Below are 56,035 nucleotides of genomic sequence, written 5' to 3'. Positions count from 1 at the left end.
TGAAGTAGTCGTTGTTGAAGTTGGCGTCGTCGACCAGGAGGTCGAAGACCGAGTTGGTCTGGTTCTGGAAGCAGAACAGTCCGAATTCGCCGCTGGTGACGTAGCCGTCCTTGCCGGCCGCGGAGGCCGAACCGGCGCTCACCGCGATGGCGGAGAGGACCAGAGAGGTGGTCGCGGCGGCGCGGAGCACTTTGCGCGTGTTCATCGATGTCGCCTTTCGGTGGTGTCTTGACCTCGCTCCGGCACTTCGGGCGCCGGAGCCGGGACTTGGCCGCCGATGAGTCAAACACGTTCAATTCTGGTGCCACCACTGTACGTTGGGACAGTGTGCGAGTGGCTCCCCGTCGCCTACCGTGCAGTTGAGGCGCTTGTGTATGTGCGCCGTGGCTCCGGCGCCGTGGCTGTGCGGCGGGAGCATCGCGAAGGGGATTCCTGTGGTTCTTCGACGGGTCCGGACGGCTTCTGCCCCGGCTCTGATCACGCTCGGATTACTGGTGACCGGCTGCTCCGGCGGCTCCCCGGGCGGTGGGGAGGGCAGAGTCGCTTCGGAGGCCTCGGCCTCGCCGTCCGCCGCTGCGCGGGAGAAGGGCTCCGATGCCGATCCGAAGCAGGCCGCCTATTTCGCCTGCATCGGGGAACGGGGCGTTCCCATGCGGGACACCGGCTCCGGAGTGCCCGTGGTCGACGAGGCGAAGGCCGACCCCGCCGAGGTGAAGGAGGCCGAGGCGGCGTGCGCCGACAAGCTCGTCGTTCCTGACGCGAGCCCGGAAGAGCTCGCCGTGGCACAGGCGTTCACCGACTGCATGCGGGAGCACGGCGTCGAGGACTTCCCGGACCCGAACCCGACGACCGGTGACCACGACGGCCTGGAGAAGCTGGATCTGAAGACGTCCCCCGAAGCCGTGGCCGCGACGAAGGCATGCCGCGTGGGGAAGCCCGGGACGGGCGGCAAGGTCGGGGGATGAACGTGGCAGAGGTCCCCTCGTCGCCTTCCCCGGAGGTGGAGCCGACCGCGGAGGCACCCGCGGCGGATTCAGGACTGACGCGCCGGCGCCGCTGGGTGGCGGCGGTGGTCGCCGGTGCCGTGGTCCTGGCCGGTGCGGGCGTCGCGGCGTCCCAGGTCATCAAGTCGCCCGCGCAGGCAGCCGCCGAGGCGGGTCCACCGCCGATGGACGTGCTCGTGGCCCGGGTCGAGAAGCGCGTCCTGCGGGACACGGTCATCGTGCGGGGGATGGCCACCGCCGGCCAGACCGTGGCGATCAGCCCCTCGGTGAGCGGTGAGAACGCGGGCACCCCGGTGATCACCAAGCTGCCGGTGTCGGTCGGCGACCGGATCACCGCGGGAAAGGTGCTGATGGAGGTGTCCGGGCGGCCCGTGTTCACGCTGCGCGGGAAACTGCCGGTCTACCGCGATCTCAAGCCCGGGACCGTCGGTGACGACGTCGAGCAGTTGCAGAGGGCGCTGAGGGCGCAGGGGCACGGGACGGGCCAGGACAGGGCGGGCACCTTCGGGTCCGGGACGAAGGCCGCGCTCACGGGGTTCTACACGTCGATCGGCTACGACCCGCTGCCCGCCGTCGCCGACGGGGGCGAGTCCCTCACCTCGGCGCAGGAAGCGGTGACCGGAGCGCAACGCGCCCTGGAGGACGCCGAGGACGCTTCGCGCGGCGGCGCGACGGAGTCCGGCGGCACCGGCGGAGCGGCCGACACCGCAGCACAGGGCGAGGCGGCCAGGAAGCCCGCGTCCGACGGCGGAACGGATCGTGCCGTGCAACGGGCGCGGGAGGATCTGGCCGAGGCGCGTCAACGGCTCGGCCAGGCCCAGGCCGCTTCGGGTCCCCTGCTGCCGGCCGGCGAAGTGGTCTTCCTGGAAGACTTCCCGGCACGTGTGGACTCCGTGGCCGCCCGCGTGGGTTCGCAGGTGTCCGGGCCCGCGATGACTGTCTCCGGTGGCGCCCTGGTGGTGAGCGCGCAGCTCCAGGAACACCAGAAGGGGCTGGTCAGGCCCGGCCAGAAGGTCGAGATCCTGTCCGAGGTCAGCGGTGTCACGGCCTCGGCCGAAGTCCTGACGGTCGCGGGCACCATGACGCTCCCGGACGCCCAGGCGCCGGCGACCGGCGCTGACGCGGACGGCCAGGCGCCGGCGTCGGCGGGTGAGAGGGGCTACGCCATGGTGATCCGGCCCGACCGCCCGCTCGACGCCGGACTCGCGGGGCAGGACGTGCGACTGACCATCGAGGCGGCCGCCACGGACGGTGACGCGCTGGTGGTTCCCGTCAGCGCGGTGTCCGCGGGCGCCGACGGACGTACGACCGTGACCGTGGTGGAGGGCGCGTCCCGTCGCCGCGTCGAGGTGCGGCCGGGGACGACCGGCGACGGATACGTCGAGATCAAGCCGGTCGACGGTGGCCGTCTCGCCGAAGGGGACAACGTCATGACCGGCGTCAATCCCGGTCTGGCGGCCGGGGGAGAGGTGAAGACGCCGTGAGATCCGCGCACGGTGCCGGCGAGCGGCCCGGCCCCGGAGCGGCGGGTGCGCCCGTCATCGACTTCCGTCAGGTCGGCCTGACCTACCCGGGCCCGCCACCCGTTCCTGCTCTCAGCCCTTGTGATCTGCGGATCGAGCGCGGCGAGTTCGTGACCGTGGTCGGCCCCTCCGGGTCGGGTAAGTCGACCTTCCTCAACATCGCGGGTCTGCTGGACGCGCCCACCACCGGCAGGTATCTCCTGGACGGCATCGACACCGGTGCACTGAAGGACGGCGACCGCACCGCGCTGCGTGGGCGTCGCATCGGTTTCGTCTTCCAGTCCTTCCATCTGCTGCCCCACCGTTCCGCGCTGGAGAACGTCACGCTCGCCATGGTCTACAACGGCTTCCGCCGACGCGAACGCGTCCCGGCCGCACGCGAAGCCCTCGAACGGGTGGGGCTCGGCCACCGCGTCGAGGCACTTCCGACCCGGCTGTCGGGCGGCGAGCGCCAACGGGTGGCCATCGCCCGCGCCCTGGTGGCCCGCCCCTCGCTCCTGCTGTGCGACGAACCGACGGGGAACCTCGATTCCGCCAACGCCGGTACCGTCCTCGAACTCCTCGACGAACTGCACGCCGACGGGATGACCGTGCTCGTCATCACCCACGACGCGGGTGTCGCGGCCCGCGGCGGCCGCACGGTCGCGATCCGTGACGGACACCTTCTGGAACAGGCGGCGGCATGAGGCTTCCCGGTCGCCCGACGAAGGACGGAGGAGCGAAGGGCGGTGGCAGGACCAGGGGCCCCCGGCCCGTCGAACCGTCCCGCTTCAGCTCGTACGACGTGCTCGGTGAGGCGGTCGCGGGAGTGCTCCAACGACCCGCGCGGTCGGCTCTCACCGCCCTTGGCACGGTGCTCGGCGTCGGCACGTTCGTCGCGATCCTCGGGCTGACCGCGACCGCTTCCTCACAGATCGACGCGCGGTTCAACGTACTCAGCGCCACCGAGGTGACCGTCGAGGACGTCGCGCAGGACCAGGACGAATTCGCGGGTCCCGGATTCCCCGCCGACGCGGACGCGCGTATCGAGCGGCTGGGCGGGGTCCAGCACGCCGGTGTGTACTACGAGGTGCGGCTCGACGAGGGCAGTGCCGTCCGGTCCTCCCCCGTCGGCGACGGCGCGGACGGGCAGCAGGTCGACGTGGTCGCCGCGTCACCGGGCGCTCTGCAGGCCGCCGTGCCGGATCTCGTCCAGGGCCGGCTCTACGACGACTACCACTCACGCACGAAGGAGCGGGTCGCCGTCCTCGGCGCCTCCACCGCGGCCAGGCTGGGGATCGCCACACTGGAGACGCGTCCGGCGATCTTCATCGGGGACGAGCCGTTCACCGTCATCGGGATCATCGGCGACGTCGAGCGCAAGGCCGAACTGCTGATGTCGGTCGTCGTCCCACGCACCACTGCCGAGGACATCTGGGGCGCGCCCCAGGACTCCGGGACGCACATGCTCATCGCGACCGACATCGGCGCGGCCCAGCAGGTGGCGTATCTGGCTCCGACCGCCCTGCGGCCCGACCACCCCGAATACCTCCGGGCGGTGGCGCCGCCCGATCCCAAGTCCCTCCGTTCGAAGGTCACCTCCGACCTGAACCAGCTCTTCCTGGTGCTCGCCGGGATCTGTCTGATCATCGGAGCCGTCGGCATCGCCAACACCACACTGGTCGCCGTCCTGGAACGCACGGGTGAGATCGGTCTCCGGCGGGCGCTCGGCGCCCGCGGACGGCATGTCACCGTCCAGTTCCTCGCCGAGTCGGGGGCGCTGGGAGCGCTGGGGGGCCTGGTCGGCACCTCACTGGGAACCCTCACCGTCGTGGCGGTCGCCGTGGTACGGGACTGGACACCCGTGGTCCACACCGCGACGGTGGCCGCCGCCCCCGTGATCGGGCTGGTCATCGGCGTGCTGGCCGGCCTCTACCCGGCCTGGCGGGCCGCGCAGATCGAACCGGCGGAGGCACTACGGCGGTGACCGCGCACCTGCGCGGTCACCGCCCTCCAGGGCGCATGGACCGACGTCCTCCTCCAGGGGCGAGACGCCGACCGGGGCGGTGCTGTTCCCGGATTCGGGGCCGGTCGACGATTACGCCGTGTCCGGGACCCGCCCACGCCGCCACCGGACACCGGGAGCGGGGCTGCTTGAATGGGAGGGTGACCCGAGCCTCCCTGGACAAGCAGCCGCACGAAGTCGCCTCGATGTTCGACGACGTGGCGGCGAACTACGACCTCACCAACGACGTGCTGTCGCTCGGCCAGGCGCGGCTCTGGCGCAAGGAGGTCGCCCGCGCCGTCGACGCCCGCCCGGCCCAGAAGATCCTCGACCTGGCGGCCGGCACGGCCACCTCCTCGCAGCCCTTCGCGCGGGCCGGCGCCTACGTGGTGCCCTGCGACTTCTCCATCGGGATGCTCCGGGTCGGCAAGGAGCGCCACCCGTGGATGCCCTTCACCGCGGGCGACGGCACGAAACTCCCGTTCAAGGACGAGACCTTCGACGCGGTCACGATCTCCTTCGGGCTGCGCAACATCCAGGACACCGGCGCCGCGCTGAGCGAGCTGTACCGGGTGACCAAGCGGGGCGGACGCGTGGTGATCTGCGAGTTCTCCCAGCCGACGTGGACGCCCTTCCGGACCGTCTACACCGAGTACCTGATGCGCGCGCTGCCACCGGTGGCGCGGGCGGTGTCGTCCAACCCGGACGCCTACGTCTACCTCGCCGAGTCGATCCGCGCCTGGCCCGACCAGGCCGGCCTCGCGACGCTGCTGCAGAAGGCCGGCTGGTCGGACGTGGCCTGGCGCAACCTCACCGGCGGAGTGGTGGCACTCCACCGGGGCGTACGCGCCTGACCCCGCGAGGGCTCAGAGCTCCAGCCGGAAGCAGTACGCCTCCTGCTTCGACACCGGGGACGTGTACGTCTCGGCCCGCCGCATGCCGAGACGGACGGCCACCGCCACCGAGCGGGCGTTCCGCGTGTTGACCATCGCCACGACCTCCGGCACCCCGAGCTCCCTCAACCGCTCCAGCGTGGCCCGCCCGGCGGCCGTCGCGTAGCCGTGCCCCCACGCGGCCCGGCCCAGCCGCCAGCCGATCTCTATCTCGCCGACCGGCCCGAACGACTCGTGCGGCCACGGCTGGGCGCCCGTGAAGCCGAGCACCGCACCGGCGTCGTCCAGCACCGTCCACAGACAGTGGCCCAGCTCCGCGTCGTGCCGGCGCTGGCGGGCGGTCAACTCCTCGTACACGGAGTACTCCGCCGCGCGTCCGCCGTGGAACTCCATCACCTCCGGATCGTCGAAGACCCGGTGCCAGGCCAGGGCGTCCTCGTCGGTGGGGACACGCAGATGTACGGACGGGGCGGTGTCAGGCACGTGCGGCATCGGGGAGCCCTTCGGGAGGTTGATCAGCAGGCACCCATAGACTGCACGCGACATGTGCCGCGCGGCACGCGAATTCGAGTCTTCGGGAGATCCGACCGTGACCGAGCCCCTCTCCGAGCACAGCGCGGACGTGATCGTCGTCGGAGCGGGCCCAGCCGGCTCCACGACCGCGTACTACCTCGCCAAGGCCGGACTCGACGTCCTCCTGCTGGAGAAGACGGCCTTCCCGCGTGAGAAGGTCTGCGGCGACGGTCTCACCCCGCGCGCCACCAAGCAGCTCGTCTCCATGGGCATCGACATCTCCGAAGAGGCCGGCTGGCTGCGCAACAAGGGCCTGCGCATCATCGGCGGCGGCTCCCGCCTCCAGCTGGACTGGCCGGACCTCGCCTCGTACCCGGACTACGGTCTGGTCCGTAAGCGCGACGACTTCGACGAGCAACTGGCCCGCCAGGCCCAGAAGGCCGGCGCCCGGCTGTACGAGCGCTGCAACGTCGGCGAGCCCGTCAAGGACGAGCGCACCGGACGCATCACCGGCGTCCACGCCAAGCTCGGCGAGGAGAAGACCCCGGTCACCTTCCACGCCCCGCTCGTCGTCGCCGCGGACGGCAACTCCACCCGGCTCTCCCTCAACATGGGCCTGCACCGGCGCGAGGACCGCCCGATGGGCGTCGCCGTCCGTACGTACTTCACCTCGCCCCGCCACGACGACGACTACCTGGAGTCCTGGCTGGAGCTGTGGGACCGGCGCGGCGCCGAGGACCGTCTGCTGCCCGGCTACGGCTGGATCTTCGGCATGGGCGACGGCACGTCCAACGTCGGCCTCGGCATCCTCAACTCCTCGTCCGCCTTCAAGGAGCTCGACTGGCGCGAGGTGCTCAAGGCCTGGTGCGCCTCGATGCCGGAGGACTGGGGCTACACCCCGGAGAACATGACGACGCCGATCCGCGGCGCCGCGCTCCCGATGGCCTTCAACCGCCAGCCGCACTACACCAAGGGCCTGCTGCTCGTCGGTGACGCGGGCGGCCTCGTCAACCCGTTCAACGGCGAGGGCATCGCGTACGCCATGGAGTCGGGCCAGATCGCGGCGGACGTCATCGTCCAGGCCCACGCCCGTGCCACCCCCGCCCAGCGGGAACTGGCCCTCCAGCACTACCCGAAGATCCTGAAGGACACCTACGGCGGTTACTACACGCTGGGCCGCGCCTTCGTGAAGATGATCGGGAACCCGAAGGTCATGAAGATCGCGACGCAGCGCGGTCTGAGCCACCCCGTCCTGATGAAGTTCACGCTGAAGATGCTCGCCAACCTCACCGACCCGACGGGCGGCGACGCCATGGACCGCATCATCAACGGCCTCTCGAAGGTCGCCCCGAAGGCCTGAACCGACGGGCCCGAGGCCGCCCCGGCCCCTGCGATAGGTTTGCGGACCATGCGGGCACCGGGGACAGGGAACGGCGGAAGGTACCGCCTGCTGGGGGCGGCAGGGGCGACGGCGGCCGTCGTGGGCGGCTGGGCCGTCGGGACGCTGCCCGCCCATGACCCGTGGGGGCTCTGGGTGCCGCACGGCACCGCCGCCACCGCGGCCGGTCACGCCCTGGCGTACGGCGGGCTGACCGTGCTCGTCGTCGCCTGGTGGCTGTACGGCAGGACGGGCGCCGGCGTACGGGACAGCCTGGTCACCCTGGTGTGGTGGGCCGCGCCGTTCGTGGTGGCCCCGCCGCTCTACAGCGCCGACGTCTACAGCTACATCGCCCAGGGCGCGATGGTCCTCGAAGGCCATGACGTCTACGAGGTGGGCCCGTCCGTGCTGGATCCCGCCGGACCGGGCGGGGACGCCGCCGCGAGCGTCGGCGGTCACTGGACCGACACCCCGGCGCCGTACGGCCCGTTCTTCCTCGTCCTGGCGCGCGGCGTGGCCTGGGCGACCGGCGGCACGATCGTGCCCGCCGTCCTCGCGATGCGGCTGATCGCCCTGGCGGCGCTGGCGCTGATCGCCTGGGCGCTGCCGCACCTGGCGCGGGAGCACGGCCGCAGCCCGGGCGCCGCGTTGTGGCTGGGCGCGCTGAACCCGCTGCTGCTGATGCACGTGGCGGGCGGTCTCCACAACGACGGGCTGATGATCGGCCTGATGCTGGCGGGCGTCGTGCTCGCGCTGCGCGGGAGATGGATCGGCGGCTCGGTGCTCATCGGGCTCGCCATGATGGTCAAGACCCCGGCGGCGGTGGCGCTGTTGTTCGTCGCCGTCCTGGTGGGCCGGGCCGCCGGCGGAGGGCTCGTACGCCGGGTGGCGAAGGGGCTGATCGGCCCGGGGGCGGTGGCCGGGGCGGTCGTGGTGCTGATGACGCTGCTCGGCGGGACCGGCTTCGGCTGGGTGGGCACGCAGGGCGTCGCGGGGCGGATCCACACCGCGCTCTCGGTGAGCAGCGATCTGGGCCTCGGGCTCGGCCACCTCCTGCGGCTGCTCGCCGGGACCGATCCGGACCCGGTGAAGGCCGCCGTGCAGAATCTGAGCCTGGCCGCGGGGGTCGCCCTGATCCTGCTGCTGGCGTGGCGCTCCGCCGCCGGACGGCTGGAAGCGGTGCACGGGCTGGGCCTCGGGCTGGTGGCCCTGGTGGCGCTCTCCCCGATGGTGCAGCCGTGGTACCTGCTCTGGGGGACGGCCGTGCTCGCCGCCACCGCGGCCGACAGCAAGGTCCGGGACGTGCTGATCGTGCTCTCGGCGGCACTCGTCTACGAGACGCAGCCCTCGGGCTCGACCCCGCCGTACGGCTTCGTGCTCGCCGGACTCACCTGTGTGGCCGGGGCGCTGCTCCTGCGTCGGGAGGCAGCCGCGCACGGGAAGCCGCTGCTGCCCGGTCAGCGCCGGGCCGCGGGCCGCGAGGCCGGTCTCCGTACCGGGGCATGACGACGGGCCGTCACCTGAGCGTGGGTGACGGCCCGTGGTCGTGCCCGGACGCGCGGATCTGCTGGAGCAGCCGGCGAATCGGCTGGTGAATCAGCTTGTGAATCGGCTTGTGAATCAGAGAACGCGGACGGCGCCCGACGGCGGGTCGTAGTCCAGGGACTTCTGCACGACGCCGGTGCTGGAGTTCTGCGCGCCGACGAACTGGCCGCCGCCCACGTAGATCCCGACGTGGTACGCGCTGCCTGCGCCGCCCCAGTACAGGATGTCGCCGGGCTGGAGGTTGTCGAGCGAGACCTGGGTCCCGGCGGTCGACTGGCTCTGCGAGACGCGCGGCAGGTCGATGCCGACCGAGCCGAAGGCGGCCTGGACCAGACCCGAGCAGTCCCACGAGTTCGGGCCGGTGCCGCCGGAGACGTACGCATCGCCGATCTGGGACTGCGCGAACGCGATGACGGACGCGGCGGACCCGGTGGCGCTGGACGACGACGAGGAGGAGGACGAGCCGGTGGAGGCGCTGAGCGTGGTGCGCTCGGCGGTGCGGGAGGCGCGCTCGGCGGCCTCCGCCTTGGCCTTGGCGGCTGCTTCGGCCTTCTTCTTGGCCTCCGCCTTGCGGACCGCCTCGGCCTTGGCCTTCTTGGCGGTCTTGGCGGCGGTGGCGGCCGCGGCGTCCTCGTGAGCCTGCGTCTCGAGGTCGAGAGCGACCGCCTGGGTTGCCTGCGCGGACGCGGCGACGGATGTGGAGAGCCCGGCCGTGATGGTGGGCATCTCGATGGTCTGGGTCACCGGCTCGGCCTGGGCCGGGCCTGCGGCACCTGCGACCGCGATGGTGCTGAGGACGCCACCGGCAACTCCTGCCCGCAGCGCCGTCTTCGAGGCGCTCTGGCGGGGCTTCCGGTGGCTGGGTATGTGAGCGGTGTGGGACATGAGTACTAGCGCTATCAGGGCTGTAGGGGTCCCATCAAGAAACGTGTGTTGCGACACAGTTACGTTCGGAATCTGTGAATCCGCTTATTCGGGGCCCTTATTGACGCCCTAACGGGCAAAACGGGCACGCCTGCGCACCGCTGTGATCACGGGGTTCTTTCGATACGCCCGAATTGCCCGTCGCTTACCATCCGTTCACACGGTTGGCCAAGCCCGCTGTTCTTGAAGCCCGCATGGAGTGGCGCAGGTCACAGCATGAGTCTCCTGTGAGAGGCAACCGCGCGGACGCGCGCCGCGTGCGGAGCGGGGCCGGCCGCCACCGCGGGGCGACCTGACCTATTGGTGAGTCATGTCCGTTTCCATGGCCGTCCGTCGGAGGGGCGGCCATCGGGTCGTGAATGCGTGCGCATTGTCCACATCGGTACCGGAGGCCCCCCGTCCGAGTGGCCCCGAAATGCGGCCGATCCCTATATCACCAGCTCGGCGTCCACCGCCAATTTGCCTGTATGGGCTGTCGATTGATAGAGCCATGCGCCTTTGACCAGCGGTAACGCCGCGAGATGTCACGTCTCGTAACCGCACGGCCGCTTCGCGTGTGAAGATCACCGCTCATCCGACTTCATGATCGTTCGTCAGGTGGTGGAGATCACAAAGACGTTGCTGTACCCCGTGTCGCAGATCACAGGACGGCAGGCATAGGATGCGGGGCAGTCGGGCTTGTGAACTGCCTCACATGTGCACGATCTTGGTGAGGTGGCGAGCCGGTCGCCCGATGCGGTCCAACGGTCAAGGACGACTGGAAGGAGCGAGGAGCGTGAATGCCTACGCGCCCATCCTCGTGCTCGGCGCCCTCGGGGCAGGGTTTGCGATCTTCTCCGTGGTCATGGCCACGCTTATCGGCCCCAAGCGGTACAACCGGGCAAAGCTCGAAGCGTACGAGTGCGGCATCGAACCCACCCCCACGCCAGCCGGAGGCGGCCGTTTCCCCATCAAGTACTACCTGACGGCGATGCTGTTCATCGTCTTCGACATCGAGATCGTCTTCCTCTATCCCTGGGCGGTCACCTTCGACGCCCTGGGGATCTTCGGGCTCGTGGAGATGCTGCTCTTCGTGCTCACCGTCTTCGTCGCCTACGCGTATGTGTGGCGCCGGGGCGGCCTGGAATGGGACTGAGGGGCTGAGGGGCACACCATGGGACTCGAAGAGAAGCTGCCGAGCGGCTTCGTGCTGACCACCGTTGAGCAGGCCGCCGGCTGGGTACGGAAATCGTCCGTCTTCCCCGCCACGTTCGGCCTCGCCTGCTGCGCCATCGAGATGATGACGACCGGTGCAGGGCGGTACGACCTGGCCCGTTTCGGGATGGAGGTCTTCCGCGGATCGCCGCGGCAGGCGGATCTGATGATCGTCGCAGGGCGGGTCAGCCAGAAGATGGCACCCGTCCTGCGGCAGGTCTACGACCAGATGCCGAGCCCCAAGTGGGTCATCTCCATGGGGGTTTGTGCGTCATCGGGTGGAATGTTCAATAATTACGCCATTGTTCAGGGTGTTGATCATATTGTCCCGGTCGACATCTATCTGCCGGGATGCCCGCCGCGTCCCGAGATGCTGATCGACGCCATCCTCAAGCTCCACCAGAAGATCCAGGGCTCCAAGCTCGGGGTCAACGCGGAGGAGGCCGCCCGCGAGGCGGAGGAGGCGGCGCTCAACGCACTCCCCCTGATCGAGATGAAGGGGCTGCTGCGATGAGCGAGGAACAGAACGGCAACGGCGGGCAGGTGCCCGTCCCGCGCGACGACTCCGGTGAGGTCATCGGCGTACGTAAGGGGATGTTCGGTGCCAACAACGGCGGTGACACCTCCGGCTACGGCGGTCTCGTCCGCACGGTGACCCTGCCGGGGGCCACCTCCCGACCGTACGGCGGCTGGTTCGACGAGGTGGCCGACGAGCTGGAAGGGGCCCTGGAGGAACAGGACCTGCTCCCGGTGAATGCCATCGAGAAGACCGTCGTCGACCGGGGCGAGCTGACCTTCCACATCGCACGCGAGCACCTGGTCCAGGTCGCCCGCACCCTGCGCGACGACCCCGCCCTGCGCTTCGAGCTCTGTACGGGCGTCAGCGGTGTCCACTACCTGGGGGACAAGGGGCGCGAGCTGCACGCGGTCTACCACCTGCGCTCGCTCACCCACGGGCGGCTGATCCGCCTGGAGGTGTCGGCCCCGGACAGCGACCCGCACATCCCGTCCCTCGTCGAGGTCTATCCGACCAACGACTGGCACGAGCGCGAGGCGTACGACTTCTTCGGTCTCGTCTTCGACGGGCACCCGGCCCTGACCCGGATCATGATGCCGGACGACTGGCAGGGCTTCCCGCAGCGCAAGGACTACCCGCTCGGCGGCATCGCCGTCGAGTACAAGGGCGCCCAGATCCCGGCTCCGGACCAGCGGAGGTCGTACTCCTGATGACCACTCCCCACGCGACACCCCGTGCCACGACCGAGGGGACTGTATATACAGTCACCGGCGGCGACTGGGACGAGGTCGTCGAATCCGCCGCCAAGTCCGACGACGAACGCATCATCGTCAACATGGGCCCCCAGCACCCGTCCACGCACGGCGTGCTGCGGCTGATCCTGGAGATCGACGGCGAGACCGTCACCGAGGCCCGCTGCGGCATCGGCTACCTCCACACCGGTATCGAGAAGAACCTCGAATTCCGGAACTGGACGCAGGGCACCACCTTCGTCACCCGCATGGACTACCTCACCCCGTTCTTCAACGAGGCGGCCTACTGCCTCGGGGTCGAGAAGCTCCTCGGCATCGAGGACCAGATCCCGGACCGGGCCACCGTCCTGCGCGTGCTCCTGATGGAACTCAACCGGATCTCCTCGCACCTGGTGTGCATCGCCACCGGCGGCATGGAGCTCGGCGCCACGACGATCATGATCTACGGCTTCCGCGATCGTGAACTCGTTCTCGATCTCTTCGAGCTGATCACCGGCCTCCGGATGAACCACGCGTTCATCCGGCCCGGCGGCCTCGCCCAGGACCTGCCGATGGGCGCGATCGACCGGCTCCGCGAGTTCATCAAGACCATGAAGAAGAACCTGCCGGAGTACGACAAGCTTGCGACCGGCAACCCCATCTTCAAGGCCCGTATGCAGGACGTCGGATACCTCGACCTGACCGGCTGCATGGCGCTCGGCGCCACCGGCCCGGTCCTCAGGTCCGCCGGACTCCCGCACGACCTGCGCAAGACCGACCCGTACTGCGGCTACGAGACCTACGACTTCGACGTGCCCACCGCGGACACCTGCGACTCCTACGGCCGCTTCCTCATCCGGCTGGAGGAGATGCGCCAGTCGCTCAGGATCGTCGAGCAGTGCCTGGACCGGCTGGAGCCGGGCCCGGTCATGGTCGCCGACAAGAAGATCGCCTGGCCCGCGCAGCTCGCGCTGGGACCCGACGGGCTCGGCAACTCGCTCGACCACATCAAGAAGATCATGGGCACCTCCATGGAGGCCCTGATCCACCACTTCAAGCTGGTGACCGAGGGCTTCCGGGTCCCGGCCGGGCAGACGTACACCGCCATCGAGTCCCCCAAGGGCGAACTCGGCGTGCACGTCGTCTCGGACGGCGGCACGCGCCCCTTCCGGGTCCACTTCCGCGACCCGTCCTTCACCAATCTGCAGGCCATGGCGGCGATGTGCGAGGGCGGCCAGGTCGCCGACGTCATCGTCGCCGTCGCGTCCATCGACCCCGTGATGGGAGGCGTCGACCGGTGACCGCATCCAACCAAGAAGTCAGCCTGGGGATGCCGCAGCTCCCCGCCCCCGCCTACCCGGCCGAGGTGCTCGCCCGGCTCGAAGCGGACGCGAAGGAGGTGATCGCCCGCTACCCCGGCAGCCGTTCCGCGCTCCTGCCGCTGCTGCACCTGGTGCAGTCCGAGGAGGGATACGTCTCCCGTACGGGCATGGCCTTCTGCGCCGACCAGCTCGGCCTCACCACCGCCGAGGTCACCGCGGTCGCCACCTTCTACACGATGTACCGACGCAAGCCGAGCGGTGACTACCAGGTCGGGGTCTGCACCAACACCCTCTGCGCGGTCATGGGCGGCGACGCCATCTTCGACCAGCTCAAGGACCACCTGGGCGTCGGCAACGACGAGACGACCGACGACGGCAAGGTCACCCTCGAACACATCGAGTGCAACGCGGCCTGCGACTTCGCGCCCGTCGTGATGGTCAACTGGGAGTTCTTCGACAACCAGACGCCGGAGACCGCGACGCGGCTCGTGGACGACCTGATCGCCGGCCGCACCGTCGAGCCCACCCGCGGCGCACCCCTCTGTACGTACAAGGAGACGGCCCGGATCCTGGCCGGCTTCCCCGACGAGCGCCCCGGCGCCGTCGAAGCGAGCGGCGGGGCGGGGGCCGCCTCCCTGGTCGGGCTGAAGCTCGCCAGGGGCGAGGCCGCACCGCAGGCGCGCGTGGTCGGACAGCGGGGCGAGCGGGCGGGCGACGAGGCACCGCTCGACGAACCGCAGAAGGGCGCCGAGCACCTCAGCTCCCATGACGCGCCACAGCAGACCTCGGCCTCCGACCCGGACAACCCGGCCGGGCCCACCGCCGAGGAGGGGGAGTGATGACGTTGGCAGCCGAGATCGACAAGAACGGGACCAGCCCGGAGAAGCTCCTGGCCCCCGTCCTCTCCTCCTTCTGGGACGAGCCGGAGTCCTGGACCCTCGACACCTACCACCGCCACGACGGGTACGAGGGACTGCGCAAGGCCCTGGCCATGGCGCCCGACGACCTCATCGCGTACGTCAAGGACTCCGGTCTGCGCGGACGCGGGGGCGCGGGCTTCCCCACCGGGATGAAGTGGCAGTTCATCCCGCAGGGCGACGGCAAGCCGCACTATCTCGTGGTCAACGCCGACGAGTCGGAGCCCGGGACCTGCAAGGACATTCCGCTCCTCTTCGCCAACCCGCACAGCCTCATCGAGGGCATCGTGATCGCCTGTTACGCGATCCGCTCCTCGCACGCCTTCATCTATCTGCGCGGCGAGGTCGTCCCCGTACTGCGGAGGCTGCACGAGGCCGTGCGTGAGGCGTACGAGGCGGGCTACCTGGGGACGAACATCCTCGGCTCCGGGCTCGACCTGGAACTCACCGTGCACGCGGGCGCGGGTGCCTACATCTGCGGTGAGGAAACGGCGCTGCTCGACTCGCTCGAAGGACGGCGCGGCCAGCCCCGGCTGCGTCCGCCCTTCCCCGCGGTCGCCGGTCTGTACGCCTGCCCCACCGTGGTGAACAACGTCGAGTCCATCGCCTCGGTTCCCGCGATCCTGAACAAGGGCAAGGACTGGTTCAAGTCGATGGGCAGCGAGAAGTCCCCGGGCTTCACGCTGTACTCGCTCAGCGGACACGTCACCAGCCCCGGCCAGTACGAGGCCCCGCTCGGCATCACCCTGCGCCAGCTGCTCGACATGAGCGGCGGCATCCGGGCCGGGCACCGCCTGAAGTTCTGGACACCGGGCGGCTCCTCCACCCCGATGTTCACCGAGGAGCACCTCGACGTCCCCCTGGACTACGAGGGCGTCGGCGCCGCCGGATCGATGCTCGGCACCAAGGCGCTGCAGTGCTTCGACGAGACCACCTGTGTGGTGCGGGCCGTCACCCGCTGGACCGAGTTCTACGCCCATGAGTCCTGCGGCAAGTGCACGCCCTGCCGCGAGGGGACGTACTGGCTGGTCCAGCTGCTTCGCGACATCGAGGCCGGCAAGGGACAGATGGCCGACCTCGACAAGCTCAACGACATCGCCGACAACATCAACGGCAAGTCCTTCTGCGCCCTCGGTGACGGCGCCGCCTCGCCGATCTTCTCCTCGCTGAAGTACTTCCGCGAGGAGTACGAGCAGCACATCACCGGCAAGGGCTGCCCCTTCGACCCGGCCAGGTCGACCCTCTGGGCCGACGGCAAAGACGACAAGAACGCTCACCGGGGGGTGAACGCATGACAGTCACCACGAGTGCGCCCTCCGGGGGCGGCGAGGCGGCCGTTCCGCCCGAGGACCTCGTCACGCTCACGATCGACGGCATCGAGATCAGCGTCCCCAAGGGAACCCTGGTCATCCGCGCCGCCGAACTCCTCGGCATCGAGATCCCGCGCTTCTGCGACCACCCGCTCCTCGACCCGGCCGGCGCCTGCCGGCAGTGCATCGTCGAGGTCGAGGGCCAGCGCAAGCCGATGGCGTCCTGCACCATCACGTGCACCGACGGCATGGTCGTGAAGTCGCAGATCACCTCGCCCGTCGCGGAGAAGGCCCAGAAGGGGGTGATGGAGCTCCTCCTCATCAACCACCCGCTGGACTGCCCGGTCTGCGACAAGGGCGGCGAGTGCCCCCTGCAGAACCAGGCGATGTCGCACGGCGGCGCCGACTCCCGCTTCGACGGGAAGAAGCGCACCTTCGAGAAGCCCGTCCCGATCTCCACCCAGGTGCTGCTGGACCGTGAGCGGTGCGTGCTCTGCGCGCGCTGCACCCGGTTCTCCAACCAGGTGGCGGGCGACCCGATGATCGAGCTGATCGAGCGCGGGGCTCTCCAGCAGGTCGGCACCGGCGAGGGCGACCCCTTCGAGTCGTACTTCTCCGGGAACACCATCCAGATCTGCCCGGTCGGGGCGCTGACCTCGGCGGCGTACCGCTTCCGCTCCCGGCCCTTCGACCTGGTGTCGACGCCCTCCGTGTGCGAGCACTGCGCCGGCGGCTGCGCGACCCGGACCGACCACCGGCGCGGCAAGGTCATGCGGCGGCTCGCCGCCAACGACCCCGAGGTCAACGAGGAGTGGCTCTGCGACAAGGGCCGCTTCGGCTTCCGTTACGCCCAGCAGCGCGACCGGCTCACCACTCCGCTCGTACGCAACGCGGACGGGGTTCTGGAACCGGCGAGCTGGCCCGAGGCGCTGGAAGCCGCGGCCACCGGACTCTCGGGGGCGCGCGGCAGGGCAGGCGTGCTGACCGGTGGCCGGCTGACCGTCGAGGACGCCTACGCGTACAGCAAGTTCGCGCGGGTCGCCCTCGACACCAACGACATCGACTTCCGGGCCCGGGTCCACAGCGGTGAGGAGGCCGACTTCCTCGCCGCACGGGTCGCCGGCCGTGGCCGTGACCTGGACGGCAGCGGGGTCACCTACACCGCGCTGGAGAAGGCGCCGGCCGTCCTGCTGGCCGGCTTCGAGTCCGAGGAGGAGGCGCCCGGCGTCTTCCTGCGGCTCCGCAAGGCCTTCCGCAAGCACGGGCAGCGGACGTTCGCACTCGCCTCGCACACCAGCCGGGGCCTGGAGAAGGCGGGCGGCACCCTGCTTCCCGCCGCACCGGGCACCGAGACCGAATGGCTGGACGCCCTCGCGGGCGGCGTCGGCCTGGAGGCCGAAGGGGCCGCCGCGGCCGAGGCGCTGCGCGGCGAGGGCGCCGTGATCGTGGTGGGCGAGCGGCTCGCCGCGGTGCCCGGCGGGCTGACCGCCGCGCTGCGCACCGCCACGGCGACCGGGGCCGCACTGGTGTGGATCCCGCGCAGGGCCGGCGAGCGCGGCGCACTGGAGGCGGGCGCGCTCCCGTCGCTGCTGCCCGGCGGCCGTCCCGCGACGGATCCGCGGGCCCGGGAGGAGGTGGCGTCCGTCTGGGGCGTCGCCGAACTCCCCTCCGGTTTCGGCCGCGACACCGGCCAGATCCTGGAGGCCGCGACCACCGGTGAGCTGGGTGCGCTGCTGGTCGCGGGCGTCGACCCGGAGGACCTGCCCGACCCGGCGGGCGCGCTGCGCGCGCTGGACGAGGTCGGCTTCCTGGTCTCGCTGGAGCTGCGGCCCGGCGCGGTCACCGACCGCGCCGACGTGGTCCTTCCCGTCGCGGCCGTCGCGGAGAAGTCCGGCACCTTCCTCAACTGGGAGGGCAGGGCGCGGATGTTCGAGGCCGCGCTCAAGCCCGAGCAACTGCCGAGGACGCTCTGCCCGACCGACGCGCGGGTGCTGCACATGCTGGCCGACGCACTCGACGTACACCTCGCCCTGCCCGACCTGAAGGCGGCCCGCCGCGAGCTCGACCGCCTCGGCGGGCGGCAGGACGGCTTCGCCGACGACCCGCGGGCGACGTCCCGCCCGGTGCCCCGGCCCGGCGACGGCGAGGCGGTCCTCGCGGGCCACCGGATGCTGCTCGACCGGGGCCGGCTCCAGGAGGGCGACGAGGCGCTGGCCGGCACGCGGCACGCGGCCGTCGCCCGGCTGTCCCCGGCCACCGCGGCCGAGTCCGGGGTGAAGGACGGCGATCTGCTGGCCGTCACCGGCCCCGCCGGCACCACCGAACTCACCCTGGCGGTGACCGAGATGCCGGACCGGGTGGTCTGGGTGCCCCTCAACTCCGTCGGCCGGGGCGTCCCCGCCGACACCGGCGCCCAGCCGGGCGGACTGGTCCGGATCGGTCCGGCCGCCCCGGGCTCCCACGTCGTGACTACGGAGGTAGGAGAGTGACCGGCCTCGCTCAACTCGCCGCGGCACCGCGGGGCACCGTCCTCGCCGCCGAGGACCTCTCGATGTTCGGCACGGACCCCTGGTGGCTCGTCGTCGTCAAGGCGGTGTTCTGCTTCGCGTTCCTGATGGTGACCGTGCTCTTCTCCATCGTGTGGGAGCGCAAGGTCGTCGCCTGGATGCAGCTGCGCATCGGCCCCAACCGGCACGGCCCCTGGGGCATGCTCCAGTCGCTCGCCGACGGCATCAAGCTGATGCTCAAGGAAGACGTCGTCGTCAAGCGGGCCGACAAGGTCGTCTACATCCTGGCCCCGATCGTGGCCGCCGCACCGGCGTTCATGGCGATCGCCGTGATCCCCTTCGGCCCGGCCGGCAACGAGGTCTCGATCTTCGGCCACCGTACGACGATGCAGCTGACCGACCTGCCGATCGCGATGCTGTACATCCTCGCGGTCGCCTCGGTCGGCATCTACGGCATCGTGCTGGCCGGCTGGTCCTCCGGATCGACGTACCCGCTGCTCGGCGGTCTGCGCTCCTGCGCCCAGATGATCAGCTACGAGATCGCGATGGGTGCCGCGTTCGCCTCGGTGTTCCTCTACTCGGGCTCGATGTCGACGTCGGAGATCGTGGCCGCCCAGGAGGACCGCTGGTTCATCCTCCTGCTGCCGGTCTCCTTCATCATCTACGTCGTCACGATGGTCGGCGAGACGAACCGCGCCCCGTTCGACATGCCGGAGTCCGAGGGCGACCTCGTCGGCGGCTTCAACACCGAGTACTCGTCGATCAAGTTCGCGATGTTCATGCTCGCCGAGTACGTCAACATGGTGACCGTCTCCGCGGTCTCCGTGACCCTCTTCCTGGGCGGCTGGCGGGCTCCGTACCCGATCAGCACCTTCTGGGAGGGCGCGAACCACGGCTGGTGGCCGATGCTCTGGTTCGTCGTCAAGGTGCAGCTGCTCCTCTTCTTCTTCATCTGGCTGCGCGGCACCCTGCCCCGCGTCCGCTACGACCAGCTGATGAAGCTCGGCTGGAAGGTCCTGATCCCGGTCTCCGTGGTCTGGCTGATGCTGGTCGCCACCGTCAGGGCGCTGAACAACGAGGGCTACGACTACTCGAAGATCCTGCTGTACGTCGCCGGGGCCGTGATCGCGGTCCTGCTGGTCTCCTTCGTCGCCGACACGTTCCGCGACCGCAAGGCCAAGGCCGCCGAGGAGGCGGCCGGACCGGAGCCGGCGTTCGACCCGATGGCGGGCGGATTCCCCGTGCCGCCACTGCCCGGCCAGACGCTGCCGCCGGTGCCGCGCAGGGGGCCGCGACGTGAGCGGGAGCTCGTTGTCAGTGGTGGGCCGGATACTCAGAGTGACGACCATGTGAGTGCCGGACGTTCGAGTGCCGGAAGTTCGAGTGACGGAAGGGAGGCCGACGGTGTCTGAATCATCAGACCCCTCAGGGGAGAAGTTCCAGAATCCTGTGGCCGGCTTCGGCGTGACCTTCAAGGCCATGTTCAAGAAGCGGCTCACCGAGCAGTACCCGGAAACGCAGAAGGTGACAGCGCCGCGCTTCCACGGCCGGCACCAGCTCAACCGTCACCCGGACGGGCTGGAGAAGTGCGTCGGCTGCGAGCTCTGCGCCTGGGCGTGTCCGGCGGACGCGATCTACGTCGAGGGCGCGGACAACACCGACGAGGAGCGCTACTCCCCGGGCGAGCGCTACGGCCGCGTCTACCAGATCAACTACGCGCGCTGCATCCTCTGCGGCCTCTGCATCGAGGCGTGCCCCACCCGGGCCCTGACCATGACCAACGAGTTCGAGCTCGCCAACACCACCCGCGAGAGCCTCATCTACACCAAGGACGAGCTGCTCGCGGGGCTCGACGAAGGCATGGTCGACAGCCCGCACGCGATCTTCCCCGGCATGGACGAACAGGACTACTACCGGGGCCTGGTGACCGAGGCCGCTCCCGGTACGGAGCGCCAGGTCGCCGTGTCCAAGGGAGAAGCGGACAAGGAGGTGGACGCATGACCTCGGCCCTGGCCGCAGCGGCCACCACCACCTCGACCGGCGAGGCCGTCCAGTTCTGGATCCTCGGCACCGTCGCCGTCATCGGCGCGCTCTCCACCGTCCTGATGAAGAAGGCGGTGCACAGCGCGCTGTCGCTCGCCGGCACCATGATCGTGCTGGCGGTGTTCTACCTCGCCAACGGCGCCTACTTCCTGGGCATCGTCCAGGTCGTCGTCTACACCGGCGCGATCATGATGCTCTTCCTCTTCGTGGTCATGCTCGTCGGTGTCACGGCGGCGGACTCGCTGAAGGAGACGCTCAAGGGCCAGCGCTGGCTGGCCGCCGCCTGCGGACTCGGCTTCGGCGTCCTGCTGATCGCCGGCATCGGGCAGGCGTCGCTGAAGACCTTCAATGGCCTGGGGACGGCGAACGCCCGCCATGGCGGAAACGTCGAGGGCCTCGCCAACCTCATCTTCACCAAGTACGTCTTCGCGTTCGAGATCACCGGCGCCCTACTGATCACGGCGACCGTCGGCGCGATGCTGCTCACGCACCGCGAGCGCACCGAGCGCGCCAGGACACAGCGCGAGCTCTCCCAGGACCGGGTGCGCAGCAGCCATGTGCCGCCGCTGCCCGCCCCGGGTGTCTACGCCCGGCACAACGCCGTGGACATCGCGGGTCTGCTCCCGGACGGGACCCCGTCCGAGCTCACCGTCATGCAGACGCTGCGGCAGCGCGGTCAGATCCGCGACGTGTCCGACGAGTCGCTCGCCGACCTCAAGGCGCTGGAACAGCGCTCGGGGGAGCGGCTCGGGCGTGACCGCACACCGGCCCCTGACCGCGGGCCGGCCCGTGACCAGGCGGAAGAAGAGGAGGAGGTCGCCAAGTGAATCCCGTCAACTACCTCTACCTCGCGGCCCTTTTGTTCACGATCGGCGCCTCCGGCGTGCTGATCAGGCGGAACGCGATCGTGGTGTTCATGTGCATCGAGCTGATGCTCAACGCCTGCAACCTCACGCTCGTCGCGTTCTCCCGGATGCACGGCAATCTCGACGGCCAGATCATCGCCTTCTTCACGATGGTCGTCGCCGCCGCGGAAGTCGTCATCGGGCTCGCGATCATCGTGTCGCTGTTCCGCTCCCGCCACTCGGCCTCGGTCGACGACGCCAGCCTGATGAAGCTGTAAGGGGTCGGAATCGTGGAAAACCTGATTGCGCTGCTGGTCGCGGCGCCCCTGCTCGGAGCGGCGGTCCTGCTCTGCGGCGGCCGCCGGCTGGACCGCACCGGACACTGGATCGGCACGGTGCTCGCCGCCGCGTCGTTCGTCGTCGGTGTCGTGCTGTTCACCGACATGCTGGGCAAGGGCGCCGAGGACCGCGCCCTGCACCAGAAGCTGTTCAGCTGGATCCCCGTCGAGGGGTTCCAGGCCGACGTGGCCTTCCAGCTCGACCAGCTGTCGATGACGTTCGTCCTGCTGATCACGGGTGTGGGCACGCTGATCCACATCTACTCCATCGGCTACATGGAGCACGACGAGCGCCGCCGCCGCTTCTTCGGCTATCTGAACCTCTTCCTCGCGGCGATGCTCATCCTGGTCATCGCCGACAACTACCTCCTGCTGTACGTCGGGTGGGAGGGCGTCGGTCTGGCGTCGTACCTGCTCATCGGCTTCTGGCAGCACAAGCCCAGTGCGGCCACCGCCGCCAAGAAGGCCTTCCTGGTCAACCGGGTCGGCGACATGGGCCTGTCCATCGCGATCATGCTGATGTTCACCACCTTCGGCACGTTCGCCTTCGGGCCGGTGCTCGAAGCGACCGGGGACACGAGCGAGGGCAAGCTCACGGCGATCGGCCTGATGCTGCTCCTCGCCGCCTGTGGCAAGTCGGCCCAGGTGCCGCTGCAGTCCTGGCTCGGTGACGCGATGGAGGGCCCGACCCCGGTCTCGGCCCTCATCCACGCCGCCACGATGGTGACCGCGGGCGTCTACCTCATCGTCCGCTCCGGCGCGATCTTCAACGAGGCGCCCGACGCCCAGCTGGTCGTCGTGGTCGTCGGTGCCGTCACGCTCCTGTTCGGTGCGATCGTCGGTTGCGCGAAGGACGACATCAAGAAGGCACTCGCCGGGTCGACGATGTCGCAGATCGGCTACATGATCCTCGCCGCGGGCCTCGGCCCCATCGGTTACGTCTTCGCGATCATGCACCTGGTGACGCACGGCTTCTTCAAGGCCGGGCTCTTCCTCGGCGCCGGTTCGGTCATGCACGGCATGAACGACGAGGTGGACATGCGGAAGTACGGCGGCCTGCGGAAGTTCATGCCGGTCACCTTCGTCACCTTCGGCCTCGGCTACCTCGCGATCATCGGGTTCCCCGGTCTGTCCGGCTTCTTCTCCAAGGACAAGATCATCGAGGCGGCTTTCGCCAAGGGCGGCACCGAGGGCTGGATCCTCGGCGCGGTCACCCTGCTGGGCGCCGCGATCACCGCGTTCTACATGACGCGCGTGATGCTGCTGACGTTCTTCGGCGAGAAGCGCTGGCAGCCCGACGCAGAGGGCCATGAGCCGCACCCGCACGAGTCACCGAAGTCCATGACGGTCCCGATGATCGTGCTGGCCTTCGGGTCGGTCTTCGCCGGAGGGTTCTTCTCCATCGGGGACCGCTTCCTGCACTGGCTGGAGCCCGTCACCGGACACGACCACGGACACGCCCCGGTCAGCGCGACCACCGTCACCGCCGCCACCATGGTGGTGCTGGTCATCGGTGTCGCCATCGCCTGGGCGATGTACGGGCGCAGGCCCGTCCCCGCCGTCGCCCCGCGCGGCTCCCTGCTCACCAGGGCGGCCCGCCGGGACCTTCTCCAGGACGACTTCAACCATGTGGTCCTGGTCCGCGGCGGCGAACACCTCACCCGCTCCCTGGTCTACGTCGACCACACCCTGGTCGACGGCGTCGTCAACGGCACGGCCGCTTCGATGGGCGGGCTCTCCGGCCGGCTGCGCAAGCTGCAGAACGGCTATGCCCGCTCCTACGCGGTCTCGATGTTCGGCGGTGCGGCGGTCCTCATCGCCGCGACCCTGCTGATGAGGGCGGTCTGATCCCATGTCCTTTCCCCTCCTGACAGCGACGGCGGCGCTCCCGGCAATCGGCGCGATCGCCACCGCCGCCGTCCCGGCCGCCCGGCGCACCGCGGCCAAGTGGCTCGCCCTGGTGGTGTCCCTGGCGACGCTGGTCCTGGCCGGCATCGTCTTCGCCCGCTTCGAACCGGGCGGCGACCGCTACCAGATCACCGAATCGCACGCCTGGATCGCCGACTTCGGTGTCCGGTACGAACTGGGCGTGGACGGCATCGGGGTGGCGCTCCTCGCGCTCACCGCGCTGCTGATCCCCTTCGTGATCCTGGCCGGCTGGCACGACGCCGATCCCCTGGAGACGAACTCCAGCCGCTGGCGCCCGACCCAGGGCTTCTTCGCCCTGATCCTCATGGTCGAGGCGATGGTGATCCTGTCCTTCGTCGCCACCGACGTCTTCCTCTTCTACATCCTCTTCGAAGCCATGCTCATCCCGATGTACTTCCTCATCGGAGGCTTCGGGGACCGGGCGCACTCGGGCAGCGACGAGAACGCCGCGGCGCAACGCAGTTACGCCGCCGTGAAGTTCCTCCTCTACAACCTGGCCGGCGGGCTCATCATGCTGGCCGCCGTCATCGGGCTCTACGTCGTCGCGGGGAGCTTCTCGCTCTCGGAGATCGCCGAGGCCCGCGCCAACGGCTCCCTGGACATGGCGACCTCCACCGAGCGGTGGCTGTTCCTCGGGTTCTTCTTCGCCTTCGCGGTGAAGGCCCCGCTGTGGCCGCTGCACACCTGGTTGCCCAACGCCATGGGGGAGGCGACCACCCCGGTGGCCGTCCTCATCACAGCGGTCGTCGACAAGGTCGGCACCTTCGCGATGCTCCGCTTCTGCCTCCAGCTGTTCCCGGAGGCCAGCAAGTGGGCCACGCCGGTGATCCTCGTCCTGGCGCTGATCTCCATCGTCTACGGCGCCCTGCTCGCCGTCGGCCAGCGCGACATCAAGCGGCTCATCGCCTACGCGTCGATCTCGCACTTCGGCTTCATCGTGCTCGGCATCTTCGCGATGACCAGCCAGGGCCAGTCGGGCGCCACGCTCTACATGGTCAACCACGGGATCTCGACGGCCGCGCTGATGCTGGTCGCCGGATTCCTGATCACCCGGCGGGGCTCGCGGCTCATCGCCGACTACGGCGGGGTGCAGAAGGTGGCGCCCCTCCTGGCGGGGACCTTCCTCATCGGTGGCCTGGCCACCCTCTCGCTGCCCGGGCTCGCGCCGTTCGTCAGTGAGTTCCTGGTGCTGGTCGGGGCGTTCAGCGCGTACCCGGTGGCCGGGATCATCGCCACCGTCGGCATCGTGCTCGCCGCGCTCTACGTCCTCGTCCTCTACCAGCGGACGATGACGGGGCCGGTCAGGGAGGGGATCGGGGGCATGCCCGACCTCAAGGTCCGTGAGCTGGCGGTGGCCCTTCCGCTGATCGCCCTGCTGATCTTCCTGGGCGTCTTCCCGAAGCCGCTCACCGAGGTCGTCAACCCGGCGGTCCAGCACACCATGCACGACGTACAGAAGAAGGACCCCCAGCCCGAGGTGGAGGCCGCCAAGTGAGCGCAACAGCTGTCCACAGCCTGTGGACGACGGCGGGCGGGGTGACATCGGCCGCCCCGGGCGACAGGTTCACCGCTCCGACCATCGAGTACGCCCAACTGGCGCCCGTCCTGATCGTCGTCGGTGCCGCCGTCCTCGGGATCCTGGTGGAGGCCTTCGTCCCGCGACGGGCCCGCTACACCACCCAGGTGTTCCTGACGATCGTCGCGATCGCCGCCGCGTTCGCCGCGGTGGTGGGGCTCGCCGCCGACGGGTACGCCACGAAGAACGCGCACATCGCCGCGATGGGCGCCGTCGCCGTCGACGGACCCGCCCTGTTCCTCCAGGGCACCATCCTGCTGGTCTCCATGGTCTCCGTCTTCACGTTCGCCGAGCGGCGCCTCGACCCGGCCGCCGGCGGAAACCGGGTGGACTCCTTCGCCGCGCAGGCCGGTTCGGTGCCCGGCAGCGACAGCGAGAAGGCGGCGGTCAAGGCCGGGTTCACCACGACCGAGGTCTTCCCGCTGGCCCTCTTCTCCGTGGCGGGCATGCTGGTCTTCCCGGCGGCCAACGACCTGCTGACGCTGTTCATCGCGCTGGAGGTCTTCTCGCTCCCGCTGTACCTCCTCTGCGCCGTCGCCCGCCGCAAGCGGCTGATGTCGCAGGAAGCCGCCGTGAAGTACTTCCTGCTCGGCGCGTTCTCCTCGGCCTTCCTGCTCTTCGGGATCGCCCTGCTCTACGGGTACGCGGGCACCGTCTCGTACGCCGGCATCGCCAACGTCGTCGACGGCTCCGTCCAGCAGATCGACCCGGCGCTCGCCGGGACCATGGGCAACGACGCGCTGCTGCTGATCGGCGGGGCGCTGCTCCTCATGGGGCTGCTGTTCAAGGTCGGCGCGGTCCCGTTCCACATGTGGACCCCGGACGTCTACCAGGGAGCCCCGACCCCGGTCACCGGCTTCATGGCCGCCGCCACGAAGGTCGCCGCGTTCGGCGCGCTGCTCCGCCTGCTGTACGTGGTGCTGCCCGGCCTCACCTGGGACCTGCGCCCCGTCATGTGGGGCGTGGCGATCGTCACGATGCTGGGCGGGGCGGTCGTCGCGATCACCCAGACCGACATCAAGCGGCTCCTGGCCTACTCCTCGATCGCCCACGCGGGCTTCATCCTCGCCGGTGTCATCGCGGCGAGCCCGGAGGGCATCTCCTCGGTCCTCTTCTACCTCGGGGTGTACTCCTTCGTGACGGTCGGCGCCTTCGCCGTCGTCACCCTGGTCCGGGACGCGGGCGGCGAGGCCACCCACCTCTCGAAGTGGGCCGGTCTCGGCCGGCGCTCACCGCTGACCGCAGCGGTCTTCGCCGTGTTCCTGCTGTCCTTCGCCGGTATCCCGCTCACCTCGGGCTTCTCCGGCAAGTTCGCCGTCTTCAAGGCGGCGGCGGACGGCGGTGCGGGCGGTCTCGTCGTGGTCGGTGTGATCTCGTCGGCCATCGCCGCGTTCTTCTACATCCGGGTCATCGTCCTGATGTTCTTCAGCGAGCCGAAGGCGGACGGCCCCACGGTCGCCGTCCCGTCCCCGCTGACGATGACCACGATCGCGGTCGGGGTCGCCGTGACCCTGGTGCTGGGCCTGGCCCCGCAGTACTTCCTCGACCTGGCGAGCCAGGCCGGTGTGTTCGTGCGGTAACGGAGTGAGCACAGCGCGACGCCGGACGGGCCTTGGAAAGTCAAGCCCGTCCGGCGTTGTCGTAGGCGGCGCCTATGGTTGCCGGTGACGGGTGAAAACGGACGGACGGGCGCGACCATGACTGTGACGACCGAGGGCGCTGCGCAGCAGACGCTGCACCGGGTGTTCGGGTACGAGGCGTTCCGCGGCGAGCAGGGCGCGGTGATCGACCATGTCGTCGAGGGCGGCGACGCGGTCGTGCTCATGCCCACCGGCGGCGGCAAGTCCCTCTGCTACCAGATCCCCGCCCTGGTCAGGCCCGGTACCGGCGTCGTGATCTCCCCGCTGATCGCGCTCATGCAGGACCAGGTGGACGCCCTGCGCGCCCTCGGGGTCCGCGCCGGCTTCATGAACTCCACGCAGGACTTCGACGAGCGCCGCTCGATGGAGGCCCAGTTCGTCGCCGGTGAGCTCGACGTGCTGTACCTGGCCCCCGAGCGGCTGCGCCTCGACTCGACGCTCGCGCTGCTGGCCCGCGGTGAGATCTCCGTCTTCGCCATCGACGAGGCGCACTGCGTCGCCCAGTGGGGCCACGACTTCCGTCCCGACTACCTGGCCCTGTCCGTGCTGGGCGAGCGCTGGCCCGGCGTCCCCCGCATCGCGCTGACGGCGACGGCCACCGACGCCACGCACAAGGAGATCACCCAGCGCCTGGGCATGCCCGACGCGAAGCACTTCGTGGCCAGCTTCGACCGGCCCAACATCCAGTACCGCATCGTGGGGAAGTCCGACCCGAAGAAGCAGCTGCTGACCTTCCTCAAGGAGGAGCACGCGGGGGACGCCGGGATCGTCTACTGCCTCTCGCGCAACTCCACGGAGAAGACCGCCGAGTACCTCTGCCGCAACGGCATCGAGGCCGTGCCGTACCACGCGGGCCTGGACGCCTCCACGCGCGCCGCCCACCAGTCGCGGTTCCTGCGCGAGGAGGGCCTGGTCGTCGTCGCGACGATCGCCTTCGGCATGGGCATCGACAAGCCCGACGTGCGCTTCGTCGCCCACCTGGACCTCCCCAAGTCCGTCGAGGGGTACTACCAGGAGACCGGCCGCGCGGGGCGTGACGGGGCGCCGTCCACGGCCTGGATGGCGTACGGACTCCAGGACGTCGTCCAGCAGCGCAAGCTGATCCAGGGCGGCGAGGGCGACGAGGCCTTCCGGCGCAGGGCTGCCTCGCACCTCGACTCGATGCTGGCGCTCTGCGAGACCGTGCAGTGCCGCCGGGCCCAGCTCCTGACGTACTTCGGCCAGGAGCCTGGCGAGCAGACCTGCGGGAACTGCGATACCTGCCTGAGCCCGCCCGAGACCTGGGACGGCACGGTGGTCTCCCAGAAGCTGCTGTCCACGGTGGTCCGGCTGAAGCGCGAGCGGAACCAGAAGTTCGGGGCCGGGCAGATCATCGACATCCTGCTGGGCCGCAAGACCGCGAAGACCATCCAGTTCGACCACGACCAGCTCTCGGTCTTCGGCATCGGCGAGGAGCTGGCCGAGGCTGAGTGGCGGGGTGTGGTGCGCCAGCTGCTGGCGCAGGGGCTGCTCGCCGTCGAGGGGGAGTACGGCACGCTGGTGCTGACCGAGGAGAGCGGCTCCGTGCTCGGCCGGGAGCGCGAGGTGATGCTCCGCAAGGAGCCGAAGCGGCCTACGACGCGGTCCGGCGGGTCGGGCGAGCGCAAGGCCAAGTCGGCCGCCGCTGTGGCCGACCTCCCCGCCGAGGCCGTCCCGGTCTTCGAGGCGCTGCGCGCCTGGCGCGGCGCCACGGCCAAGGAGCTGGGCCTCCCGGCGTACGTGATCTTCCACGACGCGACGCTGAGGGAGATCGCCGCGCTGCGCCCGACGACCCTGGCGGAGCTGGGCGGGGTCAGCGGACTCGGCGAGAAGAAGCTTGCGACGTACGGCGAGGGGGTGCTGGAGGTGCTCGCGGGCCTGGCCGACACGGCCCCCGCCGCCGTAGCCCCGGAGCCGAAGCCCGAGGCGTCCGCGCCGAAGCCGGAGCCGAGGTCCGAGGCGCCCCCCGCACCGGTGCCGCCCGCCCGGACCCAGGTCCAGGACGCGGACCCGGAGTTCGGCTGGGACGAGGAGCCGCCGGAGTTCGACTGAGCGGGGGCCGGGTCTACTCCGGCTTCGCCGCCCGGCGGCGCGAGACGATCGCGGTGAGGTCGAGATCGACGGTGAAGGGGGTGGACACCTTCATCCGGTCGTGGAAGATCCCGGTGGAGGTGTAGGCGCCGGTGGCGGGTTCCAGCTCGAAGACGTAGACGACCGCCCGGCCGCCCTGGTCCTCCACCCGCCAGTAGTGCGGGATCTTCGCCCGCGCGTACTTCACCGGCTTGGTCTCCCGGTCGCGCGTGATGGACTCGTCGGAGACGACCTCGATCGCCAGCAGCACACTGCTCGCGGGGAACCGCGTCTGCCGCAGACTCTCGACCGCGTCCGCGCGTACGACGATGACATCGGGCTCGGGCCGGTTCTGGAAGTCGATGTCGATGGTGAACTCTCGGACGACCTCCAGCTCGGGCGGTGCCAGCGACTGCAGCTGCCAGTTGAAGAAGTCGACCGCTCGTGAATGGAACAACGTCTGCGGACTCACGAAAACCAGACTCCCGTCGATCAGCTCCGTGTGCGGAGGCAGATTCGGGAGTGTGTCCAGGTCATCGGCGGTCCAGCCGCCCACGGGCGGGACCGCCCACCGCGGCTCGGGGGCCTCGGGTTCGATGCTCATCAGTGCTCCCATACGAAAAGTCTCGCGGGTTCGTCCAGCCTATCCGGCGGGAAGCGATCATGGCCGCCCAAACGTGTGAGCGAGTCACGCGCCGTTGACCAGCGCACCTCTGGCCGCGTACGCGCGCACGTCCGCGTCCGGGTCGGTGAGCACCCCGGCCAGGGCCTCCCGGGCCGCGTCATGGGCCGTGTGGTGGAGCAGGGCCAGGACCGCCGCCTTCCTGACGTCGGCGTTCAGGTCTCCCAGAGCTCCCGCCAAGGCCGCCACAGCCGCAAGCGGGTCTGCCGAGGAGAGCGCCGTCGCCGCGCCCGCCCTGACCTGCCAGGCCGGATCGGAGAGTGCGCCGACCGCCGTCGCCGCGTACGCGGGAGGGCAGCCTGTCGCGGCGAGCGCCGCCAGCGCCGCCGCCCGCACCAGCAGGTCCGGGTCGGACAGCAGCGGCGCCAGCGGTTCCGGGTCCGGGGAGCGCGTGGCGGCCAGGCCCTTCGCGACGGCCACCCGGACCTCGCGGGACGGGTCGGTCACCGCCCCGGCCAGCAGCCCGGCCGCGTCCACCGAGACCAGGGCGCTCACGGTGTGGATGCGTACGTCTATGTCGGGGTCGCCCAGTGTGCCCGCGTACAGCTCGGCGTCCCCCAGCCGCAGCGCCCGCAAGGTGTCCAGTGCCGTCGCCCGTACGACCGGGTCGTCCGAGCCCAGGGCCGCCACCAGCGGTTCGCGCAGGGCCCCTTCGGCCGGCAGCACCTCGACCAGTTCCCGCAGCGAGGCCGCCGCCGCCGCGCGCACCGACGGCGCGGGATCCGCGAGCGTCGCGGCCAGCGCCGGCCCCGCGCCCTCCGGGGTCGACTCGGTGAGCGCCGCCACCGCGGCCCGCCGCACCGCCGGGTCCGGGTCGGCCAGATACGGCGCCAGGTCCGGCAGCTCCGGCTGGCCCTCGGCCAGCGCGAGCAGCTCCAGGATGCGGGGGGAGGGGCCGGACGCCCCCGGGGCGCCGACTCCGGGACGCACGGGAGCCGCAGAACCCGAGGGTGCCGACTCCCGGGCCCCCGCCGTCGCGACCTGCTCCGCCTCGACCTCGCCGAGCTCCCGCGAAGGCCCGCCGACCGGGGCGAACCCGTCCACCGGCACCAGATACGGCGCCACCGGCCGCGCCGTGAACTCCATCGCCCCCGCAGCGGACTTCCGCAGGTCCAGGTGGTGGAACCAGTCCGTGTCATCGCGCTCCGGATGGTCCGTACGCTCGTGGTACAGCCCCCAGCGGGACTCCGTGCGGGCCAGCGAGGAGCGCGCCGCCATCTCCGCGCAGTCCCGGATGAAGCTCACCTCCGCGCACCGCATCAGCTCGTGCGGGGTCGTCGCCCCCATCTCGCCGATGTCCGTACGCATCCGCTCGAAGTGCTCCAGCGCCAGCGAGAGCCGCGCCCCCGACTTGGGCGGTGCCACATAGTCGTTGACGAAGCGGCGGAGCTTGTACTCGACCTGGGTCTGCGGCGGGCCGTCCGGATTGCGCAGCGGCCGGTAGATCAGCTCGTGCGCCTCGCGCAGCTGCTCCGCGGGCAGTTCGCCCTCGTACGCCGTGTACTGCGAGGCGTCCGCGCCCGCCAGATCGCCGTAGACGAACGCGCCGATCATGTAGTTGTGCGGGACGCAGGCCAGGTCCCCGGCCGCGTACAGGCGCGGGACGGTCGTACGGGCCTGGTCGTCCACGCGGACGCCGGAGGCCGAATGCCCGCCGCACAGCCCGATCTCGGAGATGTGCATCTCGATGTCATGGGTGCGGTAGTCATGGCCCCGGTTCGCGTGGAACGTGCCGCGCGTCGGCCGCTCCGTGGAGTGCAGGATTCCCTCCAGCGCGCTGACCGACTCCTCGGGCAGATGGCTCAGCTTCAGATACACCGGCCCCCGGTCCGAGGCGACCTCCGCCGCGAACTCGGACATCATCTGCCCCGACCAGTAGTCCGAGTCGACGAACCGCTCGCCGTGCCGGTTCACCTGGTAGCCGCCGAACGGATTGGCGACGTACGCGCAGGCCGGTCCGTTGTAGTCCTTGATCAGCGGGTTGATCTGGAAGCACTCGATGCCGGTCAGCTCGGCGCCCGCGTGGTAGGCCATGGCATAGCCGTCACCGGCGTTGGTCGGGTTCTCGTACGTCCCGTAGAGATAGCCGGATGCGGGCAGTCCGAGCCGTCCGCACGGCCCGGTGGCCAGCACGACCGCCCCGGCGCGGACCGTGACGAACGCCCCCGTACGGGTGTTGAAGGCCGCCGCGCCGATCGCCCGGCCGTCGTCCCCGGTGAGGATCCGGACGGGCATGACCCGGTTCTCGATGCGGATCCGCTCCCGCATCTCCCGGCGCCGCAGCTGCCGGTAGAGGACCTTCTTGACGTCCTTGCCCTCGGGCATCGGCAGCACGTACGAACCGGAGCGGTGCACCTGCCGTACGGCGTACTCCCCGTGCTCGTCCTTCTCGAACTTCACCCCGTACGACTCCAGCCGCCGCACCATCCCGTAGCCCCGTACGGCGGTCTGCCGGACGGTTGACTGGTCGACGATGCCGTCGTTGGCACGGGTGATCTCGGCGACGTAGTCGTCGGGTTCGGCCCGGCCCGGGATCACCGCGTTGTTCACGCCGTCCATGCCCATGGCGAGGGCGCCGGAGTGCCGGACATGCGCCTTCTCCAGCAGCAGGACGGAGGCGCCGTGCTCGGCGGCGGTGAGCGCGGCCATGGTGCCGGCCGTGCCGCCCCCGACGACCAGTACGTCGCAGGAGAGTTCCTCGGCGTCGGCGAGGGCGGGGATCTGCACGGTCGGGCCTTTCAATGGGTGGGAGAGAGGGATTCGAGGACCTCGCGGCGCAGCGCGACGGTCGCCGGGTCGGAGTGCGCCGCGCGCTCACGTGGACGCGGTACGTCCAGGGCGCGGCCGGTGGGCAGCAGCGCGACCCGGTCGCCGAGGAAGAGCGCCTCGTCCACGTCGTGCGTGACGAAGACGACCGTGGCGCCCGTGCCGCGCAGCACATCGACGAGCAGCTGCTGCATGCCGGCCCTGGTCTGGGCGTCCAGGGCGCCGAACGGTTCGTCCATCAGGACCGCGCGCGGCTCGGCCGCCAGGGCGCGCGCCAGCTGGACGCGCTGGCGCTGGCCGCCCGAGATGCGGTGCGGGAGCTTCGCGCCGTGCCCGTCCAGGCCGACCCGGGCCAGCCAGGACTCGGCGCGCGTCCGGCGCTCGGCGCGCGGCACGCCCCCGATGGCCAGGGGGAGTTCGACGTTGGCCCGCACCGTGCGCCACGGCAGCAGCGCGTCGTCCTGGAAGACGAGGGCCCGCTCGGCGCGGGGCGCGGTGATCGGCTCGCCGTCCTGGGTGACCTCGCCGCCGAGGGCGGGCAGCAGCCCGGCCAGGGTGCGCAGCAGCGTGGACTTGCCGCAGCCGGAGGGCCCGACGACGGCCAGGATCTCGCCGGGCACGACGTCGAGGCCGATGGAGTCCAGCACCGGGGCGCCGGGCCGGCCGAGCACGGCACCGCGCAGGGTCAGCCGGACGCCCGGGGGAGTGGTCGTGGTCATGGGTGCACCCGCTCCTTCGCCAGGGGGACCGGCCCTGCGGCCGGGGACACGGGCCCGCGCCGCCGTACGGGGGACGGCGGACGGCTGCCCTCCGTACGCGGCAGCCAGCGGGTGAGCCGGCGGCCCAGCAGCTCCACCGCGGTCGAGGTGATCCAGCCGAGCAGGCCGATGGTGGCCATGCCGACGAAGACCCCCGGGTAGTCGACGACCGTGTAGTCCTGCCAGGTGCGGTAGCCGACGCCGTACTCGCCGGAGATCATCTCGGCGGAGATCACACAGATCCAGGACACCCCGATGCCGACGGAGAGCCCGCCGAGGATGCCCGGGAGCGCGCCCGGCAGGACGACGGAGCCGAGGATCCGCCACCGGCCGCCGCCCATGGTCAGCACCGCCTCCTCCCACACCGGGGTCAGCGCCCGCACCGCGTGCCGGGTGGAGACCATGACGGGGAAGAACGCGGCGGTGCAGGTGATGAAGACGATGCCCTGCTCGTTGCTCGGGAAGAGCAGGATCGCCACGGGCACCAGGGCGATCGCCGGTACCGGGCGGATCACTTCGAGGACCGGGCCGAGCAGGTCCGAGGCCAGCCGGGACCGCGCGACGGCCGTCCCCACCGTGATGCCGAGGACGGCGGCCAGGGCGAACCCGGTGACGATCCGGGTCAGGCTGTCGGTGAGGTCCTGCCAGTACGCGTCGCTGCCGAGCCGGTCCCCGAACGCCCTGGCCACATCGATGACCGTGGGGAACTGCTCGAAGCGCAGCCACAGATTGACGTCGTAGCTGGTCAGCAGCTGCCAGATGCCGAGCGCGGACACCAGCGACAGGGCACGCAGTACGACCGACCACCGGCGCCCCCTCATGACGCGCGGGCCAGTTCGAGCGCCGTGGCGTACGGGACGACGCGGGCGCCGGGGTGCGCGGCGACGTCGGCGCGGGCCGCTGCCTCCGTGACGTACGGCCGCAGCGCGTCGTCCTCGGACACCCAGACCGCACGGTCGGCGAACCACAGGGTCCCGGTCGTCGCGTCGGGGACGTACGCGGCGCGGACCGTGCCCTTGTGCGCGGTCGCGTACCGCAGGACCTCGGCGGGGGTGGCGAACGCCGAGGTGGTGTCCTCGCCCTTCAGCCAGACCTCGCCGCCGCGCGCTGCGGGCGGCCCCGCGGCCCGTGCCTTCGCGTAGGAGGAGCCGTACACCCGCTTCACGTACTGCTCGTCGACGAAGGAGTCCACGTCCACGTCGCCGACCAGCTTCGCCGAACGCAGCACCGGGACGTCCTTCTTGAGCGCGGCGACCAGTGCGGGCTTCACCGTCGTGTCGAACGTGGCGATGCCCTGAGCGCCGTTGTAGAGGTGGACGACCTCGGCGGGCAGCCCCGTCGCCTTCGCCACCGACTCGGAGGCCGCCACCGGGTGTTCGTGCAGATAGTCCGTCGCCCGGCCCTGCGCCCGCAGGAAGTCCTCCAGCACGGCGGGCCGCTTCTTCGCGAAGTCCTCGACGACGGTGACCCCGTGGAAGGTCGGGAGGTTCAGCTCCGCCCCGTCGTAGAGGGCCTTCGCCCGGCCCTGGAACGCCAGCAGTCCGGGCCACGCCACGAACTGAGACAGGGCTTCGGCGCTCCCGGCCTGGAGCGCCGAAGCCCCCACCGCGGGCTGCTGGTTGAGCTTGCGGATGTCCTTCTCCGGGTCGAGCCCGGCCTGCTGGAGGGCGCGGACGAGCGTGCCGTCGGCGGCCGAGCCGACGCTCGTGGAGACCTTCTTGCCGCGCAGGTCCGCCAAGGAGTCAAGGCCGGAATCCGGCCCGGTCACCACGGTGTTGAGGCCACCGCGCAGGTTGTAGCCGGTGACCGAGACCAGCTTGGTCGGACGGTTCAGCTGCTTGCCGCGGGCCGCGTTGATCAGCAGCGGGAAGTCGCCCATCGAGCCGATGTCGATCTTCCCCGCGGTCATCTGGGCGGTGATCGGGGCGCCCGTCGCGTAGTCCTGCCACTTCACCTCGTACGTGACGCCGTCCCGCTTTCCGCGGGCCCGCAGTTCGTCCTCGAAGTAGCCGAGCGAGCGCAGCAGGGTGCCCGCCGTGACGGTGTTGATGGTCCTGGACTGGTAGCCGACGGTCACCGTGACCGTGTCACCGTCACCCGCGCTCGCCTCGCCGCCGCAGCCCGCCGTGAGCGGGACGAGCAGTGCGGAGGTCAGCAGGGCGCCGGCGCGAATTGCCGTGCGTCGCATGGGAGGAGGGGCCTTTCACCGGAGGAGATAGGGCATGTTGACCGTGACCGCGTCGGTGGGACACCTCGCCGCGCACGGGCCGCAGTACCAGCACTCGTCGACATGCATGAACGCCTTGCCGCTGTCCGGGTGGATGGCCAGCGAGTCGAGCGGACACATGTCGACGCAGAGGGTGCAGCCGTCGATGCACTTCGACTCGTCGATGGTCACGGGCACGTCGGCCCGCTGGGGCGCCAGAGGCATGGCGGTCTCCAGGAAAGAGTGGGGAAGAGGGGAGGAAGGGGAAAGGGAGGTCTCAGTCGGACCTGTGCAGCAGGCCGCTCATGCTGATGCGGTCACCGCGGAACCGGATGAACTCCAGGTCCACGGGCCGCCCGTCACAGAGATGGGTGAGGCGTTCCAGCATCAGGACGGCGGCGCCGTGCGGGGTCTCCAGGACGGCGGCGGAGTGCGCGTCGGCGTTGACGGCCTCCATGGTGATCTCGGCGGTGCCGAGCGGCCGGCCGGTGAGGGACTCCAGCAGCCGGAAGACGTCGGTGTTCTCCAGGTCGCAGCCGAGCAGTCCGGCCCCGATGTCCATGGGGATGTAGGTGAGGTCGAGGGAGAGCGGCAGCCCGTTCAGCAGCCTGCGCCGCTCGATGTAGAGCACATCGGTGTGCTCCGCGATCCGGAGCCGCCGCGCCACGGGCCCCGGAGCGGGTACGGGCCCGACGGTACGGACCTCGTTGGTGACCCGGCCGTGTTCATGGAGGGTCTCGGCCAGCCCCTGGAGCCGGTCCAGGCGGTGCGGGTACCGCTCGCCGGCGACGACCGTGCCCACCCCCGGCTGCCGCTCCACCAGGCCCTCGGCGCGGAGCAGGTCGAGGGCCTGGCGGACGGTGTTGCGCGAGACGCGGTAGTCGCGGCCGATCGCGTCCTCGAAGGGCAGCACACCACCCGGGAAGCCGCCCGTACGCACCTGATGGCGCAGCAGGTCGGCCAGCAGCCGGGCATGGTCCGCGCGCAGCCGGCGCCGGCGGGCGGCGGCGACGGGCACGGTGTGCTCACGGGTGCGTTCGGCTGGCATGCGCTGGACCATACCGACGGGGTCCGCGCGATGGTGTTGCCACAGTGTTGCGCCACCTGGGGAGGCGCGGTCCACCGCCGTGACCAGCTATTTCCAGCCCGGCCGACGAAGATCTGCCACCCGGGCGCCCATCCCTCGGACACCCGGTGGCCTCACCTGCCGCCGCTCCCCGCCCGGGAGCGCGGCCTCGTTCACGGCGCCGGGGTGATCCGGCCGGTGACCTCGCCGAGGCCGACCCGGGTGCCGTGCGGTCCGGGCGCCCAGGCGGTCAGGGTGACGGTGTCGCCGTCCTCCAGGAACGTCCGCTTGCCGTCCGTCAGGTCCAGCGGATCGCGGCCGTTCCAGGTGAGTTCGAGCAGGGAGCCGCGCTGGCCGGGCTCCGCACCGCTGACCGTGCCGGAGCCGTACAGGTCGCCGGTGCGCAGCGAGGCGCCGTTCACCGTCATCTGCGCGAGCTGCTGCGCCGCCGTCCAGTACATGGAGGCGAACGGCGGCTCGGCGACGGTCTGTCCGTTGATCTGCACCGAGATCCGGATGTCGAAGCCGCCCGGCTCCTCGTCGTCCGCGTCCTCCAGATACGGGAGCAGGTCCTCGTCCCGCGCGGGCGGCGCCGTGCGGGCCGCGTCCAGGGCCTCCAGCGGAGTCACCCACGCCGACACGGAGGTGGCGAAGGACTTGCCGAGGAAGGGGCCCAGCGGCACGTACTCCCAGGCCTGGATGTCCCGCGCCGACCAGTCGTTCAGCAGGGAGAGCCCGAAGACATGGTCGCGGAAGTCGCCGAGCGCCACGGGGGAGCCCTGCTCCGAGGGGACGCCGACGACGAAGCCGACCTCGGCCTCGATGTCCAGCTTCACCGAGGGCCCGAACACCGGGACGGGGTCGGACGGCGCCTTGCGCTGCCCGGAGGGGCGCACCACGTCCGTACCGGAGACGACGACCGTGCCGGCCCGCCCGTGGTAACCGATCGGCAGGTGCTTCCAGTTGGGCGTGAGCGCCGCACCGTCGGGACGGAAGATCCGGCCCACGTTGGTGGCGTGGTGCTCGCTGGCGTAGAAGTCGACGTAGTCCGCGACCTCGTACGGCAGGTGCAGGGTCACCGAGTCGAGCGGGTGCAGCAGCGGCTCTATGTCGGGGCGGTGGGCCGGCACGGTCACCCACGCGGTCAGGGCCCGCCGCACATCACGCCAGGCGGTCCGCCCCGCCGCCAGGAGCGGCATCAGATCGGGCTGCGCCAGCAGCTGGGCGTACGGCGACCCCAGCGCGTGGGCCGCCGCGCCGGCGTCCAGCACATGGTCGCCGACGCGGACGCCGACCCTGCGGTCCGCCGGGTGCTCCGGGGTGGAGAACACGCCGTACGGAAGGTTGTGCGGGCCGAAGGGATCGCCCTCGGCCAGATCGAGCGGGCTGCTCTGCTCGGGCATCTGTTGCTGCCTCGCTTTCCAGGTGGCTTGGGGGACACGTTACGTCGGCGCCGTTCCCCGGCGGCAGTGCCTCAAGTAGGCGTAATGCCCGGAAAGTTACGCGATAACCCTGGTCAGCCCGCTGTCCGGGGGATCCTCTTCTCCCAGGTCCGGTGAAAGACGATCTCCTCACCGTCCCTGCACACCACCTCGTCGGACGTGATGAAGTCGTCGGCGTCCGCGCTCGTCTCCGAACGCGTCTCGATCCGTACGTCCCAGGACATCTCGGGCCGGTGCAGCCTGATCGTCCAGTCCGAACGGGCCCGCGCCGACAACGGGTCGTCCTCCTGGATCGTGTACGTCTCCAGGGCGTCCTCGGTGAACTCCAGCCCGTCGGGGTAGACCCGTGTGCCGCCGTACCGCGGATCGACCTCCAGCCGCCACTCGCCCTTGGCGACGTCCCGCACCACCAGGCGCTCGGGGCGCTGCTCGTCGAGCGTGACCGGGAAGACGACGCCGAGCGGCTCCGCCTGCTCCGGTTCGCCGAAGGTGATGCCCGGGTCCTCGGTGTGCCGGCGCACCGGGAGCTCGACGAGGCTGCCCTCCGCCTCCAGCGTGAAGCCCGCCGAACCGGCCTGGGGCCAGATCCACGGCCAGTACGAGGAGGAGAGGGCGACCCTGATCCGGTGCCCGGGCGGGAAGGTGTGCCCGATGCCGTTCAGCTCGAAGTTCACGTACTCGGTCTCCCCGACGGGCCAGTCCTCCGCGCGGTCGCGCCCGTGACGGGTGGCCAGGTTGAGGGCCCCACGGGTCACCAGGGTGGAGGCCCCGTCCGGGGCGACGTCGCAGAGCCGGGCGATCACCTGGCCGCGCGGGACGTCCATCCGGATCAGGAGCGTCACCCGTGGACGGCCGAGGATCTCGATCGCGGCGTCCTCGACGGGGAACTCGAAGCACACCGACTTGGCGTCCTCGTCCCGCTGGTCGGGCGGCAGGTCGGCGTCGTTGCCGAACGGGAAGAAGCGCCCCGCGTCCAGTCCGGTCTGCTGCGGTGAGCGGACGGTCTGCGGTCCGCCCTCCAGGGCGTACGTCACCGGGGCGACGTTCGCGGACGGCCAGCTCGCGTCGCCGACCCAGCGGCCGGGCAGCGTCTCGTAGGCCGTGGCAGGGGGGTGCGAGCCGCTGATCCAGGACCGCAGCAGGGGCTCGTTCATCACCCCGGTGTCCTTGTCCTTGAGGTGCTGGTCCCACCAGCGCAGCGTCTCCTGGAGGAAGCCGATCGCCGGCCCCGGGGGGAGCCCGCGGTCCGGGTACTGGTGCGACCAGGGGCCGATCAGCCCGCGCACCTGCCCCGGATCCAGATGCTCGACCAGCCGCAGGACGGTGTCGCGGTACGGGTCGTGCCAGCCGCCCACCGCCAGGACCTTGGCCTTGACGGCGCCGTAGTCCTCGCAGACGCTGCCGTGCTTCCAGTAGTCGTCACGGGTCTGGTGCGCCAGCCACGTATGGATGAACGGCTCGACCTTCTCGAGGCGCCGCAGCCACATGTCACGCCAGTCGTCGCCGACGTCCGCCGGGTCCGGGGGGCGGGAGACGAAGGCCAGCATGGTGGCGGCCCAGGCGTGCATGTCCACACCGAGGACGGAGCCGCCCATGTAGTGGACGTCGTTGTCGTAGCGGTCGTCGGCCGAGCACACGGTGACGACCGCCTTCAGCGGCTCCGGCGCCAGCGCGGCGATCTGGAGCGAGTTGAAGCCGCCCCAGGAGATGCCGAACATGCCGACCCGCCCCGAGCACCACTCCTGCTGCGCCAGCCAGTGCACGACCGCGACCCCGTCGGCGAGCTCCTGCGCGTCGTACTCGTCGCCCGGCATGCCCTCGCTGTTGCCGTGCCCGCGGACGTCGACGCGTACGGAGGCGTAACCGTGGCCCGCGTACCAGGGGTGGCGCTGCCAGTCGCGCGGCGCCGTCCAGTCGCTGAGCCGGTAGGGCAGGTACTCCAGCAGGGCGGGCACCGGTTCGTCGGTGACCGGCCGCCAGATCCGCGCGTACAGCTCGGTGCCGTCCGCCAGCGGGATGTAGAGGTCCTCGTGGGTGGTCTCGTACGGGAAATCGGTGCGGATGTGCATGGCGGTACCTCAGTGGACGGGGTGCATGGTGCGCTTGAGCCAGGGAGCGGCGGCGATGACGGCCACACCGGCCGCCACCGCGATAGCGCCATTGACACCGAAGTAGGCGGGGTTGGAGACCTCGCCGTAGAGCTTCACGATCTGTGCCTGAATGCCGTTGGCCAGGGCCAGCGACAGGAACCACAGCGCCATCGTCTGGCTGGCGAACGCCTTGGGGGCGAGCTTGGTGGTGGCGGACATGCCGGAGGTCTCCAGCAGGATGTCGCCGAGTCCGAGCAGCAGATAGGAGCCGACGATCCACCAGGCGGCCATCCGGTACGTCTCGTCGGAGTGACCCGAGGTGGGAATCACCATCAGGAGGAAGGACAGACCGCCGAGGATCACCCCGATCGCAATCTTGTTCGAGGCGTGGGGCTGGCGCGGGCCCATCCGCGCCCAGACGGCGGCCACCACGGGCGCCAGCGCGACCTCGAAGGCGCCCAGCGCGGAGGCGTACCAGCTCGCCGGGAAGTGGAAGCCGAAGATCTCCGTACGGGCGTTCGTCGAGGCCAGCAGCATCATCGTCGAGTACGCCTGGAAGAGGATGAAGTTGAAGACGACGGAGGCCAGGAACAGCACGACGTACGGCCGGAGCCTGCCGCGCTCCTCCGGGGTGACCCGGGGGCTCCTGAACATCACCGCGAAGTACACGACGGGCGCGACCACCGAGACGAGCGTGAGCAGGTCGACGAAGCGGTCCATCGTGAGCCAGCCGGCCAGCGCCAGGGCCGTCGCCACCAGGGCGGCCGCCACGATGCCCGCAACGATCGTCAGTACGGCGCGGCGCATCGGGCCGGGCGCGAGCGCGTACTCCGCCGTGTGCTTTCGCCCGGCCAGGTGACGCCGGCCCGCGACGTACTGGATCAGGCCGAGCGTCATGCCGAACGCGGCGGCCGAGAATCCCCAGTGCCAGCCCGCGTGGTCGCCGAGCCATCCGGTGACCAGCGGGCCGGCGAAGGCCCCGATGTTGATGCCCATGTAGTAGAGCGCGAAGCCGGCGTCGCGGCGCTGGTCCTCCGTGCTGTAGAGCTTGCCGACCATCGAGGCGACATTGGGCTTGAGCAGGCCCGTGCCCGCGCTGATCAGGCCGAGACCCACCCAGGTCATCGTGGCGGTCGGCACCGCCATGGCGTAGTGGCCGCAGGCGATGAGGATGCCGCCGTACAGGACGGCGCGGTACGAGCCGAGGATCCGGTCGGCCAGCCAGCCGCCCGCCACGGACACCAGATAGACGAGCGTGCCGTAGGCGGCGGACACCGAGGCGGCCGTGCCCGGGTCCATGCCCAGACCGTCGTTGGAGACCGTGTCGGCGAAGAAGAGGACCAGGATCGCCTGCATCCCGAGGAACGAGAAACGCTCCCAGACCTCCAGGCCGGACAGGGTCATCAGACCCCGTGGCTGGCCGAAGAAGGCGTGATCGTCTCCGGGCGGCGGCTGGGCCGGTTCGGTACCGGCCGGGGCGTGGGACAAAGCGGCAACTCCTGATCGTATGAGCTGATGCCGAACATACCGGCGGTGGCGGGAAGGCGCCCACGGTGATCCAAAGGGGACCGGATACGCTGAGTTGAGTGAGGACAGCGACACATCGACATTCCGTGTGATCGTCAGCAGACAGGAGATCCCCTCGTGACCGTCGTCGGGCCGTTCGGACTGAGCGTGCGGGACCAGGCTCTTGAGGCCGATGTCCAGGCCGGTTTGGCCGCTGTCGAGGCGGGGCTGCTGGATGCCACCAAAAGCGAGGTCCCGTTCATCACGGAGGCCGCGCAGCACCTCGTCAGCGCGGGGGGCAAGCGCTTCCGGCCGCTGCTGGTGATGCTCGCGTCCCAGTTCGGTGACCCCGACGCGCCGGGCGTCGTCCCCTCGGCCGTGGTCGTCGAGCTGACGCACCTGGCGACGCTGTACCACGACGACGTGATGGACGAGGCGGACGTGCGCCGCGGGGTGGACAGCGCCAACACCCGCTGGGGCAACTCCGTCGCCGTCCTGACGGGCGACTTCCTCTTCGCCCGCGCCTCGCACATCCTGGCCGACCTCGGGCCGGAGGCCGTCCGCATCCAGGCGGAGGCGTTCGAGCGCCTGGTCACCGGTCAGATCCTGGAGACCGCCGGTCCGCGCGACGGACGCGACCCCGTCGACCACTACATGGACGTGCTCGGCGGCAAGACCGGCTCGCTGGTCGCCGTGTCCGGCCGGTTCGGCGCGCTGATGGCGGGGGCCGACGAGTCGGTCGTCGACATCCTCACCCAGTACGGCGAACGGCTCGGCATCGCCTTCCAGCTCGCCGACGACGTCCTGGACATCGCCTCCGACTCCCACGAGTCGGGCAAGACGCCCGGCACCGACCTGCGCGAGGGCATCCCCACGCTGCCGGTCCTCCACCTGCGTGCGCGGGCGGCGGCCGAGGGCCGTCCGGAGGACAAGGAGCTCGTGGCGCTGCTCGACGGCGACCTCTCCGACGACGCCAGGCTCGCCGAGGCACTGGGCGAACTGCGCGCCCACCCGGCGCTGGAGCAGGCGCGGCGCGACACCGTCCGCTACGCCGAGGAGGCGCGGGCGACACTGGCACCGCTGCCCGAGTGCTACGCGAAGGCCGCGCTCGAGGAGCTGTGCGACGCCGTGGTGCACCGAGCCGGCTGACCCCTAAGGGCCCGGCGGACCGTGCGCCCCCGGGGTCATCCCGGAGAGGTACACCCAGTTGCTCCCGTGGGCTGACGCTTGTCCCCGCCCGATTTGGTCAGATGGATATCAACCACTCCTGACCACATCGGGTGAGAATGGCGGCGGGGAGTGGACGTGCAACGGGATGGCAGCCGCCGACCACGGAGGTAGAGCACACATGGCACCGAACGACAGCGCGGAGACCAACGGCGAGGCCACGGGCACTGTCGTGGGCCGCCGGAAGGCGGCACGCTACATCGTCCCGTTCGCGGTGGCGGGCGTGGCGGCGGCGACGATCGGACTCGTCCCGGCACTCGCGGACTCCGGCGACCCGGAGCTCCCTGACATCACCGCCCAGGAACTCATCGAGAAGATCGCCGCGTCGGACCAGGAGCAGCTCTCCGGCACGGTGAAGGTCAGCACCGACCTCGGCATCCCGTCGCTCGGCGGGATCGCCGGCTCCTTCGCGCCGGGCGCCGCATCGGGATCGGGCGAGTCGGGCGCGGCCCCCGAATCCAAGCTGCTGGAGCTCGCCTCCGGGACGCACACGCTCCGCGTCGCGGCCGACGGCCCCGACAAGCAGCGCCTCTCGATCCTCGGCGACGGCTCCGAGTACAGCCTCGTCCACAACGGGGACGACGTCTGGGGATACGACAGCGCGAGCAACGAGGTCTACCACGCGGAGTCCGACGGCAACGGCCGTGCGGACGGCAGGGCCGGGGAGCACAAGGCCCCGGAGGGCGTCCCGGCCACACCGAAGGAGCTCGCCGACGAGGCGCTCGCCGCCGTCGGCGACACCACCTCGGTCACCGTCGACGGCACGGCTCAGGTGGCGGGACGCGACGCCTACAAGCTCGTGATCAAGCCGAAGCAGTCCGGCTCGACGATCGGCTCCGTCACCGTCGCGGTCGACGCCTCGACCGGCGTACCGCTGAAGTTCACGCTCGCACCGAGCAGCGGCGGCAAGGCCGCGGTCGACGCCGGCTTCACGAAGGTCGACTTCGCGAAGCCCGACGCCTCGTCGTTCTCCTTCACCCCGCCCAAGGGTGCCAAGGTGACCGAGGCCGACGAGCTGGAGGCCGGGGCGGAGAAGAACGGCTCGGCGGACAAGGCGCAGAAGGACCTGAGCGCGCTGGAGGACTTCAAGGGCCTCAACGTCATCGGTGAGGGCTGGAACGCCGTCGCCGAGATCGAGTTCCCGGGCGGGGCGGGGCTGCCCACCGAGGGCTCCGGCGACGCACCCGCGCAGGCGCAGCAGTTCCTGGACGCGCTCGGCGACAAGGTCACCGGCGACTTCGGCTCGGGCACGGTCTTCAGGACGCGCCTGGTCAACGCGCTGCTGACGGACGACGGCAAGGTCTACGTCGGCGCGGTCACCCAGGACGCCCTGGTGAAGGCGGCCGGCAACGCCAAGTAGGACCGGCCGGCAGGACCCCGCCGGTGAAGGCGGCCGACACCGCCCGGCAGGACACACCGTCCGCCCCGCCCCGTCGTACGCTCCGTACGGCGGGGCGGAGCCGTCACGGCGGGGCGCGGGTGCCGGACACGGCGGGACAGGACCGGGAGTGCGCATGACCGACACAGCGGCCGCGACGGCGGAGCCGGACACGGGGCCGGAGCCCGGCGCGGTGATCGAGACGCGCGGGCTCACCAAGCGCTACCGCGGCGGGCAGTTGGCCGTCGACGGGCTCGACCTCGCCGTCCCCGCGGGCAGCGTCTTCGGCTTCCTGGGGCCCAACGGCTCCGGCAAGACCACCACGATCCGGATGCTCATGGGGCTCATCGACCCGACCTCCGGCACCACGCACGTCCTCGGCCGGCCCATGCCGGCCGCCGCCCGGACGGTGCTCCCGCAGGTCGGCGCGCTCATCGAAGGACCCGCGCTGTACGGGTTCCTGACCGGCCGCGACAACCTCGTGCGCTTCGACTCCGCCGACCCGTCGGCCGATCCGCGCACCCGGCGCGCACGGGTGGAGAACGCCCTGGACCGGGTCGGGCTCGCCGCCGCGGCGGGCAAGAAGGCCAAGGCGTACTCGCTCGGCATGAAGCAGCGCCTCGGGCTTGCCGCCGCCCTCCTCCAGCCGCGCAGGCTGCTCGTGCTGGACGAACCGACCAACGGCCTCGACCCGCAGGGCATGCGCGAGATCCGCTCCCTGGTCCGGGAGCTGGCGGGCGAGGGCACCACCGTCTTCCTCTCCTCCCACCTGCTCGACGAGATCGAACAGGTCTGCACCCACGCGGCGGTGATGGCCAGCGGCCGGCTCCTCGTCCAGGGCCCGGTCGCCGCCCTCGCGGCAGGTGCCCGGGGCCGGCTCGCCGTGACCACCCCCGACCCCCGTGACGCGGCCCGTGTCCTCGCGGAACACGGGGTGACGGGGATCGTGACCGACGGGGACCGGGTGAGCGCCGACGCGCCCACGGGCGAGGTGGAGCTCGCGGACCTCAACGCGGCCCTGGTGCGCGGCGGAGTGCGCGTACGCGCCTTCGGCGTCGAACGGGCCTCGCTGGAGGACGCCTTCGTCGCACTCACCGGAGAGGGATTCGATGTCGCAGGCTGAACTCACGGCGGTCCCGGCACCCCGCGCCCCGCGCCGCGCGCTGTGGAGCCTCGGGATCCTCCGCTCCGAACTGGCCACCACGCTCCGCCGGTGGCGCACCCTGGCCCTGCTCGGGGTGCTGGCCGCCGTGCCCGTCCTCATCGGGATCGCCGTACGGATCGAGTCGGGCGGCGGTTCGGGTGGCGGGCCCGGCGGCGGGGGTGGCCCCGCCTTCCTCTCCCAGGTCACCGGCAACGGTCTGTTCCTGGTCTTCGCGGCCCTCTCCGCGACGCTCCCCGTCTTCCTCCCGATGGCCGTCGGCGTCATCGCGGGAGACTCCGTCGCGGGCGAGGCGAGCGGCGGCACCCTGCGCTACCTGCTGGTGGCACCGGCGGGCCGTACCCGGCTGCTGCTCGCGAAGTACGCGTCCGTGCTGGTGTTCTGCCTGGTCGCCACCCTGGTCGTGGCGGCGTCGGCCCTGGCGGCCGGGGCGCTGCTCTTCCCCGTCGGTGAGGTCACGACGATCTCAGGGACCCGGATCGGCTACGGCGAGGGACTGCTGCGGGCCGGGCTGATCGCGGTCGCGGTGGCGGTGTCCCTCACCGGCTTCGCGGCGCTGGGCCTCTTCGTCTCGACGCTCACCAACAGCGGGATCGCGGCGATGGCGGCCACCGTCGGGGTGCTGATCACCGTGCAGATCCTGGACACGATGCCGCAGCTGGACGCGATCCACCCGTATCTCTTCCCGCACTACTGGCTGTCCTTCACTGACCTGCTGCGCGATCCGGTCTACTGGGACGAGATGGCCAGGAACCTGGGTCTGCAGGCGCTGTACGCGGCGGTGTTCGGCTCCGCCGCCTGGGCGCGCTTCACGACGAAGGACATCACCGTCTGAGGGGTCCGGCACGGGCCGTCCGTACCGTCGGCCGGTCGAGCCGTCCCCCGATCGGCTCGTCGCGGCACGAACGGCACGAACGGTGTGCTGCACGGAACGTCACGACACGGTACGTTCCGTTTCCAGCCTGGTCATTGTTCGACTTTTGGCGACGACCTGTCAATAAGCGGTGGGCGGAATCCCCCTATGCTCACCGAATGATCACATCGCCGAGTTCCCTGCGCCGCAGCGAGAGGTCACGACGGGCGACGCTGGACGCCGCCCTGGAACTGTGCACGGAGAAGGGGTACGGCCGGGTCACCGTCGAGGCCATCGCGGCCCGGGCCGGCGTGAGCAAGAAGACGATCTACCGCTGGTGGCCGTCGAAGGTGGCCGTGATGCTGGAGGCCTTCGCCCAGGTGCTCGTCGGTGTCACGCCGTTCGTGGAGACGGGTGACATCGCGGCCGACCTCCGGGCGCACATCAACGGTCTGGTGAGGCTGCTGTCGACACCGCCGTACGGCCCGGCCTACTCCGGGATCCTGTCGGAGATGCATCACGACGACGCCCTCGCGCTGGCCGTACGCGAACAGCTGGTCGACCCCCGCTTCGAGGCGGCCCTGGGGCGCCTGCGGCGCGCCCAGGAGCAGGGGCAGATACCGGCCGGCGCCGATCTGCCGCTCGCCGTGGAGCTGCTCTACGGACCCGTCTACTACCGCCATGTGCTGCGGAAGCCGGCCCAGGACGAGGCGACGGTCGCCACGATGGTGCACCACGTCCTGCGGTCCCTGGCCGCCGACGGCACTCCGGAGGAGGCCCCCGCTCCGGACGGCGCCCCCGCTCCGGGGCGCGTCAGCTGAAGAAGACCTTCGCCCGGGCCGCGGCCCCGGTGTCGGTCAGTACGTCGCCCGGCCTGCTCCCGTTGCCCAGCAGCACCCCGCCCCACCGCATCCCGAGGTAGCGCGCCGAGTTCCGCAGGGTGCCCGCCAGGGGCTCGGCGACCTCCGGTTCGGTGTCCGCGAGCGCGGTGACGCCCCACAGGGTCTTGCCGGCCATCCGCTGCTGGAAGTCGGCCCCGGGGGCCTCCAGCCAGCCCGACCAGTGGTCCAGGTAGCGCTTGGTGGTGGTGGAGACGGCGTACCAGTACAACGGCGAGGCGATGACCACGTCGGTGGCGGCCAGTGTCGCCTCCAGCAGGGTCGCCGAGTTCCCCGTGGGCGTGTAGAGGCCGTCCGAGTGCCGCCGGTCCTCGAAGTCGGGCAGCGGCAGCTCCCGCAGGTCCAGCCACCGCTGTTCCGCACCGGCCGGAAGCTGCTCGGCCGCGAGCCGGGCCAGCATCTCGGTGTTGCCGCCGGTGCGGCTGCTGCCGAGCAGGAAGAGGAAGTTGCGCGTGGTCATGCCATGCCCCCAATTGAATGCATACGGCTTTTACCGGCGTACGCATCATATGCATGTGCATGAAGTTTTGGGAGGTGCTTTCCGGACACCGGGCTCCGGCAGGCCTCGGGCGGCGGCCTCTTCTCAGGCGAACAGCCGCTCGACGACCACGGCGACACCGTCCTCCTCGTTCGAGAGCGTGATCTCGTCGGCGGCGGCCCGCAGCTCCGCGTGGGCGTTCGCCATCGCCACCCGGTGGCCCACATGGCGGAACATGGGCAGGTCGTTGGGCATGTCACCGAACGCCACCGCGCCGGCGAGCTCGCGCCCCAGCAGCCCGGCCGCCAGGGTGATCCCGGTGCCCTTGTCCACGCCGAACGGCGCCAGCTCCACGGTCCCCGGGCCCGCCATCGTGACCGACGCCAGATCGCCCACCGCCCCACGGGCGGCCGCGGCCAGCTCGTCGTCCGTCAGCTCCGGGTGGCGTATCAGGACCTTGATGACGGGTTCCGCCCACAGCTCCGCGCGACGCCCGGCGCGCTGTGCCGGGAGAGAGGGGTGCGGCATGCGGTAGCCGGGCTCGATCAGGGTCCGGCCGTCGGCGCCGTCCTGGTCCACCGCCGCGAACACCTGCCCCACCTCGGCCTCGATCTTGCCGAGCGCGGTGTCGGCCAGCTCCCGGTCCAGCGTCACCGAACGCACCATCCGGGCCGTCCCGGCGTCGTACACCTGCGCGCCCTGCCCGCAGACCACGAGCCCGTCGTAGCCGAGGTCCGCGAGCAGGGCGCGTATGCCGGGCACCGGCCGGCCGGTGACGATCAGGTGCGGTGCGCCGGCCGACGCGGCGCGGACGAGGGCGGCACGGGAGCGTGCGCTCACGGTGTCGTCGGGACGCAGCAGGGTGCCGTCCAGATCGGTGGCGACGAGGGTGTATGCGGCGAGTGGCGTGAACATGAGGTCAGCCTAGAGAGATCGCCTCTCCGTCGTACGCCGCTGACCTGCGCGGACGGTCGGCCCCGTCACTGGACGCAGAATTCGTTGCCCTCCGGGTCCAGGAGCACCTGCCACGTCCCGCCGGGCTCCTCGACGGTCCGCAGCACGCTCGCGCCCAGTCCGACCAGCCGTTCCGCCTCCGCGTCGCGCTGCCCGGGAGCCGCGTGGACGTCCAGGTGGAGGCGGTTCTTCACCGTCTTGGGCTCCGGTACGCGCTGGAAGAGCAGCCGGCGCCCGTGCCCGGCCCCGCTCTTCTCGTCGTACGGGTCGTCCGGATGCCGCACCGCGGCGAGATCACGCCAGGCGCGGCGACCGTGGGACTCGATGGTGAGGGCCTCGGGCACCGCTCCGGCACCGAGCAGTTCCACGATCAGCGGGCTGTTGTCCTCCACGACGTAGCCGAGGGCCGCGGCCCAGAAGTCGGCCTGGGCGTGAGGGTCTCCGGCATCGATGACGAGCTTCCAGTGCAGGGTCATGGAAACCGTTTATACTGGTTACATGAATGACGGGGCAACGGGCACGCCGGAAGCGGGAATGATTCTCCGTACACCCAGGGGCCGTGCTTTCCGCTTTGACCCGGGCGCCCTCTGTCTGGAGCTGCTGCTCACCAGCGATCCCGGCGGGCTGCCCTGGAGCCTGGAGACGCTGCGGGAGCCCGCCGACCTGGTGCGGTGGGCGGGGGAGAGCCGGCTGCCGGACGGGCCCCCGCTCTCCGTGGACGCCACGGATCTGGACCGCGCCCGTGAACTGCGGGGCGCGCTCTGGCGGATGACGATGGCTCGGGCCGGGGGCGAGGACCTCGCTCCGGGCGACACGGACGTGGTGAACTCCGCGGCGGCCAGGACCCCGCTGGTGCCCGCCATGACCCCCGGCGGGGAGCGGACCTGGGCGGCGGCCGGAGCGACGGGGACGGCGATGCTGTCGGTGGTCGCCCGTGACGCGGTGGAGCTGTTCACCGGGCCGTACGGCCACCGGATCCGGGTGTGCGAGGCCCACAACTGCGCCCTGCACTTCGTCGACACCTCGCGTCCCGGCAGGCGCCGCTGGTGCGCGATGGGCCGGTGCGGCAACCGCAACAAGGTGCGGGCGCACCGCGCCCGGGTGACCGGGCCCGGCGACGCGGGGGAGTGAGGGAAGGGCGCGGCAGCCTCGCCCCGGTCCTACAGCGGTGTCCTCATCGCTGCGGGCAGGCCGCGCAGACGTGTCCGCCGCACGCGGCCAGCAGTTCCCCGGCCGCCGTGCTCACCGCCGGGTCGCCGTCCGAGGCCAGCCGCTCGGCGGTCGTCCGGCCGGCCAGGACCGCCCGGTGCGCGTCCCTGGTCCACTCCGGGTGGTGCGCGTGGCCGTGGGTGAGGATCGTCCCGAGCAGGCCGAGCACCCCCGCGCGGTCCTTCACGGTCTCCATGGCGGCGAGTTCCCACAGGAAGGGCACCGTGGCGACCGTCGCGTCGAACACGGCCCTGGCGCCGATCCACTGCTCCAGATCGCTCAGCGCGTCCTCGGCGGACTCGCTGTCGCCCCAGGCGATCCGTGACAGCATCCCGGGGACCTGGGACGCGGAGCCCTGGGCATGGCGGAGCTCATGCCACGGAACGTGCCTCATGTCCTTCAGGATCGGCCCCATCCGGGCACTCAATCAGCCTTTACGGGTGCCGTCCACCATGCCTGCCGTACTCATCGGATCCGGCTCCCGCGCCCCGTCCAGCACCTCGAGCGAGCGGGGGTCCGGGCCCTTGGCGCGCGAACTGCGCGGGTACTCCGGCGCCTTGTCCACGACCCGTACGGCGATGCCGCGCCTGGCCAGATCACAGGCCAGGGTCCTCGGTCGGCGTCCGTCCAGGCAAACGCAACCGAGTTAAAAAAGCAACCGAGTAACTATTTTATGGCCGGGGTGTCCGCGTCCGGCGCCGAAGCGGAAGCCGTCCCGACGGGTGCCGCGGCCTCCGCCGCACGCACGGCCAGCCGCAGGGCCTCGGCCCTCGTGCGCCGTGCCGTCCGCAGCGCGTCCCAGGTCAGCAGCATCAGAGCCACCCAGACCAGTGCGAAGCCGGCCCAGCGCTCGGGCGGCATCTCCTCGTGGAAGTAGAGGATGCCGAGCGCGAACTGGAACACCGGCGCCAGGTACTGCAGCAGCCCCAGGACGGAGAGCGGCACCCGGATCGCCGCGGCGCCGAAGCAGACCAGCGGGATCGCGGTGACGAGCCCGGTCGCGGCGAGCAGGGCCCCGTGCCCGGCGCCCCCGGCCAGGAACGTCGCGTCACCGCTCGCCCCGAGCCACAGCAGGAAGCCGAGCGCGGGCACGAACAGCACGGCGGTCTCGGCGGCGAGCGACTCCAGGCCGCCCATGTTGACCTTCTTCTTCACCAGGCCGTACGTCGCGAACGAGAACGCCAGCACCAGCGAGATCCACGGCGGCTGCCCGTAGCCGATCGCCAGCACGAGCACCGCCGCGAAGCCGGTCGCCACCGCGGTCCACTGCACCGGCCGCAGCCGCTCACCGAGCAGCAGGACGCCCATGGCGATCGTGACCAGCGGGTTGATGAAGTAGCCGAGGGACGCCTCGACGACATGGCCGTTGTTGACGGACCAGATGTAGAGGCCCCAGTTGACCGAGATGACGGTCGCGGCGAGCGCGATCAGCCCCAGCCGGCGGGGCTGCCGTATCAGCTCGCCGATCCACGCCCAGCGGCGCAGGAACAGCAGGGCGATACCGACGACCCCGAGCGACCACACCATCCGGTGGGCGAGGATCTCCACCGCCCCCGACGGTTCCAGCAGCGGCCAGAACAGGGGCACGAGGCCCCACATCCCGTACGCGCCGACTCCGTACAGCAGGCCGGCCCGCTGTTCGTTCTTCCCCTTCACGGGCCCTCCCGGCGTTCCTGCGGCTCCTGCGACGGCGAGCAGCCGACTGCACGACGGTAGCGCCGGAAGAGCCCCCTGTCATTGCCGTCTCATGGAAACGGTCGTGACGGGCGGAGGGAGTGCGCCCGCTCAGGCGGCGGCGACCGCCGCGGCGACCGTCTCGGCCAGCGGGGTGGTCGGCCGGCCGATCAGGCGGGCCAGGTCGCCGCTCGTACCGGCGAGCAGGCCGCGCGCGATGGCCTCGTCGACGTCGACGAGGATCGCGGCGAAGGACTCGGGCAGCCCGGCCCCGACGAGGACCTCCTGGTGCACGGCGGCCGGGACCCGGTTGTACGTGATCTCCTTGCCGGTGGCCTCGGCGACCGTCGCCGCGTACTCGTCCAGCGACCAGGCGGTGTCCCCGCTCAGCTCGTACGCCGCGCCGAGGTGGCCCTCGCCGGTGAGGACCGCGACGGCGGCGGCCGCGTAGTCCGCCCGGGTGGCGGAGGCGATGCGCCCGTCACCCGCGTTGCCGATGACGGCGCCGTGCTCCAGGACCGGGCCCAGGTTCGCCGTGTAGTTCTCGGTGTACCAGCCGTTGCGCAGGAAGGTGTACGGCAGTCCCGAGTCGAGGATCAGCTGCTCGGTGGCCTTGTGCTCCTCGGCCAGCAGGAAGTCGGCGTCGGGCCCGCCCTGGATCCCGGTGTACGCGAGCTGCGCGACCCCGGCGGCCTTCGCGGCGTCGATCACCGCGGTGTGCTGCGCGACCCGCTGGCCGACCTCGCTGCCCGAGATCAGCAGGACGCGGTCACCGGACCGGAACGTGCCGGCGAGCGTCTCGGGGCTGTTGTAGTCGGCGACGCGGAGCTCGACACCACGCGCGGCGAGCGGGGCGGCCTTCTCCTTGTCGCGGACGACGGCGACGACCTGGTCGGCCGGGACCGTGTCGAGCAGCTGCTCGATGACGAGGCGGCCGAGGGCTCCGGTGGCTCCGGTGACGACGATGCTCATGAGGGTTCTCTCCTGGAGGCGCTGATCATGCGGTGAATGGAACATAACTCACCCTAGGGGGTGTACTAACTCTGGGAAAGTACCCACTTTGAAGTAAGGTACTGGTATGACCGTAAGCATCCTGGACGAAGTGGGCGGCCGCCGCCCGGACGTCAACCAGCAGAACTGTCCCTCCCGGCTGGTCCTCGAACACGTGACCAGCCGGTGGGGTGTCCTCGTGCTGGCCGCGCTGCTGGAGCGCTCGTACCGGTTCAGCGAACTGCGCCGCATCGTCGGCGGCGTCAGCGAGAAGATGCTGGCCCAGACCCTCCAGACGCTGGAGCGCGACGGATTCGTGGACCGCGACGCGAAGCCGGTGATCCCGCCCCGCGTGGACTACTCGCTGACCCCCCTCGGCAGGGAGGCCGCCGACCAGGTCTGGGCGCTGGCCCGCTGGGCGGAGCAGCGGCTCGACACGGTGGAGGACTCCCGCCAGGCATACGACGAGGCCCGGAACCAGTCGGCTCCGGGCCCCGGCGTACGGGCGTGACGGCGGATCAGCCGACCACGGTCCAGGTGTCGCTGCCCGCCAGCAGGGTGCTCAGATCACCCTTGCCGTGCTGCTCGATCGCGGCATCGAGCTGATCGGACATGAGGGCGTCGTAGACCGGGCGCTCCACGCTGCGCAGCACGCCGATCGGCGTGTGGTGCAGCGTGTCGGCGTCGGCCAGCCGGGACAGCGCGAACGCCGTCGTGGGGCTGGGGTTGTGGGCGTCGTGGACGAGGATCCGCGACCGGTTCTCCTCGGTGACCGCGACGACGGCGAGGTCACCCGTCAGCGGATCGCGGACGACACCCTTGGAGTTGTCCGCGCCGAAGAGGATCGGCTGGCCGTGTTCCAGGCGGATGACCGCCTCCTCGGCCCTTTCCTTGTCCTTGAGCACCTCGAAGGCGCCGTCGTTGAAGATGTTGCAGTTCTGGTAGATCTCCACCAGCGCGGTGCCCGGATGGTCGGCGGCTGCGCGCAGCACGCTCGTGAGGTGCTTGCGGTCGGAGTCCACCGTGCGCGCGACGAAGGAGGCTTCGGCGCCCAGGGCGAGGGAGACCGGGTTGAAGGGGGCGTCGAGCGAGCCCATCGGCGTCGACTTGGTGATCTTGCCGACCTCGGACGTGGGGCTGTACTGCCCCTTGGTGAGCCCGTAGATCCGGTTGTTGAACAGCAGGATCTTGAGGTTGACGTTGCGGCGCAGGGCGTGGATCAGGTGGTTCCCCCCGATGGACAGCGCGTCGCCGTCGCCGGTGACGACCCAGACGGACAGATCCCGGCGGGAGGTGGCCAGGCCCGTCGCGATGGACGGTGCGCGGCCGTGGATGGAGTGCATCCCGTACGTGTTCATGTAGTACGGGAAGCGGGACGAGCAGCCGATGCCGGAGACGAACGTGATGTTCTCCTTGGCCAGCCCCAGTTCGGGCATGAAGCCCTGCACCGCCGCGAGGACCGCGTAGTCACCGCAGCCCGGGCACCAGCGCACCTCCTGGTCGGACTTGAAGTCCTTCATGGACTGCTTGCCCTCGGCCTCGGGGACCAGCTGGAGGAGTTCGTTGGCGTCAGGCATCAATGGCCTCCTTGAGGGCGGTGGCGAGCTGCTCGGCCTTGAAGGGCATTCCGTTGACCTGGTTGTAACTCCGGGCGTCCACGAGGTACTCGGCCCTCAGCAGCAGGGCGAGCTGGCCGAGGTTCATCTCGGGCACCACGACCTTGTCGTAACGCCTCAGCACCTCACCGAGATTCCGCGGGAACGGGTTGAGGTGGCGCAGATGGGCCTGCGCGATCGTCTCCCCGGCCGCGCGGAGCCGGCGCACGGCCGCCGTGATCGGCCCGTACGTCGAACCCCAGCCCAGGACCAGGGTCGTCGCGCCGGCCGGGTCGTCGACCTCCACGTCCGGGACCTGGATGCCGTCCACCTTCGCCTGACGGGTGCGGACCATGAAGTCGTGGTTGGCCGGGTCGTACGAGATGTTCCCCGTGCCGTCCTGCTTCTCGATCCCGCCGATCCGGTGCTCCAGACCGGGGGTGCCCGGCACCGCCCAGGGGCGGGCCAGCGTCTCCGGGTCCCGCTTGTACGGCCAGAACACCTCGGTCCCGTCGGCCAGTTCGTGGTTCGGTCCGGTCGCGAACTGCGTCCGCAGATCCGGGAGACTGTCGATCTCGGGGATCCGCCACGGCTCGGAGCCGTTCGCCAGATAGCCGTCCGACAGCAGGAACACCGGTGTCCGGTAGGTCAGCGCGATCCGGGCCGCGTCCAGTGCCGCGTCGAAGCAGTCCGCCGGTGTCATCGGCGCCACGATCGGCACCGGGGCCTCACCGTTGCGCCCGTACATCGCCTGGAGCAGGTCGGCCTGCTCCGTCTTGGTCGGCAGACCCGTCGAGGGGCCGCCGCGCTGGATGTCGATGATCAGCAGCGGCAGCTCCAGCGACACCGCCAGACCGATCGTCTCCGACTTCAGCGCCACACCCGGGCCCGACGTGGTCGTCACACCCAGCGACCCGCCGAACGCCGCGCCGAGCGCCGCCCCGATCCCGGCGATCTCGTCCTCCGCCTGGAACGTCCGCACACCGAAGTTCTTGTGCTTGCTGAGCTCGTGCAGGATGTCGGACGCCGGAGTGATCGGATAAGAGCCCAGATACACCGGCAGATCGGCCAGCCGGCCCGCCGCGATGAGCCCGTACGACAATGCCAGGTTCCCCGAGATATTGCGGTACGTGCCCGTCGGGAAGGCCTGCGACGCGGGTGCGACCTCGTACGAGACGGCGAAATCCTCCGTCGTCTCACCGAAATTCCAGCCCGCGCGGAACGCCGTCACATTCGCCTCGGCGATGTCCGGCTTCCTGGCGAACTTCGACCGGAGGAATGTCTCCGTCCCCTCGGTCGGACGGTTGTACATCCAGGACAACAGCCCGAGCGCAAACATATTCTTCGACCGCTCGGCCTCCTTGCGGGAAAGACCGAACTCCTTCAATGCCTCGATCGTCAAGGTCGTCAACGGCACCGGATGCACGTTGTACGCCTCCAGGGAACCGTCCTCGAGAGGGGATTCGGCGTAACCGACTTTCGCCATCGGGCGTTTCGTGAACTCGTCCGTGTTCACGATGATGTCGGCCCCGCGCGGCACATCGGCGATATTCGCCTTCAGGGCAGCCGGATTCATCGCGACCAGCACATTCGGCGCGTCGCCCGGTGTCAGGATGTCGTGGTCCGCGAAATGCAGCTGGAACGAGGACACACCCGGCAGTGTGCCTGCGGGCGCCCGGATCTCGGCCGGGAAGTTGGGCAGCGTGGACAGGTCGTTCCCGAACGACGCGGTCTCCGACGTGAACCGGTCACCCGTCAACTGCATTCCGTCGCCCGAGTCACCCGCGAAACGGATGATCACCCGGTCCAGGCGGCGGATTTCCTTCTCGGTGGCGCCCGTACGATCAATGTGCGGGGCGCGCTGCTCCCCGACGACAGCCTCGCTGGCCTCATCGGACTTTCCGGCTGGGCTACTGACCTGGCTGGTCACTGAACTGGACCTCCCTCGGGGCGGCGGCTCGGGACCGGCCGACCCGCCGGCGGTCCAGGCCCCACCCTACTTCTGTAAGGGTCGCCTTCCTCGGACCGGTCATATGGTGGACGCGTTTTCGCGACATGAATGCGTCACGCTTTGCCATATTTTCCGGACCCTTCAGTCGCTGGACGAGCCGTCCGGCACTCATCCTTTCGTCCTAGGTATCGAAGAAGCCTTCGCTTCCCCGCCGGTGGATCATCCAGATCATCGCGAGTCGATCATCGCGTCGTCATGAGTTCAGATAAGTGAGAACGGCGAGAACACGCCGGTGATCCCCGTCACTGGGTGACAGGCCGAGTTTCAGGAAGATGTTGCTGACGTGCTTCTCGACGGCTCCGTCACTGACGACCAGCTGCCGGGCGACGGCTGAATTCGTACGCCCCTCCGCCATCAGACCGAGGACC

51 protein-coding genes and 1 pseudogene (2 of these 52 running past the window's edge) are annotated in these 56,035 nt (G+C 70.7%); 29 read left to right on the top strand and 23 right to left on the bottom strand.

The features are described 5' to 3' along the window. Positions 1-205, bottom strand: the 5' portion of a protein-coding gene (locus ACIRD8_RS08565) for a hypothetical protein (protein ID WP_403988030.1). It extends 194 nt beyond the left edge of the window; only the first 205 of its 399 coding nucleotides appear in the window; the start codon lies at positions 203-205; the stop codon falls past the left edge of the window. A 445-nt stretch (positions 206-650) separates the two neighbouring features. On the opposite strand from ACIRD8_RS08565, the gene ACIRD8_RS08560 reads away from it, so the two are divergent. The 5 genes from ACIRD8_RS08560 to ACIRD8_RS08540 all read left to right on the top strand — a co-directional run bounded on the left by ACIRD8_RS08560 (position 651) and on the right by ACIRD8_RS08540 (position 5,365). After that, positions 651-965, top strand: coding sequence for a hypothetical protein (locus ACIRD8_RS08560; RefSeq protein WP_403988027.1), 315 nt, complete (start codon positions 651-653; stop codon positions 963-965). Continuing rightward, positions 962-2,488, top strand: a complete 1,527-nt coding sequence (locus ACIRD8_RS08555) for a peptidoglycan-binding protein (protein WP_403988024.1) — start codon at positions 962-964, stop codon at positions 2,486-2,488. Before ACIRD8_RS08560 ends, ACIRD8_RS08555 begins: the two co-directional genes overlap by 4 nt. Continuing rightward, positions 2,485-3,213, top strand: a complete 729-nt coding sequence (locus ACIRD8_RS08550; protein ID WP_403988021.1) for an ABC transporter ATP-binding protein — start codon at positions 2,485-2,487, stop codon at positions 3,211-3,213. Before ACIRD8_RS08555 ends, ACIRD8_RS08550 begins: the two co-directional genes overlap by 4 nt. After that, positions 3,210-4,493, top strand: a complete 1,284-nt coding sequence (locus ACIRD8_RS08545; RefSeq protein ID WP_403988018.1) for an ABC transporter permease — start codon at positions 3,210-3,212, stop codon at positions 4,491-4,493. Before ACIRD8_RS08550 ends, ACIRD8_RS08545 begins: the two co-directional genes overlap by 4 nt. Before the next feature lie 179 nt (positions 4,494-4,672). Then, the gene (locus ACIRD8_RS08540) at positions 4,673-5,365 is read left to right on the top strand and encodes a demethylmenaquinone methyltransferase (protein WP_403988016.1); all 693 of its coding nucleotides are present in this window, start codon (positions 4,673-4,675) and stop codon (positions 5,363-5,365) included. A gap of 12 nt (positions 5,366-5,377) precedes the next feature. Here ACIRD8_RS08540 and ACIRD8_RS08535 read toward each other — a convergent pair whose 3' ends face one another. Then, the gene (locus ACIRD8_RS08535) at positions 5,378-5,896 is read right to left on the bottom strand and encodes a GNAT family N-acetyltransferase (RefSeq protein WP_403988013.1); all 519 of its coding nucleotides are present in this window, start codon (positions 5,894-5,896) and stop codon (positions 5,378-5,380) included. Positions 5,897-5,993: 97 nt separating this feature from the next. Between ACIRD8_RS08535 and ACIRD8_RS08530 the strand changes: the two genes are divergently transcribed. After that, entirely contained in the window at positions 5,994-7,277 is a 1,284-nt protein-coding gene (locus tag ACIRD8_RS08530) for a geranylgeranyl reductase family protein (protein WP_403988010.1), read from the top strand. Between the two features lie 48 nt (positions 7,278-7,325). Continuing rightward, positions 7,326-8,801 carry a polyprenol phosphomannose-dependent alpha 1,6 mannosyltransferase MptB gene (gene mptB, locus ACIRD8_RS08525; RefSeq protein WP_403988007.1) on the top strand — a complete coding sequence of 492 codons (1,476 nt, stop codon included), beginning with the start codon at positions 7,326-7,328 and terminating at the stop codon, positions 8,799-8,801. Positions 8,802-8,915: 114 nt separating this feature from the next. On the opposite strand, the gene ACIRD8_RS08520 is transcribed toward mptB, so the two are convergent. Beyond that, a complete protein-coding gene (locus ACIRD8_RS08520) occupies positions 8,916-9,725 on the bottom strand; it encodes a C40 family peptidase (RefSeq protein ID WP_403988005.1) in 810 nt (269 codons plus the stop codon). An 814-nt stretch (positions 9,726-10,539) separates the two neighbouring features. On the opposite strand from ACIRD8_RS08520, the gene ACIRD8_RS08515 reads away from it, so the two are divergent. From ACIRD8_RS08515 to recQ, 15 genes are all read left to right on the top strand, one after another. After that, the gene (locus ACIRD8_RS08515; protein WP_003992243.1) at positions 10,540-10,899 is read left to right on the top strand and encodes an NADH-quinone oxidoreductase subunit A; all 360 of its coding nucleotides are present in this window, start codon (positions 10,540-10,542) and stop codon (positions 10,897-10,899) included. Positions 10,900-10,917: 18 nt separating this feature from the next. Then, the gene (locus ACIRD8_RS08510; RefSeq protein WP_069171248.1) at positions 10,918-11,472 is read left to right on the top strand and encodes an NADH-quinone oxidoreductase subunit B family protein; all 555 of its coding nucleotides are present in this window, start codon (positions 10,918-10,920) and stop codon (positions 11,470-11,472) included. After that, positions 11,469-12,185 carry an NADH-quinone oxidoreductase subunit C gene (locus tag ACIRD8_RS08505; RefSeq protein WP_403988002.1) on the top strand — a complete coding sequence of 239 codons (717 nt, stop codon included), beginning with the start codon at positions 11,469-11,471 and terminating at the stop codon, positions 12,183-12,185. The genes ACIRD8_RS08510 and ACIRD8_RS08505 overlap by 4 nt, the downstream gene beginning before the upstream one ends. Then, positions 12,185-13,507 (top strand): NADH-quinone oxidoreductase subunit D, encoded by a 1,323-nt coding sequence (locus ACIRD8_RS08500; protein ID WP_403987999.1) that lies wholly within the window; start codon positions 12,185-12,187, stop codon positions 13,505-13,507. Before ACIRD8_RS08505 ends, ACIRD8_RS08500 begins: the two co-directional genes overlap by 1 nt. A 29-nt stretch (positions 13,508-13,536) precedes the next feature. After that, on the top strand, positions 13,537-14,367 hold the full coding sequence (gene nuoE, locus ACIRD8_RS08495) for an NADH-quinone oxidoreductase subunit NuoE (protein WP_403988689.1): 831 nt from the start codon (positions 13,537-13,539) through the stop codon (positions 14,365-14,367). Further along, positions 14,364-15,740: an NADH-quinone oxidoreductase subunit NuoF gene (nuoF, locus tag ACIRD8_RS08490; protein WP_403987996.1), complete on the top strand. Its 1,377-nt coding sequence runs from the start codon at positions 14,364-14,366 to the stop codon at positions 15,738-15,740. Before nuoE ends, nuoF begins: the two co-directional genes overlap by 4 nt. Continuing rightward, positions 15,737-18,244, top strand: a complete 2,508-nt coding sequence (locus tag ACIRD8_RS08485; RefSeq protein WP_403987993.1) for an NADH-quinone oxidoreductase subunit G — start codon at positions 15,737-15,739, stop codon at positions 18,242-18,244. Before nuoF ends, ACIRD8_RS08485 begins: the two co-directional genes overlap by 4 nt. After that, complete coding sequence (gene nuoH, locus ACIRD8_RS08480) at positions 18,241-19,674, top strand: NADH-quinone oxidoreductase subunit NuoH (RefSeq protein ID WP_403987990.1); 1,434 nt, start codon at positions 18,241-18,243, stop codon at positions 19,672-19,674. Before ACIRD8_RS08485 ends, nuoH begins: the two co-directional genes overlap by 4 nt. Then, entirely contained in the window at positions 19,667-20,263 is a 597-nt protein-coding gene (gene nuoI / locus ACIRD8_RS08475) for an NADH-quinone oxidoreductase subunit NuoI (RefSeq protein WP_403987987.1), read from the top strand. Before nuoH ends, nuoI begins: the two co-directional genes overlap by 8 nt. Continuing rightward, entirely contained in the window at positions 20,260-21,132 is an 873-nt protein-coding gene (locus ACIRD8_RS08470; RefSeq protein ID WP_403987984.1) for an NADH-quinone oxidoreductase subunit J, read from the top strand. Before nuoI ends, ACIRD8_RS08470 begins: the two co-directional genes overlap by 4 nt. Continuing rightward, positions 21,129-21,428 (top strand): NADH-quinone oxidoreductase subunit NuoK, encoded by a 300-nt coding sequence (gene nuoK / locus ACIRD8_RS08465; RefSeq protein ID WP_099173920.1) that lies wholly within the window; start codon positions 21,129-21,131, stop codon positions 21,426-21,428. Before ACIRD8_RS08470 ends, nuoK begins: the two co-directional genes overlap by 4 nt. A 12-nt stretch (positions 21,429-21,440) precedes the next feature. Then, on the top strand, positions 21,441-23,336 hold the full coding sequence (nuoL, locus tag ACIRD8_RS08460) for an NADH-quinone oxidoreductase subunit L (protein WP_403987981.1): 1,896 nt from the start codon (positions 21,441-21,443) through the stop codon (positions 23,334-23,336). A gap of 4 nt (positions 23,337-23,340) precedes the next feature. Beyond that, positions 23,341-24,912, top strand: a complete 1,572-nt coding sequence (locus tag ACIRD8_RS08455) for an NADH-quinone oxidoreductase subunit M (protein ID WP_403987978.1) — start codon at positions 23,341-23,343, stop codon at positions 24,910-24,912. Beyond that, on the top strand, positions 24,909-26,573 hold the full coding sequence (gene nuoN / locus ACIRD8_RS08450) for an NADH-quinone oxidoreductase subunit NuoN (protein ID WP_187281804.1): 1,665 nt from the start codon (positions 24,909-24,911) through the stop codon (positions 26,571-26,573). Before ACIRD8_RS08455 ends, nuoN begins: the two co-directional genes overlap by 4 nt. 117 nt (positions 26,574-26,690) lie before the next feature. Then, positions 26,691-28,703: a DNA helicase RecQ gene (gene recQ / locus ACIRD8_RS08445; protein ID WP_403987975.1), complete on the top strand. Its 2,013-nt coding sequence runs from the start codon at positions 26,691-26,693 to the stop codon at positions 28,701-28,703. A 13-nt stretch (positions 28,704-28,716) separates the two neighbouring features. On the opposite strand, the gene ACIRD8_RS08440 is transcribed toward recQ, so the two are convergent. The 10 genes from ACIRD8_RS08440 to ACIRD8_RS08395 form a co-directional block, all read right to left on the bottom strand. Beyond that, positions 28,717-29,325 (bottom strand): Uma2 family endonuclease, encoded by a 609-nt coding sequence (locus ACIRD8_RS08440; protein WP_403987972.1) that lies wholly within the window; start codon positions 29,323-29,325, stop codon positions 28,717-28,719. 84 nt (positions 29,326-29,409) lie between these two features. Beyond that, positions 29,410-32,130 (bottom strand): fumarate reductase/succinate dehydrogenase flavoprotein subunit, encoded by a 2,721-nt coding sequence (locus tag ACIRD8_RS08435; protein WP_403987969.1) that lies wholly within the window; start codon positions 32,128-32,130, stop codon positions 29,410-29,412. A gap of 11 nt (positions 32,131-32,141) precedes the next feature. Then, a complete protein-coding gene (locus tag ACIRD8_RS08430; RefSeq protein ID WP_403987966.1) occupies positions 32,142-32,888 on the bottom strand; it encodes an ABC transporter ATP-binding protein in 747 nt (248 codons plus the stop codon). Next, the gene (locus ACIRD8_RS08425) at positions 32,885-33,748 is read right to left on the bottom strand and encodes an ABC transporter permease (RefSeq protein WP_403987963.1); all 864 of its coding nucleotides are present in this window, start codon (positions 33,746-33,748) and stop codon (positions 32,885-32,887) included. The genes ACIRD8_RS08430 and ACIRD8_RS08425 overlap by 4 nt, the downstream gene beginning before the upstream one ends. Next, positions 33,745-35,115, bottom strand: a complete 1,371-nt coding sequence (locus tag ACIRD8_RS08420; RefSeq protein ID WP_403987960.1) for an ABC transporter substrate-binding protein — start codon at positions 35,113-35,115, stop codon at positions 33,745-33,747. Before ACIRD8_RS08420 ends, ACIRD8_RS08425 begins: the two co-directional genes overlap by 4 nt. A 15-nt stretch (positions 35,116-35,130) precedes the next feature. After that, entirely contained in the window at positions 35,131-35,358 is a 228-nt protein-coding gene (locus ACIRD8_RS08415; protein ID WP_099173911.1) for a ferredoxin family protein, read from the bottom strand. A gap of 52 nt (positions 35,359-35,410) precedes the next feature. Then, the gene (locus ACIRD8_RS08410) at positions 35,411-36,181 is read right to left on the bottom strand and encodes a GntR family transcriptional regulator (protein ID WP_403987957.1); all 771 of its coding nucleotides are present in this window, start codon (positions 36,179-36,181) and stop codon (positions 35,411-35,413) included. A gap of 191 nt (positions 36,182-36,372) precedes the next feature. Continuing rightward, positions 36,373-37,602, bottom strand: coding sequence for a fumarylacetoacetase (gene fahA / locus ACIRD8_RS08405; RefSeq protein ID WP_403987954.1), 1,230 nt, complete (start codon positions 37,600-37,602; stop codon positions 36,373-36,375). Positions 37,603-37,715: 113 nt separating this feature from the next. Continuing rightward, positions 37,716-39,710 carry a CocE/NonD family hydrolase gene (locus ACIRD8_RS08400; RefSeq protein ID WP_403987951.1) on the bottom strand — a complete coding sequence of 665 codons (1,995 nt, stop codon included), beginning with the start codon at positions 39,708-39,710 and terminating at the stop codon, positions 37,716-37,718. A 9-nt stretch (positions 39,711-39,719) separates the two neighbouring features. Continuing rightward, complete coding sequence (locus tag ACIRD8_RS08395; protein ID WP_403987948.1) at positions 39,720-41,219, bottom strand: peptide MFS transporter; 1,500 nt, start codon at positions 41,217-41,219, stop codon at positions 39,720-39,722. 156 nt (positions 41,220-41,375) lie between these two features. Between ACIRD8_RS08395 and ACIRD8_RS08390 the strand changes: the two genes are divergently transcribed. The 5 genes from ACIRD8_RS08390 (at position 41,376) to ACIRD8_RS08370 (ending at position 46,678) form a co-directional block, all read left to right on the top strand. Beyond that, entirely contained in the window at positions 41,376-42,386 is a 1,011-nt protein-coding gene (locus ACIRD8_RS08390) for a polyprenyl synthetase family protein (RefSeq protein WP_403987945.1), read from the top strand. Positions 42,387-42,585: 199 nt separating this feature from the next. Beyond that, positions 42,586-43,824 carry an outer membrane lipoprotein carrier protein LolA gene (locus ACIRD8_RS08385; protein ID WP_403987943.1) on the top strand — a complete coding sequence of 413 codons (1,239 nt, stop codon included), beginning with the start codon at positions 42,586-42,588 and terminating at the stop codon, positions 43,822-43,824. Between the two features lie 154 nt (positions 43,825-43,978). Further along, entirely contained in the window at positions 43,979-44,965 is a 987-nt protein-coding gene (locus tag ACIRD8_RS08380; protein WP_403987940.1) for an ABC transporter ATP-binding protein, read from the top strand. Further along, positions 44,952-45,839 carry an ABC transporter permease gene (locus tag ACIRD8_RS08375; RefSeq protein ID WP_403987937.1) on the top strand — a complete coding sequence of 296 codons (888 nt, stop codon included), beginning with the start codon at positions 44,952-44,954 and terminating at the stop codon, positions 45,837-45,839. The genes ACIRD8_RS08380 and ACIRD8_RS08375 overlap by 14 nt, the downstream gene beginning before the upstream one ends. Before the next feature lie 197 nt (positions 45,840-46,036). Continuing rightward, positions 46,037-46,678 carry a TetR/AcrR family transcriptional regulator gene (locus ACIRD8_RS08370; RefSeq protein ID WP_403987934.1) on the top strand — a complete coding sequence of 214 codons (642 nt, stop codon included), beginning with the start codon at positions 46,037-46,039 and terminating at the stop codon, positions 46,676-46,678. On the opposite strand, the gene ACIRD8_RS08365 is transcribed toward ACIRD8_RS08370, so the two are convergent. The 3 genes from ACIRD8_RS08365 to ACIRD8_RS08355 form a co-directional block, all read right to left on the bottom strand. Continuing rightward, a complete protein-coding gene (locus ACIRD8_RS08365; RefSeq protein WP_403987931.1) occupies positions 46,671-47,216 on the bottom strand; it encodes a flavodoxin family protein in 546 nt (181 codons plus the stop codon). The two genes, ACIRD8_RS08370 and ACIRD8_RS08365, sit on opposite strands and share 8 nt — an antisense overlap. Positions 47,217-47,339: 123 nt before the next feature. Further along, a complete protein-coding gene (locus ACIRD8_RS08360) occupies positions 47,340-48,149 on the bottom strand; it encodes an HAD family hydrolase (protein WP_403987928.1) in 810 nt (269 codons plus the stop codon). Between the two features lie 65 nt (positions 48,150-48,214). Beyond that, entirely contained in the window at positions 48,215-48,664 is a 450-nt protein-coding gene (locus ACIRD8_RS08355; RefSeq protein ID WP_403987925.1) for a VOC family protein, read from the bottom strand. Between the two features lie 22 nt (positions 48,665-48,686). On the opposite strand from ACIRD8_RS08355, the gene ACIRD8_RS08350 reads away from it, so the two are divergent. Further along, the gene (locus ACIRD8_RS08350; RefSeq protein ID WP_403987922.1) at positions 48,687-49,319 is read left to right on the top strand and encodes a CGNR zinc finger domain-containing protein; all 633 of its coding nucleotides are present in this window, start codon (positions 48,687-48,689) and stop codon (positions 49,317-49,319) included. Between the two features lie 43 nt (positions 49,320-49,362). Here the strand turns inward: ACIRD8_RS08350 and ACIRD8_RS08345 are convergent, their stop codons facing one another. The 4 genes and pseudogenes from ACIRD8_RS08345 to ACIRD8_RS08330 all read right to left on the bottom strand — a co-directional run bounded on the left by ACIRD8_RS08345 (position 49,363) and on the right by ACIRD8_RS08330 (position 52,043). Further along, positions 49,363-49,812, bottom strand: a complete 450-nt coding sequence (locus ACIRD8_RS08345) for a hypothetical protein (RefSeq protein WP_403987919.1) — start codon at positions 49,810-49,812, stop codon at positions 49,363-49,365. A gap of 75 nt (positions 49,813-49,887) precedes the next feature. Beyond that, positions 49,888-50,028 (bottom strand): annotated as a pseudogene (locus tag ACIRD8_RS08340) (hypothetical protein); the annotation flags it as partial. Between the two features lie 35 nt (positions 50,029-50,063). Beyond that, positions 50,064-51,053, bottom strand: coding sequence for an EamA family transporter RarD (rarD, locus tag ACIRD8_RS08335; protein WP_403987916.1), 990 nt, complete (start codon positions 51,051-51,053; stop codon positions 50,064-50,066). A gap of 129 nt (positions 51,054-51,182) precedes the next feature. Then, positions 51,183-52,043, bottom strand: coding sequence for an SDR family oxidoreductase (locus tag ACIRD8_RS08330; protein ID WP_403987914.1), 861 nt, complete (start codon positions 52,041-52,043; stop codon positions 51,183-51,185). A 106-nt stretch (positions 52,044-52,149) separates the two neighbouring features. On the opposite strand from ACIRD8_RS08330, the gene ACIRD8_RS08325 reads away from it, so the two are divergent. After that, positions 52,150-52,572 (top strand): winged helix-turn-helix transcriptional regulator, encoded by a 423-nt coding sequence (locus tag ACIRD8_RS08325; protein ID WP_403987911.1) that lies wholly within the window; start codon positions 52,150-52,152, stop codon positions 52,570-52,572. A gap of 7 nt (positions 52,573-52,579) precedes the next feature. On the opposite strand, the gene ACIRD8_RS08320 is transcribed toward ACIRD8_RS08325, so the two are convergent. From ACIRD8_RS08320 to ACIRD8_RS08310, 3 genes are all read right to left on the bottom strand, one after another. Further along, entirely contained in the window at positions 52,580-53,638 is a 1,059-nt protein-coding gene (locus tag ACIRD8_RS08320) for a 2-oxoacid:ferredoxin oxidoreductase subunit beta (RefSeq protein WP_403987908.1), read from the bottom strand. Then, entirely contained in the window at positions 53,631-55,586 is a 1,956-nt protein-coding gene (locus tag ACIRD8_RS08315) for a 2-oxoacid:acceptor oxidoreductase subunit alpha (RefSeq protein WP_403987905.1), read from the bottom strand. The genes ACIRD8_RS08320 and ACIRD8_RS08315 overlap by 8 nt, the downstream gene beginning before the upstream one ends. 274 nt (positions 55,587-55,860) lie before the next feature. Continuing rightward, positions 55,861-56,035: the end of a LuxR C-terminal-related transcriptional regulator gene (locus ACIRD8_RS08310; protein ID WP_403988687.1), read on the bottom strand. Its footprint extends 485 nt past the window's final position; 175 of the gene's 660 nt are visible here — the last part of the coding sequence; the start codon falls outside the window, past its right edge; the stop codon is at positions 55,861-55,863.

The sequence above is a fragment of the Streptomyces sp. NPDC102451 genome (assembly GCF_044765485.1).
Classification (GTDB): domain Bacteria; phylum Actinomycetota; class Actinomycetes; order Streptomycetales; family Streptomycetaceae; genus Streptomyces.
The sequence above is the reverse complement of the archived record's forward strand: the minus strand, read 5'-3'. Positions and strand labels throughout refer to the sequence as shown.

What these genes read in the sequence shown, in the direction of transcription:
- ACIRD8_RS08560 (WP_403988027.1), top strand. Translation starts at nt 651, where the DNA reads ATGCGGGACACCGGCTCCGGAGTGCCCGTGGTCGACGAGGCGAAGGCC.
- ACIRD8_RS08555 (WP_403988024.1), top strand. Translation starts at nt 962, where the DNA reads ATGAACGTGGCAGAGGTCCCCTCGTCGCCTTCCCCGGAGGTGGAGCCG.
- ACIRD8_RS08545 (WP_403988018.1), top strand. Translation starts at nt 3,210, where the DNA reads ATGAGGCTTCCCGGTCGCCCGACGAAGGACGGAGGAGCGAAGGGCGGT.
- ACIRD8_RS08535 (WP_403988013.1), bottom strand. Translation starts at nt 5,896, where the DNA reads ATGCCGCACGTGCCTGACACCGCCCCGTCCGTACATCTGCGTGTCCCC.
- mptB (WP_403988007.1), top strand. Translation starts at nt 7,326, where the DNA reads ATGCGGGCACCGGGGACAGGGAACGGCGGAAGGTACCGCCTGCTGGGG.
- ACIRD8_RS08520 (WP_403988005.1), bottom strand. Translation starts at nt 9,725, where the DNA reads ATGTCCCACACCGCTCACATACCCAGCCACCGGAAGCCCCGCCAGAGC.
- ACIRD8_RS08510 (WP_069171248.1), top strand. Translation starts at nt 10,918, where the DNA reads ATGGGACTCGAAGAGAAGCTGCCGAGCGGCTTCGTGCTGACCACCGTT.
- ACIRD8_RS08505 (WP_403988002.1), top strand. Translation starts at nt 11,469, where the DNA reads ATGAGCGAGGAACAGAACGGCAACGGCGGGCAGGTGCCCGTCCCGCGC.
- ACIRD8_RS08500 (WP_403987999.1), top strand. Translation starts at nt 12,185, where the DNA reads ATGACCACTCCCCACGCGACACCCCGTGCCACGACCGAGGGGACTGTA.
- nuoE (WP_403988689.1), top strand. Translation starts at nt 13,537, where the DNA reads ATGCCGCAGCTCCCCGCCCCCGCCTACCCGGCCGAGGTGCTCGCCCGG.
- ACIRD8_RS08485 (WP_403987993.1), top strand. Translation starts at nt 15,737, where the DNA reads ATGACAGTCACCACGAGTGCGCCCTCCGGGGGCGGCGAGGCGGCCGTT.
- ACIRD8_RS08470 (WP_403987984.1), top strand. Translation starts at nt 20,260, where the DNA reads ATGACCTCGGCCCTGGCCGCAGCGGCCACCACCACCTCGACCGGCGAG.
- ACIRD8_RS08455 (WP_403987978.1), top strand. Translation starts at nt 23,341, where the DNA reads ATGTCCTTTCCCCTCCTGACAGCGACGGCGGCGCTCCCGGCAATCGGC.
- recQ (WP_403987975.1), top strand. Translation starts at nt 26,691, where the DNA reads ATGACTGTGACGACCGAGGGCGCTGCGCAGCAGACGCTGCACCGGGTG.
- ACIRD8_RS08440 (WP_403987972.1), bottom strand. Translation starts at nt 29,325, where the DNA reads ATGAGCATCGAACCCGAGGCCCCCGAGCCGCGGTGGGCGGTCCCGCCC.
- ACIRD8_RS08430 (WP_403987966.1), bottom strand. Translation starts at nt 32,888, where the DNA reads ATGACCACGACCACTCCCCCGGGCGTCCGGCTGACCCTGCGCGGTGCC.
- ACIRD8_RS08425 (WP_403987963.1), bottom strand. Translation starts at nt 33,748, where the DNA reads ATGAGGGGGCGCCGGTGGTCGGTCGTACTGCGTGCCCTGTCGCTGGTG.
- ACIRD8_RS08420 (WP_403987960.1), bottom strand. Translation starts at nt 35,115, where the DNA reads ATGCGACGCACGGCAATTCGCGCCGGCGCCCTGCTGACCTCCGCACTG.
- ACIRD8_RS08415 (WP_099173911.1), bottom strand. Translation starts at nt 35,358, where the DNA reads ATGCCTCTGGCGCCCCAGCGGGCCGACGTGCCCGTGACCATCGACGAG.
- ACIRD8_RS08410 (WP_403987957.1), bottom strand. Translation starts at nt 36,181, where the DNA reads ATGCCAGCCGAACGCACCCGTGAGCACACCGTGCCCGTCGCCGCCGCC.
- fahA (WP_403987954.1), bottom strand. Translation starts at nt 37,602, where the DNA reads ATGCCCGAGCAGAGCAGCCCGCTCGATCTGGCCGAGGGCGATCCCTTC.
- ACIRD8_RS08400 (WP_403987951.1), bottom strand. Translation starts at nt 39,710, where the DNA reads ATGCACATCCGCACCGATTTCCCGTACGAGACCACCCACGAGGACCTC.
- ACIRD8_RS08385 (WP_403987943.1), top strand. Translation starts at nt 42,586, where the DNA reads ATGGCACCGAACGACAGCGCGGAGACCAACGGCGAGGCCACGGGCACT.
- ACIRD8_RS08380 (WP_403987940.1), top strand. Translation starts at nt 43,979, where the DNA reads ATGACCGACACAGCGGCCGCGACGGCGGAGCCGGACACGGGGCCGGAG.
- ACIRD8_RS08375 (WP_403987937.1), top strand. Translation starts at nt 44,952, where the DNA reads ATGTCGCAGGCTGAACTCACGGCGGTCCCGGCACCCCGCGCCCCGCGC.
- ACIRD8_RS08370 (WP_403987934.1), top strand. Translation starts at nt 46,037, where the DNA reads ATGATCACATCGCCGAGTTCCCTGCGCCGCAGCGAGAGGTCACGACGG.
- ACIRD8_RS08365 (WP_403987931.1), bottom strand. Translation starts at nt 47,216, where the DNA reads ATGACCACGCGCAACTTCCTCTTCCTGCTCGGCAGCAGCCGCACCGGC.
- ACIRD8_RS08360 (WP_403987928.1), bottom strand. Translation starts at nt 48,149, where the DNA reads ATGTTCACGCCACTCGCCGCATACACCCTCGTCGCCACCGATCTGGAC.
- ACIRD8_RS08355 (WP_403987925.1), bottom strand. Translation starts at nt 48,664, where the DNA reads ATGACCCTGCACTGGAAGCTCGTCATCGATGCCGGAGACCCTCACGCC.
- ACIRD8_RS08350 (WP_403987922.1), top strand. Translation starts at nt 48,687, where the DNA reads ATGAATGACGGGGCAACGGGCACGCCGGAAGCGGGAATGATTCTCCGT.
- ACIRD8_RS08345 (WP_403987919.1), bottom strand. Translation starts at nt 49,812, where the DNA reads ATGGGGCCGATCCTGAAGGACATGAGGCACGTTCCGTGGCATGAGCTC.
- ACIRD8_RS08330 (WP_403987914.1), bottom strand. Translation starts at nt 52,043, where the DNA reads ATGAGCATCGTCGTCACCGGAGCCACCGGAGCCCTCGGCCGCCTCGTC.
- ACIRD8_RS08325 (WP_403987911.1), top strand. Translation starts at nt 52,150, where the DNA reads ATGACCGTAAGCATCCTGGACGAAGTGGGCGGCCGCCGCCCGGACGTC.
- ACIRD8_RS08320 (WP_403987908.1), bottom strand. Translation starts at nt 53,638, where the DNA reads ATGCCTGACGCCAACGAACTCCTCCAGCTGGTCCCCGAGGCCGAGGGC.